The 57,671-nt window shown below is 44.1% G+C and carries 56 protein-coding genes and 1 tRNA gene (1 of these 57 running past the window's edge); 20 read left to right on the top strand and 37 right to left on the bottom strand.

Annotation, left to right across the window (positions count from 1 at the left end; genetic code table 11):
• The 4 genes from purB to CW735_RS10340 form a co-directional block, all read right to left on the bottom strand.
• On the bottom strand, window positions 1-653 hold the 5' end (the start) of the coding sequence (gene purB, locus CW735_RS10355) for an adenylosuccinate lyase (protein ID WP_100971985.1). Its footprint begins 715 nt before the window's first position; only the first 653 of its 1,368 coding nucleotides appear in the window; its start codon is at window positions 651-653; its stop codon lies beyond the left edge, outside the window.
• 43 nt (window positions 654-696) lie between these two features.
• Complete coding sequence (hflD, locus tag CW735_RS10350) at window positions 697-1,323, bottom strand: high frequency lysogenization protein HflD (RefSeq protein ID WP_071979162.1); 627 nt, start codon at window positions 1,321-1,323, stop codon at window positions 697-699.
• Window positions 1,323-2,432, bottom strand: coding sequence for a tRNA 2-thiouridine(34) synthase MnmA (gene mnmA, locus CW735_RS10345; protein ID WP_100973235.1), 1,110 nt, complete (start codon window positions 2,430-2,432; stop codon window positions 1,323-1,325). The genes hflD and mnmA overlap by 1 nt, the downstream gene beginning before the upstream one ends.
• A 276-nt stretch (window positions 2,433-2,708) precedes the next feature.
• Window positions 2,709-3,257: an rRNA large subunit pseudouridine synthase E gene (locus CW735_RS10340; RefSeq protein WP_071979161.1), complete on the bottom strand. Its 549-nt coding sequence runs from the start codon at window positions 3,255-3,257 to the stop codon at window positions 2,709-2,711.
• Window positions 3,258-3,913: 656 nt separating this feature from the next.
• On the opposite strand from CW735_RS10340, the gene CW735_RS10335 reads away from it, so the two are divergent.
• Both CW735_RS10335 and CW735_RS10330 read left to right on the top strand, forming a co-directional pair.
• On the top strand, window positions 3,914-6,133 hold the full coding sequence (locus tag CW735_RS10335; protein ID WP_100971983.1) for an NADP-dependent isocitrate dehydrogenase: 2,220 nt from the start codon (window positions 3,914-3,916) through the stop codon (window positions 6,131-6,133).
• 233 nt (window positions 6,134-6,366) lie between these two features.
• Complete coding sequence (locus CW735_RS10330; RefSeq protein ID WP_100971981.1) at window positions 6,367-7,227, top strand: polyphosphate kinase 2 family protein; 861 nt, start codon at window positions 6,367-6,369, stop codon at window positions 7,225-7,227.
• A 182-nt stretch (window positions 7,228-7,409) separates the two neighbouring features.
• Here CW735_RS10330 and cspD read toward each other — a convergent pair whose 3' ends face one another.
• Complete coding sequence (gene cspD, locus CW735_RS10325) at window positions 7,410-7,628, bottom strand: cold shock domain-containing protein CspD (protein WP_032096523.1); 219 nt, start codon at window positions 7,626-7,628, stop codon at window positions 7,410-7,412.
• A gap of 208 nt (window positions 7,629-7,836) precedes the next feature.
• Between cspD and clpS the strand changes: the two genes are divergently transcribed.
• Both clpS and clpA read left to right on the top strand, forming a co-directional pair.
• Complete coding sequence (gene clpS / locus CW735_RS10320) at window positions 7,837-8,157, top strand: ATP-dependent Clp protease adapter ClpS (RefSeq protein ID WP_100971979.1); 321 nt, start codon at window positions 7,837-7,839, stop codon at window positions 8,155-8,157.
• A gap of 24 nt (window positions 8,158-8,181) precedes the next feature.
• Complete coding sequence (gene clpA, locus CW735_RS10315) at window positions 8,182-10,458, top strand: ATP-dependent Clp protease ATP-binding subunit ClpA (RefSeq protein ID WP_100971977.1); 2,277 nt, start codon at window positions 8,182-8,184, stop codon at window positions 10,456-10,458.
• A 72-nt stretch (window positions 10,459-10,530) separates the two neighbouring features.
• Here the strand turns inward: clpA and infA are convergent, their stop codons facing one another.
• The 4 genes from infA to trxB all read right to left on the bottom strand — a co-directional run bounded on the left by infA (window position 10,531) and on the right by trxB (window position 13,379).
• Window positions 10,531-10,749, bottom strand: coding sequence for a translation initiation factor IF-1 (gene infA / locus CW735_RS10310; protein WP_008844395.1), 219 nt, complete (start codon window positions 10,747-10,749; stop codon window positions 10,531-10,533).
• Between the two features lie 75 nt (window positions 10,750-10,824).
• Window positions 10,825-11,562, bottom strand: a complete 738-nt coding sequence (locus tag CW735_RS10305) for an arginyltransferase (RefSeq protein ID WP_100971975.1) — start codon at window positions 11,560-11,562, stop codon at window positions 10,825-10,827.
• Between the two features lie 65 nt (window positions 11,563-11,627).
• The gene (gene aat, locus CW735_RS10300) at window positions 11,628-12,374 is read right to left on the bottom strand and encodes a leucyl/phenylalanyl-tRNA--protein transferase (protein WP_100971973.1); all 747 of its coding nucleotides are present in this window, start codon (window positions 12,372-12,374) and stop codon (window positions 11,628-11,630) included.
• A gap of 39 nt (window positions 12,375-12,413) precedes the next feature.
• Complete coding sequence (gene trxB, locus CW735_RS10295; RefSeq protein ID WP_071979154.1) at window positions 12,414-13,379, bottom strand: thioredoxin-disulfide reductase; 966 nt, start codon at window positions 13,377-13,379, stop codon at window positions 12,414-12,416.
• A 376-nt stretch (window positions 13,380-13,755) separates the two neighbouring features.
• On the opposite strand from trxB, the gene yfbV reads away from it, so the two are divergent.
• The gene (yfbV, locus tag CW735_RS10290; protein WP_100971971.1) at window positions 13,756-14,205 is read left to right on the top strand and encodes a terminus macrodomain insulation protein YfbV; all 450 of its coding nucleotides are present in this window, start codon (window positions 13,756-13,758) and stop codon (window positions 14,203-14,205) included.
• Between the two features lie 23 nt (window positions 14,206-14,228).
• Here the strand turns inward: yfbV and CW735_RS10285 are convergent, their stop codons facing one another.
• The 4 genes from CW735_RS10285 to CW735_RS10270 all read right to left on the bottom strand — a co-directional run bounded on the left by CW735_RS10285 (window position 14,229) and on the right by CW735_RS10270 (window position 18,083).
• Window positions 14,229-14,684: a SprT family zinc-dependent metalloprotease gene (locus tag CW735_RS10285; RefSeq protein WP_232368428.1), complete on the bottom strand. Its 456-nt coding sequence runs from the start codon at window positions 14,682-14,684 to the stop codon at window positions 14,229-14,231.
• 115 nt (window positions 14,685-14,799) lie between these two features.
• Window positions 14,800-16,665: a signal peptide peptidase SppA gene (sppA, locus tag CW735_RS10280; RefSeq protein WP_100971967.1), complete on the bottom strand. Its 1,866-nt coding sequence runs from the start codon at window positions 16,663-16,665 to the stop codon at window positions 14,800-14,802.
• Window positions 16,666-16,855: 190 nt separating this feature from the next.
• The gene (locus tag CW735_RS10275) at window positions 16,856-17,818 is read right to left on the bottom strand and encodes an MBL fold metallo-hydrolase (protein WP_100971965.1); all 963 of its coding nucleotides are present in this window, start codon (window positions 17,816-17,818) and stop codon (window positions 16,856-16,858) included.
• 82 nt (window positions 17,819-17,900) lie between these two features.
• Window positions 17,901-18,083, bottom strand: coding sequence for a hypothetical protein (locus tag CW735_RS10270; protein ID WP_071981191.1), 183 nt, complete (start codon window positions 18,081-18,083; stop codon window positions 17,901-17,903).
• Window positions 18,084-18,305: 222 nt separating this feature from the next.
• On the opposite strand from CW735_RS10270, the gene CW735_RS10265 reads away from it, so the two are divergent.
• Window positions 18,306-18,860 (top strand): NAD(P)H nitroreductase, encoded by a 555-nt coding sequence (locus tag CW735_RS10265; protein ID WP_071981190.1) that lies wholly within the window; start codon window positions 18,306-18,308, stop codon window positions 18,858-18,860.
• 179 nt (window positions 18,861-19,039) lie between these two features.
• Here CW735_RS10265 and CW735_RS10260 read toward each other — a convergent pair whose 3' ends face one another.
• The 4 genes from CW735_RS10260 to CW735_RS10245 form a co-directional block, all read right to left on the bottom strand.
• Entirely contained in the window at window positions 19,040-19,882 is an 843-nt protein-coding gene (locus tag CW735_RS10260; RefSeq protein ID WP_083595223.1) for a DUF2797 domain-containing protein, read from the bottom strand.
• 11 nt (window positions 19,883-19,893) lie between these two features.
• The gene (gene ansA / locus CW735_RS10255) at window positions 19,894-20,901 is read right to left on the bottom strand and encodes an asparaginase (protein WP_071979147.1); all 1,008 of its coding nucleotides are present in this window, start codon (window positions 20,899-20,901) and stop codon (window positions 19,894-19,896) included.
• A 326-nt stretch (window positions 20,902-21,227) separates the two neighbouring features.
• A complete protein-coding gene (locus CW735_RS10250) occupies window positions 21,228-22,265 on the bottom strand; it encodes an IS110 family transposase (RefSeq protein ID WP_100970721.1) in 1,038 nt (345 codons plus the stop codon).
• 382 nt (window positions 22,266-22,647) lie between these two features.
• Window positions 22,648-22,854: a hypothetical protein gene (locus CW735_RS10245; RefSeq protein ID WP_015068459.1), complete on the bottom strand. Its 207-nt coding sequence runs from the start codon at window positions 22,852-22,854 to the stop codon at window positions 22,648-22,650.
• Here CW735_RS10245 and CW735_RS10240 point away from each other — a divergent pair, their 5' ends adjacent.
• On the top strand, window positions 22,855-23,193 hold the full coding sequence (locus CW735_RS10240; protein WP_157812680.1) for a hypothetical protein: 339 nt from the start codon (window positions 22,855-22,857) through the stop codon (window positions 23,191-23,193).
• Window positions 23,194-23,199: 6 nt separating this feature from the next.
• Here the strand turns inward: CW735_RS10240 and lipA are convergent, their stop codons facing one another.
• The 13 genes from lipA to leuS form a co-directional block, all read right to left on the bottom strand.
• Window positions 23,200-24,162: a lipoyl synthase gene (lipA, locus tag CW735_RS10235; protein WP_071979146.1), complete on the bottom strand. Its 963-nt coding sequence runs from the start codon at window positions 24,160-24,162 to the stop codon at window positions 23,200-23,202.
• Entirely contained in the window at window positions 24,155-24,739 is a 585-nt protein-coding gene (lipB, locus tag CW735_RS10230; protein ID WP_232230634.1) for a lipoyl(octanoyl) transferase LipB, read from the bottom strand. Before lipB ends, lipA begins: the two co-directional genes overlap by 8 nt.
• 84 nt (window positions 24,740-24,823) lie before the next feature.
• The gene (gene ybeD, locus CW735_RS10225) at window positions 24,824-25,087 is read right to left on the bottom strand and encodes a DUF493 family protein YbeD (RefSeq protein ID WP_071979144.1); all 264 of its coding nucleotides are present in this window, start codon (window positions 25,085-25,087) and stop codon (window positions 24,824-24,826) included.
• 89 nt (window positions 25,088-25,176) lie between these two features.
• On the bottom strand, window positions 25,177-26,361 hold the full coding sequence (locus CW735_RS10220) for a serine hydrolase (RefSeq protein WP_071981189.1): 1,185 nt from the start codon (window positions 26,359-26,361) through the stop codon (window positions 25,177-25,179).
• A gap of 232 nt (window positions 26,362-26,593) precedes the next feature.
• Entirely contained in the window at window positions 26,594-27,502 is a 909-nt protein-coding gene (locus CW735_RS10215) for a septal ring lytic transglycosylase RlpA family protein (RefSeq protein WP_232230589.1), read from the bottom strand.
• A gap of 41 nt (window positions 27,503-27,543) precedes the next feature.
• A complete protein-coding gene (rodA, locus tag CW735_RS10210) occupies window positions 27,544-28,659 on the bottom strand; it encodes a rod shape-determining protein RodA (protein ID WP_071979142.1) in 1,116 nt (371 codons plus the stop codon).
• A complete protein-coding gene (gene mrdA / locus CW735_RS10205; RefSeq protein ID WP_100971961.1) occupies window positions 28,659-30,554 on the bottom strand; it encodes a penicillin-binding protein 2 in 1,896 nt (631 codons plus the stop codon). The genes rodA and mrdA overlap by 1 nt, the downstream gene beginning before the upstream one ends.
• 27 nt (window positions 30,555-30,581) lie before the next feature.
• Window positions 30,582-31,052 carry a 23S rRNA (pseudouridine(1915)-N(3))-methyltransferase RlmH gene (rlmH, locus tag CW735_RS10200; RefSeq protein ID WP_071979140.1) on the bottom strand — a complete coding sequence of 157 codons (471 nt, stop codon included), beginning with the start codon at window positions 31,050-31,052 and terminating at the stop codon, window positions 30,582-30,584.
• Window positions 31,053-31,146: 94 nt separating this feature from the next.
• The gene (gene rsfS / locus CW735_RS10195; RefSeq protein WP_071979139.1) at window positions 31,147-31,464 is read right to left on the bottom strand and encodes a ribosome silencing factor; all 318 of its coding nucleotides are present in this window, start codon (window positions 31,462-31,464) and stop codon (window positions 31,147-31,149) included.
• 17 nt (window positions 31,465-31,481) lie between these two features.
• Window positions 31,482-32,141 carry a nicotinate (nicotinamide) nucleotide adenylyltransferase gene (gene nadD / locus CW735_RS10190; RefSeq protein ID WP_232230588.1) on the bottom strand — a complete coding sequence of 220 codons (660 nt, stop codon included), beginning with the start codon at window positions 32,139-32,141 and terminating at the stop codon, window positions 31,482-31,484.
• A gap of 2 nt (window positions 32,142-32,143) precedes the next feature.
• Window positions 32,144-33,172 carry a DNA polymerase III subunit delta gene (gene holA / locus CW735_RS10185; protein WP_071979138.1) on the bottom strand — a complete coding sequence of 343 codons (1,029 nt, stop codon included), beginning with the start codon at window positions 33,170-33,172 and terminating at the stop codon, window positions 32,144-32,146.
• A gap of 16 nt (window positions 33,173-33,188) precedes the next feature.
• Window positions 33,189-33,713 carry an LPS-assembly lipoprotein LptE gene (locus CW735_RS10180; protein ID WP_071979137.1) on the bottom strand — a complete coding sequence of 175 codons (525 nt, stop codon included), beginning with the start codon at window positions 33,711-33,713 and terminating at the stop codon, window positions 33,189-33,191.
• Window positions 33,714-33,727: 14 nt separating this feature from the next.
• Window positions 33,728-36,331 carry a leucine--tRNA ligase gene (gene leuS / locus CW735_RS10175; RefSeq protein WP_071979136.1) on the bottom strand — a complete coding sequence of 868 codons (2,604 nt, stop codon included), beginning with the start codon at window positions 36,329-36,331 and terminating at the stop codon, window positions 33,728-33,730.
• Between the two features lie 484 nt (window positions 36,332-36,815).
• Here leuS and CW735_RS10170 point away from each other — a divergent pair, with 484 nt between their 5' ends.
• Entirely contained in the window at window positions 36,816-39,212 is a 2,397-nt protein-coding gene (locus CW735_RS10170) for a Lon protease family protein (RefSeq protein WP_071979135.1), read from the top strand.
• Window positions 39,213-39,268: 56 nt separating this feature from the next.
• Here CW735_RS10170 and CW735_RS10165 read toward each other — a convergent pair whose 3' ends face one another.
• The gene (locus CW735_RS10165) at window positions 39,269-40,045 is read right to left on the bottom strand and encodes an SDR family NAD(P)-dependent oxidoreductase (protein WP_100971959.1); all 777 of its coding nucleotides are present in this window, start codon (window positions 40,043-40,045) and stop codon (window positions 39,269-39,271) included.
• A gap of 103 nt (window positions 40,046-40,148) precedes the next feature.
• Window positions 40,149-40,442: a ribosome assembly RNA-binding protein YhbY gene (gene yhbY, locus CW735_RS10160; protein WP_071979133.1), complete on the bottom strand. Its 294-nt coding sequence runs from the start codon at window positions 40,440-40,442 to the stop codon at window positions 40,149-40,151.
• Window positions 40,443-40,537: 95 nt separating this feature from the next.
• On the opposite strand from yhbY, the gene rlmE reads away from it, so the two are divergent.
• From rlmE to CW735_RS10110, 10 genes are all read left to right on the top strand, one after another.
• Window positions 40,538-41,167 carry a 23S rRNA (uridine(2552)-2'-O)-methyltransferase RlmE gene (rlmE, locus tag CW735_RS10155; protein WP_071979132.1) on the top strand — a complete coding sequence of 210 codons (630 nt, stop codon included), beginning with the start codon at window positions 40,538-40,540 and terminating at the stop codon, window positions 41,165-41,167.
• Window positions 41,168-41,268: 101 nt separating this feature from the next.
• Complete coding sequence (gene ftsH, locus CW735_RS10150) at window positions 41,269-43,215, top strand: ATP-dependent zinc metalloprotease FtsH (RefSeq protein ID WP_071979131.1); 1,947 nt, start codon at window positions 41,269-41,271, stop codon at window positions 43,213-43,215.
• A gap of 107 nt (window positions 43,216-43,322) precedes the next feature.
• On the top strand, window positions 43,323-44,144 hold the full coding sequence (gene folP, locus CW735_RS10145; protein WP_071979130.1) for a dihydropteroate synthase: 822 nt from the start codon (window positions 43,323-43,325) through the stop codon (window positions 44,142-44,144).
• A gap of 12 nt (window positions 44,145-44,156) precedes the next feature.
• Window positions 44,157-45,500, top strand: coding sequence for a phosphoglucosamine mutase (glmM, locus tag CW735_RS10140; protein ID WP_071979129.1), 1,344 nt, complete (start codon window positions 44,157-44,159; stop codon window positions 45,498-45,500).
• A gap of 140 nt (window positions 45,501-45,640) precedes the next feature.
• Window positions 45,641-46,339, top strand: coding sequence for a triose-phosphate isomerase (gene tpiA, locus CW735_RS10135; protein ID WP_442857509.1), 699 nt, complete (start codon window positions 45,641-45,643; stop codon window positions 46,337-46,339).
• Between the two features lie 10 nt (window positions 46,340-46,349).
• The gene (gene secG, locus CW735_RS10130; protein ID WP_071979127.1) at window positions 46,350-46,811 is read left to right on the top strand and encodes a preprotein translocase subunit SecG; all 462 of its coding nucleotides are present in this window, start codon (window positions 46,350-46,352) and stop codon (window positions 46,809-46,811) included.
• 9 nt (window positions 46,812-46,820) lie between these two features.
• Window positions 46,821-46,906, top strand: a tRNA-Leu gene (locus tag CW735_RS10125).
• 328 nt (window positions 46,907-47,234) lie between these two features.
• Window positions 47,235-47,441, top strand: coding sequence for a hypothetical protein (locus tag CW735_RS10120; RefSeq protein WP_015068459.1), 207 nt, complete (start codon window positions 47,235-47,237; stop codon window positions 47,439-47,441).
• A gap of 616 nt (window positions 47,442-48,057) precedes the next feature.
• A complete protein-coding gene (locus tag CW735_RS10115; protein WP_100971957.1) occupies window positions 48,058-50,433 on the top strand; it encodes a putative bifunctional diguanylate cyclase/phosphodiesterase in 2,376 nt (791 codons plus the stop codon).
• A 185-nt stretch (window positions 50,434-50,618) separates the two neighbouring features.
• The gene (locus tag CW735_RS10110; RefSeq protein WP_032096492.1) at window positions 50,619-50,777 is read left to right on the top strand and encodes a YqaE/Pmp3 family membrane protein; all 159 of its coding nucleotides are present in this window, start codon (window positions 50,619-50,621) and stop codon (window positions 50,775-50,777) included.
• A gap of 81 nt (window positions 50,778-50,858) precedes the next feature.
• Here the strand turns inward: CW735_RS10110 and CW735_RS10105 are convergent, their stop codons facing one another.
• From CW735_RS10105 to CW735_RS10095, 3 genes are all read right to left on the bottom strand, one after another.
• Window positions 50,859-51,302: a hemerythrin domain-containing protein gene (locus CW735_RS10105; protein WP_100971955.1), complete on the bottom strand. Its 444-nt coding sequence runs from the start codon at window positions 51,300-51,302 to the stop codon at window positions 50,859-50,861.
• Between the two features lie 195 nt (window positions 51,303-51,497).
• Entirely contained in the window at window positions 51,498-52,850 is a 1,353-nt protein-coding gene (gdhA, locus tag CW735_RS10100; protein WP_100973234.1) for an NADP-specific glutamate dehydrogenase, read from the bottom strand.
• Window positions 52,851-52,858: 8 nt separating this feature from the next.
• Window positions 52,859-54,487, bottom strand: coding sequence for a diacylglycerol kinase family protein (locus tag CW735_RS10095; RefSeq protein WP_100971953.1), 1,629 nt, complete (start codon window positions 54,485-54,487; stop codon window positions 52,859-52,861).
• A gap of 201 nt (window positions 54,488-54,688) precedes the next feature.
• Here CW735_RS10095 and CW735_RS10090 point away from each other — a divergent pair, with 201 nt between their 5' ends.
• Together CW735_RS10090 and CW735_RS10085 are read left to right on the top strand one after the other, a co-directional pair.
• Window positions 54,689-55,216 (top strand): DUF2878 domain-containing protein, encoded by a 528-nt coding sequence (locus CW735_RS10090; protein WP_100971950.1) that lies wholly within the window; start codon window positions 54,689-54,691, stop codon window positions 55,214-55,216.
• A gap of 52 nt (window positions 55,217-55,268) precedes the next feature.
• Complete coding sequence (locus CW735_RS10085; protein WP_100971948.1) at window positions 55,269-55,973, top strand: SDR family NAD(P)-dependent oxidoreductase; 705 nt, start codon at window positions 55,269-55,271, stop codon at window positions 55,971-55,973.
• Window positions 55,974-56,089: 116 nt separating this feature from the next.
• Here CW735_RS10085 and CW735_RS10080 read toward each other — a convergent pair whose 3' ends face one another.
• Complete coding sequence (locus CW735_RS10080) at window positions 56,090-56,920, bottom strand: HAD family hydrolase (RefSeq protein WP_100971946.1); 831 nt, start codon at window positions 56,918-56,920, stop codon at window positions 56,090-56,092.
• A gap of 119 nt (window positions 56,921-57,039) precedes the next feature.
• Window positions 57,040-57,600 carry a hypothetical protein gene (locus CW735_RS10075; protein WP_100971944.1) on the bottom strand — a complete coding sequence of 187 codons (561 nt, stop codon included), beginning with the start codon at window positions 57,598-57,600 and terminating at the stop codon, window positions 57,040-57,042.
• Window positions 57,601-57,671: the final 71 nt, after the last annotated feature.

The raw sequence follows: 57,671 nt of genomic DNA, 5'->3' as shown, positions 1-57,671 counted from the left end.
AAGTGTGCGTTGTAGTTACCTACGGCACCATTTATTTTACCAAGTAACTCAACATTGGCTATTTGCGTACGCTGGCGTTTAAGTCGAATAGCCACGTTCGCCATTTCTTTACCCATAGTCGTGGGTGAAGCAGGTTGCCCATGTGTTCTTGCCATCATAGGCACCGATTGGTACTTTTTCGCCAGAGAAATTAAGGCGTCAATGAGCTTATCGCAGTACGGAAGAATAACGCTATCGCGAGCTTCCTTTAGCATTAAGCCGTGAGAAAGGTTGTTAATATCTTCTGACGTACAGGCAAAGTGTATGAATTCACTTACCGCATTTAGCTCTTCGTTAGCTGCTACTTTTTCTTTAAGGAAATACTCAACTGCTTTAACATCGTGATTTGTAGTGCGTTCGATGTCTTTTATTTGTGTAGCATCTTCTACACTGAAGTTTGCAACAATGCTGTCTAACAATGCATTGGCAGATTCTGAAAAAGCGGGAACTTCTTCAATATGCGCATTGCTCGCTAGCATTTGCAGCCAGCGAACTTCAACTTCTACGCGGTATTTTAATAATCCATACTCGCTAAAAATACTGCGCAATTCAGCGCTTTTGCCAGCATATCGACCATCGACAGGGGAAATTGCAGTTAACTGACTCAGTTCCACCTTGAGCTCCTCACTAGTTATTAGTTTGAGCGCCTTTACGGCACTAGTTAATTAATCTAAGTGCCTTTACGGCACTGTTTAAGATTTGCTTTCGCTTAAACAAAATATTACGTCGCTTCCCACCCATTTGTCGCCACATCACGGCGGCTCTAACACCGGCAAGTAGTAATGCGCGCACCTTATGCTGTGTGGCAGGTTGACCTAAGTAATCTGGGTTTCCCGCCACTTGAATGCGTGGTGCTAGCGGACTAACAACATCACTATAAATACTGGCCAGAGAAGATACTATTTGAGGGTTTTGAAAATCGACGTGGGCTAATTGCCGTTGAACATGAGAAATGCGTTCGCCAAGCTCTTGCATGGCTTTCGGCTTCTTCGCTAGCTTGCGTTCAAGGCCTAGAATACTGGCAATATATCGCGTTAACTCAGTATCTTTTGTTGCCTGTTTGTCTGATATCTGTGACACCAAAGTGGCATAGCCAACGTGTAAGTTACCTAATTTGCCGAATACATGCTGCGGTGTCTCTGGGTCGGTCACAAGAATACTGGAGAGGCTTGCCTCTACTGCTTCGTTGTCAGCTGTACCTTTTCGAGCAAGTTGCTGCACTAATGCTGCGGCTTGGCAAACACCAGCCAGTGCTAAGTTATTCTCTATATCTGCATCTAACATTATCGAATGTAACTCTCAATAATACCGCCGCCCAGACAAACTTCGTCAAGGTAAAATACGGCTGATTGCCCAGGAGTAACGGCCTTTTGAGGCTCTTTAAATATGACTTCAATGGTGTCGTCATCTTTTGGGGTAATAGTGCAAGGGATATCGGTTTGGCGATATCGGGTTTTCACGACAGCTTCAAACGGCGCCGTGATGGTTTTGCGATCTACCCAGTGAAGCTGTTTGGCGATTAATCCTTTCGAGTAGAGGCGAGGATGATCAGCACCTTGACCCACAATTAACACATTGCGAGCGACGTCTTTGTCAACAACGTACCACGGCTCTTCACCAAACTTTGCAAGTCCGCCTATATGCAGACCCTTGCGCTGACCAAGAGTGTGATACATTAAACCTTCGTGCTTGCCTATTTCTTCGCCCTCTGCAGTTTCAATCATACCGGGCTGCGCAGGCAAATACTGGGCAAGAAAATCTTTAAACTTGCGTTCGCCAATAAAGCAAATGCCGGTTGAATCTTTTTTATCGTGGGTAACTAAACCTTGTTCTTCTGCAATTTTTCTTACCAGCGGCTTTTCGATATCGCCTACAGGAAATAGTGTCTTCGCAACGTGTTCTTCACCCAGTGTGTAAAGGAAATAGCTCTGGTCTTTGTTGTTATCTAAACCACGAAGCATTTCCCATTTACCATTAACTTCACGACGACGCACATAATGACCCGTCGCGATATAGTCGGCACCGAGATCTTCTGCTGCAAACTCTAAAAATGCCTTAAATTTGATTTCCTTATTACACATAATGTCTGGATTTGGCGTTCTTCCAGCTTTATATTCTTCAAGAAAATATTCAAAAACATTGTCCCAATATTCGGCGGCGAAATTAATAGTGTGAAGTTCCATTCCCAGCTTATCGGCTACAGCTTGTGCATCTTTCAGATCTTCTGCCGCTGCGCAATATTCGTCATTATCATCTTCTTCCCAGTTTTTCATGAAAAGACCTTCAACCTGATATCCCTGCTGTTGAAGCAGGTAAGCTGAAACGGATGAATCTACTCCGCCGGACATGCCGACGATAACTTTTTTGCTGGCGTTCGAATTTTTGTCAATCACTACGTCTTGCACACTCTTTTTCAGAAATTTGCATTCGCTGCCCAATATTTGATTACGGGGCGCATAATGGGTTTGTTGCGGTCGTCGCTAAAGGTCGCGGATTTTACCAGAATACTCAGCTTAATTCACACTAATATCTTGTGATATTCGAACTCAAAGTAATTGCTCCTCGTGAAGGTCACTTGCTCAGCATTTTCGGCTTACTGCCTGTGACGTCTAACTTCCCGAGCCGTCTAATTACCTGCGCCACCCTCAAAGGGCGGATGAGCAGTAGCCCTATGCATTTATGCTGACAAACTTACCGTTTGGTATGCCGTCTATTGTCCAATTTCCTACTCGGTAACGAATAAGTCGCAGGGTAGGGAAACCTACGTGTGCGGTCATACGCCTTACCTGTCTATTTCGTCCTTCGCTTATAGTGATTTCAAGCCATGACGTGGGGATTGATTGTCGAAATCGTACAGGAGGATGCCTTTCCCAAACGTTTGGTTCTGACATCAATCGCACTTTTGCAGGTTTAGTCATTCCATCTTTGAGCTCTACACCCCGTTGAAGTGATTGGATTGCTACTTGGTCTGGAACACCCTCAACTTGCACCCAATAGGTTTTACTGGTTTTCGCTTTAGGGTGAGCCAGTTTATGTTGCAACTTGCCATTGTTCGTGAGTACTAAAAGCCCCTCAGAATCTCTATCAAGTCTGCCTGCGGCATAGACGCCTGGAACGTCAATGTAGTCTTTTAATGTCTCGCGACCTTCGGCATCAGTAAACTGAGAAAGTACCTGAAACGGTTTGTTAAAAAGAATGACTTTAGTCTCTGTCTGCATGAAAAACCTGTTTAATAAACGGTAAGTAAAAAAGTCGACAACAAGCGTCAGTTTATAGATTAAAGTGGCATTGCTTATTCTTGAACTAATAATCAGCTATTGATCGTAGCACGGTTTAAACCTTCAGTTCCAAAAATGCTGGCTATCCACATTTTTCAAAGCTTTGCGCCACGCAGGAGGCTGTTTGTATGCTTTTGAACGATTTCGGGTTAGCACGATACCTTCAGAGAATGTTAATACCTAAATGGCACGTTTTTGCTGAAAAACTGCTCAATTAGGTCAACATATAGCCGCTATTTTCAACGATTTATTTATTGATCTTTGTCACTAAGACAATGGTATGACTTGTAACTCAAACTTTCGACCCTATACTAATGTACGCGGTTAGTTGTATAGGCCGTGCATTCGTTTGTTTGTTGCAAAATAATTCCACTCCAATGAATAAGAAGCTGTCGCAATATGCGACGCTCGTCGGTGGATGAATAGAGGGACGTGCGGCAAAAAGCGAAGACGAAAGTTAACTTGCTCACATGTGATGGGCGAGGAGAAACGTATTTACGTATCGCAATGGCCGTGGGCGCTGCATTTTGCAGCGGGTCGTTACGACAAAATGGACTAAAAAAGGCAGTGCTCTGCCGACTAAATAGAGGTATATAATGACCAAGTCTAAGATCATCTATACGAAGACGGACGAAGCGCCAATGTTGGCAACGTATTCGTTACTTCCAATTATCAAGAAGTTTGCCGCAGCTGCAGACATCGATGTCGAACTCAGTGACATCTCATTAGCTGCTCGGGTTCTTGCTAATTTTCCAGATTACCTAGAAGAAGAGCAGAAAGTACCAGATGCATTATCTGAACTTGGTAACCTGACACAAGATCCTAATGTAAACATCATCAAACTTCCTAATATCAGTGCCTCTATCCCTCAGCTTCGAGCTACAATCAAAGAACTTAATGACAAAGGCTTTAATGTTCCTGCATTCCCTGACTCTCCTAAAACTGATGAAGAAAAAGAAATTCGCGAGCGCTATAGTAAAGTGCTTGGAAGCGCGGTAAACCCTGTATTGCGCGAGGGTAACTCTGACCGTCGTGCTCCTACAGCTGTGAAGAATTTTGCACGTAAATACCCTCATTCAATGGGGGAGTGGTCTCAGGCTTCTCGTTCACATGTTGCACACATGCGCGGTGGCGATTTCTACTCTGCTGAAAAGTCGGTAACGGTAGAAAAAGATGGCTACGTGAGTATTGAATTTACAGGTAAAGACGGCAGTAAGAAAACACTTAAGCCACGTGTAGATTTGCTAGCTGGCGAAGTTATCGACGGTATGTTTATGAGCAAGAAGGCGCTTTGCGAATTCTTCGAAGAGCAAATTGAAGATGCGAAGAACACTGGCGTATTGTTCTCATTACACGTTAAAGCAACAATGATGAAAGTGTCGCATCCTATTGTGTTCGGACACTGCGTTAAGGTTTTCTACAAAGACCTATTTAACAAATACGGCGATCTCTTCGAAGAGTTAGGTGTTAATCCTAATAACGGTTTAGGTAGTGTTTATGACAAGATAGCGACCCTACCAGAAAGCCAACGCTCTGAAATTCAGAAAGATATCAATGCGTGTTATGCAGACAGACCGCCCATGGCAATGGTTAACTCTGATAAAGGTATTTCAAACCTTCACGTACCAAGCGACGTTATCGTTGATGCTTCAATGCCTGCAATGATCCGTAACTCTGGTCAAATGTGGGGACCGGATGGAAAGGCACATGATACAAAAGCGGTTATTCCTGAAAGTACTTACGCGACTATTTATCAAGAAGTCATTAACTTCTGTAAAACGCACGGTGCCTTCGACCCAACTACAATGGGTACAGTGCCGAATGTTGGCCTAATGGCACAGAAAGCAGAAGAGTACGGCTCTCATGATAAAACATTCGAGCTGGAAGCTGATGGTACAGTGTCTATCGTAGATCAAGACGGCAACGTGCTTATCTCTCACGACGTAGAGGAAGGCGATATCTGGCGTATGTGTCAGGTGAAAGATGCGCCTATTCAAGATTGGGTTAAGCTAGCTGTTACTCGTTCACGTCAATCAGGTATGCCTGCGGTATTTTGGCTAGACGATGAGCGTGCGCACGATGCTCAGCTTATTGAAAAAGTAAACACCTACTTAAAAGACCACGACACGTCTGGTTTAGACATTCAAATTATGTCTCCAGTACGTGCAATCCGTTACAGCATGGAGCGCGCAATTCGCGGGTTAGATACAATTTCTGTAACTGGCAACGTACTTCGTGACTACCTAACAGATTTGTTCCCAATCCTTGAGCTTGGTACTAGTGCCAAAATGCTATCTATTGTTCCACTGATGTCTGGTGGTGGTCTTTATGAGACTGGTGCAGGTGGTTCAGCGCCGAAGCATGTTCAGCAGTTCGTTGAAGAAGGTCATTTACGTTGGGATTCACTAGGTGAATTCCTAGCATTGGCGGTTTCGCTAGAAGATGTTGCTATTAAGCATAAGAATCCAAAAGCAAAAATCCTTGCGGATGCGTTGGATAAAGCGACAGAAGCGCTGCTTAATAACGGCAAGTCTCCACAGCGTAAAGCAGGTCAGCTTGATAACCGTGGCAGCCATATTTATCTTGGCCTTTACTGGGCGCAAGAAGTTGCAAATCAAACTGAAGACGCAGAGTTGGCTGCACAGTTTAAAGCTGTGTACGATGAGCTGTCGGCAAAAATGGATGACATTATTGCAGAGATTGATGCGACGCAAGGCAAAGCGCAGGAGATTGGTGGTTACTACTACCCGGATGAAGACAAGGTCTTCGCTGCAATGTCACCAAGCGAAACGCTTAAAGCTATTATGGGCGCTTAAACAAGCGGCATAGGCATCGGTTTATAAACGCGTTTGTTTTTATTCTCGATGTATTGAGCCCCTAAAACGGCACAACCATTATTATTTAAAAAGCAAAAAAACCAGAAGCTCGGCTTCTGGTTTTTTTTTGCCTCTTTCATAATGATGGTTAATGACGCCTTAGCCAGGTTTTATAATTTCTCTCGCTTACGCTAGGCTATAGGATAAGTGAAGATAAATAGGGAATGTTGTTTATGATTGACGAGAGCAAAACATTGGCAAACGAAACATCGCAAGGAAGTTCTCGAGTGCAAAATTCGGTGAATTTGCAGCTAAACACCACATTTAAACCCTCCCGTTACACTGATAAAGATACCTATAAAGCAGAAGAAAAAGCATGGCAAGAAAATTTATTCCATGTTCAACAAGCCTACTTTCACCAAAATCGTCGCGCAATAATTATATTTGAAGGCTGGGATGCCTCTGGTAAAGGTGGAGCAATTCGCCGGGTAACGGAAAAGTTAGATCCTCGAGGTATTCATGTTATTCCCATCTCAAAACCTGAAAAAGTAGAGCAGGCCAAACATTTTTTATATCGATTTTGGCGTCATGTGCCTGCTCCTGGTCATATTACATTGTTCGACCGCTCTCACTACGGGCGAGTTTTGGTTGAAAGAGTCGATAGTTTCGCCACTCGGGAAGAATGGCAGCGGGGATATGAAGAAATAAACGAATTTGAGCGCACGCTTCACAACAGTGGCGTTCGCATAATTAAATTATTTATGCATATTTCATCGCAAGAGCAACGGAAACGGTTTGAGGAGCGCCTTCACAACCCTTATAAGCGCTGGAAGCTTACCGCCGAAGACTTGCATAACCGGAATCAACGCCATCATTATATCGACGCTATCAATGATATGTTTGCTAAAACAAATACTGACTATGCACCGTGGAAAATTATTCAGGGTGAACACAAATGGCAGGCAAGGGTAGATGTACTTCGCTGTATTGTTGAAGGCTTAAGCGACGGAGTCGATATTGAGCCTCCAAAACTTGATGAAGACCTCATTAAAATGGCATCAAAGCAATTAGATGTGTCACCGGATATAGAATAACCGGATATAGAATAATCAGTGCAAAGAGTTTTCATACTCATTAATGAGTGAAAGCTGCATTTTGTAAGCCCAAGCAATCGAAAGGTAGAACTAACACAATATGCTTAAAATGCTAGCAAAAGACTGGCTTGAACAGCAAAAAGAGAAGCGCCCGACCTTGATGCCGGGCAGCTTAGAAATTTTTAACGCTCTGGTTCTTCGACGAACCCAATGTTCTCGGCATGCAAACCCTTAGGCCCTTGCTGCACTTCGAACTGCACTTCTTGACCCGCCTTCAATGAGCGATAGCCTTCCATTTGGATAGTTGAGTAGTGTGCAAAAATGTCGTCACCACCTTCCTCTGGAACTATAAACCCAAAACCTTTCGCGTTGTTAAACCATTTAACTTTGCCAACCGCCATACTTCGACTTCCTCTTAATCCTTGAACTCACACGTTTATGCCCCCATTATAGATCCGGAAGCATAGTGAATTGAGTATCGATATAGACAGATACTCAATGTCACAATTAAAATGTAGATTTTTTAACCATATTATGTCAAGAGCAAATGTGAATTAATTTTATCCAAAAGTTTAAAGACATCTGCCGGTAACACACTATTATTAAGTTATGAGTAAAGACAACGCTATTAGTATCGACAAGGAAAAACAAAAAGACGCGCAGCGACAAAAGCTGCAGCCGCCTCCCATGTATAAAGTGTTGTTGAATAATGACGATTATACACCGATGGATTTTGTTATAGAGGTTCTCACGCAGTTCTTCAATATGGATGCTGAGAAAGCCAACCAACTTATGCTTACCGTTCATTATCAGGGGAAAGCGGTTTGTGGTGTTTTTACCGCTGAAATTGCAGAGACCAAAGTCATGCAGGTAAATCAATATGCACGCAAACATCAACATCCATTGATGTGCACCATGGAGCAGGCATAAGGCAATTTGTAGAGGGCGAGCAATATGTTAAATAAAGAATTAGAACAAACGTTGAACAGCGCGTTTGTATTTGCCAGAGAGCACCGCCATGAGTTTATGACGGTGGAGCACTTGCTGTTGGCATTGCTTGACAACACAGCAGCTCGCGATGCTCTAAAGGCGTGTGGTGCTGATATTGAAGCCGTCAAAAGTGAATTGCTCTCTTTTGTTAAAGACACAACGCCACTTATATTAGATGAGCAACTCAACGAAAGAGAAACTCAGCCAACGCTAGGTTTTCAGCGAGTTTTACAACGTGCAGTATTTCACGTTCAATCTTCAGGCAAAGATGAAGTAACTGGTGCCAATGTGCTGGTTGCTATATTTAGCGAGCAAGAATCGCAAGCTGTCTTTATTCTCAAAAAGGCAGACGTAACGCGTCTAGACGTTGTGAATTACATTAGCCACGGCGTTAGCAAAGCGGATGACGATGAATCTATTAATTCCGAAACGCCAGAAGACTCTGAAGGTGGCGAAGAAAATGGTACTGCGCTTAGTAAATACGCAAGCGATTTAAATCGCCAGGCGAAAGACGGCAAGATAGACCCGCTTATCGGGCGCGATGCCGAAGTGGAACGGACCATACAAATACTGTGTCGTAGACGCAAAAATAACCCGTTATTGGTCGGGGAGGCTGGCGTTGGTAAAACAGCGATTGCGGAAGGTTTAGCCTACCGCATTGTGAATGACGATGTGCCAGAGGTTATTGCTGAAAGTACAGTTTACTCTCTCGATCTTGGTGGTTTGTTGGCGGGCACTAAGTATCGCGGCGACTTTGAAAAACGTCTGAAAGCGATATTGAAAGAGCTGAGTAAAGACGAGCACGCAATCTTGTTCATCGATGAGATCCACACCATTATCGGTGCAGGCGCGGCCTCAGGCGGCGTTATGGATGCATCGAATTTACTTAAGCCTAAGCTTTCGAGTGGTGAGCTACGCTGTATAGGTTCGACAACATATCAAGAATACCAAGGTATTTTCGAGAAAGATCGTGCCCTAGCCCGTCGTTTCCAAAAAGTTGATGTGACCGAGCCAAGCGTCAGCGACACCACAAAGATTCTACTAGGACTGAAAAGCCGTTATGAGGATCACCACAACGTACGCTTTACGCAAAAAGCAATTCAGGCTGCGGCTGAATTGTCTGCGAAGTACATCAATGAAAGACATCTTCCAGACAAAGCCATTGATGTGATAGACGAGGCGGGCGCAAGTCAACGACTTCTAGCGCCATCTAAGCGTAAGAAAACTATCAACGTGGGTGATATCGAGCAAATTATTGCCAAAATGGCTCGCATTCCAGAGAAGTCTGTATCCGCTTCTGACAAAGAAGTACTCAAGAACCTTGGCCGCAACCTTAAAATGGTGGTATTTGGACAAGACAAGGCGATTGAGACCCTTAACGACGCCATCCTACTGTCGCGTTCTGGTCTTGGTGCTGAAACCAAACCCATTGGAAGTTTCTTGTTCGCAGGCCCAACGGGCGTAGGTAAAACAGAAGTTACACAGCAGCTTTCTAATATTATGGGCGTAGAGCTAGTGCGTTTCGATATGTCTGAATATATGGAACGTCATGCGGTAAGTCGCTTGATAGGTGCTCCTCCGGGCTATGTTGGCTTCGATCAAGGTGGTTTGTTAACTGATGCGGTTATTAAAAATCCTTATTCGGTAGTATTACTTGACGAAATTGAGAAAGCACACAGCGATATATACAACATTCTGCTGCAAGTGATGGATCACGGTACGCTAACTGACAACAATGGGCGTAAAGTTGATTTCAGAAATGTAGTATTGGTAATGACCACAAATGCTGGCGTACAGGAGACTGTTCGTAAGTCTATTGGTTTTAAACAGCAAGATCATAGCCACGACGCTCTAAGTGAAATCAACAAGGTGTTTACACCAGAATTCAGAAACCGTTTGGACGGTATCATCTGGTTCAATCATTTAGATTCTGAAGTGATTTTACAGGTAGTCGATAAGTTTATTATTGAACTGCAAGCGCAACTAGACGTTAAGGGAGTGTCGTTAGAAGTCACTGCCGAAGCACGTGCTTATATGGCTGAAAAGGGTTACGACAGGTCAATGGGTGCAAGACCTATGTCACGCTTGATCAAAGACGAACTGAAGAAAGAACTCGCCAACGAGTTATTGTTCGGTGAATTGTCTAAAGGCGGCAACGTGAAAGTCGATTATGTAGCCGACAAGCTTACATTCGAATATAGCGGTGTGGACACAAAGTCTGAGCAGGCTGAAACTAGCTAGTGTAATAGCACAAATGAAAAAGCCCGATAAAGTTATCGGGCTTTTTTTATGCGTTACCGCTTCAATGGCTCATTATCTCGCGCGATAAATGATACGACCTTTAGTCAAATCATAAGGAGTCATCTCAACAGTGACCTTATCGCCAGTAAGAATTCGGATGTAGTTCTTGCGCATTTTACCAGAAATATGAGCAGTCACTACGTGACCATTCTCTAGTTCTACGCGGAACATAGTATTAGGTAGTGTGTCTAACACAGTACCTTCCATTTCAATACAATCTTCTTTTGCCATGTAAAGCAGTTACCTCAGTAATTCAAAATTTTTGCCGCGCAGACATTAACCAATCTTGCGCGCAGTGTAAAGCGATTAAGCGGGTTTTTTAGTAAATAGGCACCATTGGTTGTCTATAAACTGTTCAAAGGGATAAAATTTGTGTTTGTAGGACATTTTTTGACACCCTTCAACGTAATACCCCAAATAGACATATTGATGCTCGGCTAACTTAGCTTGCTCAATTTGCATTAGTATCATCCATGTTCCCGAGGACGAAGCGGAGTAGTCTGGATCAAAAAAGGTGTACAGGGCAGATAATGCAGAATGCCGCACAGTACCTAATGTGTCCGGGGACGTATTGTCCTCTAGTACGTCAGTGACTGCAACCGCTACGAGCTTATCTCCGTCATATGCTTCCAAATAAAAGGGAGACATCCACGTACATTTAATAAAGTTGTCAAATTGCACCTGAGAAGGTGGGTACATCGAACCGTCAGAATGCCTTTCTGTTATATATCTTTCATAGAGCGGGTAATATTCTGCGCTAATTGTGTTAGTAAAGCGGACAGAAAGCGAAGAGTTCTGTTTAAGCACGCGTTTTTGACTGCGGGATGGTACGAACACATCTACCGGTATGCGAACAGATTGACACTTGCTGCAGTTCACGCAGTGCGGGCGGTAAATTTGTTCTCCGCTACGTCTAAAACCGGCCTGTATAAGTTGAGAATATCGAGAGCTTAAAAATGGATCCTCCTCGGCATAAACGAGAAGTCTTTCCTGTTCATCTGGAAGATAGCTGCATGAAAATGATTGAGTAATTCCAAACTTCACGGTGTTACCTCTTTCATGACGTCAGTATTCTCATTGGATTCACACTCTTTATCAGTTCTTTACTCTTATAAATTTAGCACTTGGGGCTGCCATTGCGTTACATAATTGGTACAAAGTTCGCCTTCACTATTCAACGTGTGGTTGTTGGCCTGAAGCTTTTCGATAAATTGCTTTCTACTTAATGTAATAGCCCCTAAAGAAGATAAATGGTCAGTAGGTAGTTGGCAATCAATAAAAGCCATATTCTGTTTTTGCATATGCTTTACCAATGCATACATGGCTAACTTTGACGTATTACTTTTGGTGTGGAACATAGACTCTCCACAGTAAACCTTGCCTATGCCAACGCCATACAAGCCGCCTACTAATTCATCTTCCTCCCATACCTCAACAGAATGAGCGAGGCCAAGTCCATGGAGCTGTGAATAAGCGTTCTTCATGTCTTCTGTGATCCAAGTTTCGTTAGAAACATCGTCACCTGAAGGTGTGGCCCTCGGTATGGAAGAGCAGGCATTAATTACTCTCTCGAAAGCATGGTTTAACGTAACTACATACCTTTGCTGCCTTGCGAGTTTTCTCAGGCTTTTAGACGCACAAAAACTGTCTAATTCAATAATGGCCCGGGGGTCTGGTGACCACCACAAGAGTGGTTCATCATCACTAAACCAAGGAAAAATTCCCTGAGAATAAGCAGAAAATAATCTTCGGGGACTGAGGTCTGCGCCAAATGCAAGCAAACCATTTGGTTCGCTTAAGGCTTCATCTACCGGAGGGAAGGGTGCATCGTTCTCGATGTAGTGCAGTGCTAACATGAGACGCGCCCCTTCGAATAAAAGGGGCGATGGACCCACTTAGCCTTGTTCAGAAGCCATTCCATCAAGGAATTTTTCCGCATCAAGAGCAGCCATACATCCGGTTCCAGCTGAGGTAATTGCTTGACGATATACATGGTCACTCACATCACCTGCAGCAAATATGCCTTCCACACTTGTTTGTGTAGCGTTACCGTGTAGTCCGCTATTTACAACAATATAGCCATCTTTCATTTCAAGTTGGCCGCTAAAAATATCGGTATTTGGCTTGTGCCCAATAGCAATGAAAAGGCCCATTACATCCAACTCTTCGGTTCCATCGCCATCGGTATCTTTGATGCGAATTTTGGTCACACCCATTTCGTCGCCGAGTACTTCATCAAGCGTTTTATTGAGGTGCAGCACAACGTTACCGTTTTCGGCTTTATCGCGCAGACGCTGCTCTAGAATTTTTTCGCTCCTAAAGGTGTCTCTTCGGTGGATTACGTGCACTTCAGAAGCGATATTTGATAAGTACAGAGCTTCCTCTACCGCTGTATTACCACCGCCCACTACGGCTACTTTCTGGTTGCGATAGAAGAAACCATCGCAGGTAGCACAGGCCGATACACCTTTACCCATAAACGCTTGCTCTGATTCAAGACCTAAGTACTTTGCAGATGCACCCGTTGATATGATCAATGCGTCACAGGTGTAAGTCCCGCTATCACCATATAACGTGAAAGGACGCTTGGTAAGGTCTGTCTTGTTAATGTGGTCGAAAATGATCTCGGTATCGAATTTTTCTGCGTGCTTTTGCATACGAACCATTAAATCAGGCCCGGTTAAACCTTCAGGATCGCCCGGCCAGTTTTCTACTTCTGTGGTGGTAGTAAGCTGTCCGCCTTGTTGGATCCCTGTAAGTAATACAGGATTTAGGTTTGCGCGTGCTGCGTAAACTGCAGCTGAGTAACCCGCAGGACCCGAACCTAGAATAAGAAGACGGACGTGTCTGCTTTCTGCCATTTTAATCTCCAATAAAACCGTTTGCGGTTTGTGTTATTTAATTCGTCTAATATCGATAAAGTGAGGCCATTTGCGGGTAAATCAACCGCTAGCCTCACTCTCTTTCACTAAATTTGCACCGAACGCTAAATGTTGACACAACGTTTAGCATCCAAACCATAATTTTGCTCGTAAGGATATCAATATTATACAAGTGGCGTTGATAAAATTTGTCGATATCTTGCCATAAAAAATTAAGATTCGGCAATCTGATGGAAAATCATCCATTACGGGTGATAAGACCTCACGCGAGTCTTGTATTAACGTAAAAGAGGATTACAATCTAGAGAGTTGAGGATTTAGTCCGTTGTGCTGTAGGTACTTCGAGAGGTGTAGCATGTCACAAACTGTTTTGACCATGTTAAAAGATGGCCAGCATTACATGAAAACTTGGCCTATGAGAAAAGAGTTGTACAGCTTTTTTCCAGAGTGTCGGGTTGTGGCTGCTACAAAATTCGCAGTCAAGACTATGCCTCCAGCAGCTATGGTAACGTGTCTTTTGCTTATCCAGAATTTAGGAACGGATTACATTCCTCAAACCATCGCAATGGCGTTGTTTTTCCTCAGCCTTCCCATTCAGGGCTTACTGTGGCTCGGTCATCGTTCAGAGCAGTATTTACCGCCTCAGCTAAACAGTTGGTATCAGGATGTACATTCTAAGATGCGCTCTCATGGGTGTCATTTAGCGGCTGTAAAAACGAAGCCTAAATACAAAGAGCTTGCACAGCTTTTGAAAACTGCTTTCAACGACCTCGATAACGCACTTACAAAACACTGGTTTAGCTAATTCGTTCGCAATAGCACATATAGTTAAACAGCCACCAGTTCACCGCTGCATTTACGGCATCGATACTGAGCCTTTCCTGATAATACGTTTTTGTGTCTGCGCAGTGAAATGGCGTGTTCACTGCAGTTACAGCGGTACGCGATGGTATTAACTACGCCTTTCGTGTCAAAGCTGTGTGTTGTGCTTGGTGAACGGTTAAACACTTCTATCATAATAGACTGCCATTCTCTTCCATGGGGCTTAGTGCGGCCGAACAAATTCCATACCAGCAAATGGCTTACTTCATGAGGGATAACGTCGTGAATAAATTCCTCCTGATTTTCTGAAAATAATAATGGATGAATGTTTATCCTATTTTGCTGAAGAAAAGCGGTGCCGGCATTCTTTCCGGAGCGCCGATAAGAAAGGAGAGGGCGCTCGAATACTTTTTTAAAGTAGCGCTCTGCTTTTAAGTAGCAGTTTTCAACTTCAGCTTGTATCTGCTGACGCTGTTGCTCAGTTAAGTCACGTGAAGCGATGTTGCAATTTCCTAAGTTGTATGACGCTCAATAAAAAACGCCGTATAAAACGGCGTTTTTTGCTAGCCCGCGTGTGCTATCTCACGTCACAAGGCAAGCATAAGATGTAAGTGCCTTTTGGATCGTTAAGCTCGTTAATGGCATTGAACTCACCAAGGACACGTTTGAATTCACCTATTAGTGCAGAGTTGCTGTTCGCAAACTGCCATTTGCCTACAAAGGTCATGGCTTGGCCAAAGAACTCTTTCCAAAACAACTCTTGTGCAGAAAGGCTTCGTTCAACATAAACTTTATCGTAACTTTCTAACTCAGCAAATTCAGCCGCCGCAATTACCGCATCGTCAAGTTCACCGAGTTCATCGACAAGGCCCAGTTCAAGGGCATCTTCACCAATCCAAACTCTGCCTTGTGCAATTTTATCGACCGCTTCCACAGACATGTCTCTAGCGTTAGCAACTAACGATAAGAAATTGCCATAGGTGTTTTCAACATTGCGCTGCAGAATTTGACCAAATTCTGGCGCGAGAGGGCGCGCTGGAGACAGGCCTGCAATATCAGTAGAGCCTACACCATCGCTGTGCACACCAATATAGTCGAGTGAGTTTTCATAGGTCATGAACATACCGAACACGCCGATAGAGCCTGTGATTGTACTTGGGCTTGCGATAATTTTATCGGTACTTGCTGCTATCCAGTAACCGCCAGATGCTGCGTAGGTGCTCATAGATGCCACAACCGGTTTGCCTGCTTGGCGCAACTGTAGGATTTCTTGGCGAATAACTTCTGAAGCAAATGCACTACCACCAGGGGAGTCTATTTGCAACACAACCGCTTTGATATTGTCATCTAGTCGAGCCTTGCGTAGTAATCTTGCTGTACTATCACCGCCAATGACACCGGCTTTTTGGTTTCCGTCCAAAATAGTACCTTTCGCGACAACAATGGCTACCTTGTCCATATCATTGTCTATTTTAGGCATCGGTGGATTAATCACTTTCAAATACGTGTTGAATGCAGTGATATTCACGCCCAGCTTATTGTCGTCTTCACCCACCAACTCTATAAGCTCTTGTCTTACCTCCTCGCGAGTTTTTAAGGCGTCAACCCAATTGTTATCTAACGCATACTTAGCAAAGTCGCCGCCTGCCGCTTCAAACTTGGAAAGCAATTCACTAGCAGTCTCGTCGAAATTTGTAACATCTATACCGCGTGCTGCAGCCACGTCTTCTTTGTACTGCTTCCAGTAGCCGTCTAACCACTGTTTTTCCGCTTCCTTAGCTTCGTCAGACATATCGTTACGCATAACGGGCTCTACAGCAGATTTATAGGTGCCTACTCTAAAGATATGAGTAGTTACTTTTAGCTTATCTAACAGGTCTTTGAAATAAATGCCGTACCGGCTATAGCCTTCAAGCAGTAGTCCACCCATTGGGTTTAAGTAAACGTGGTCGGCGTGGGCAGCCAAGTAGTATTGGTCTTGCGAATAGTAATCGCCTATAGCATAAACCGGTTTCTCTGATGCTTTAAACGATTGGATAGCGTTAGCAACAACGCGCAGTTTATCCAGCCCGCCACCGGTCAAACCTTTTAAGTCCAATACAAGTGCTTTAATTCGTCTGTCTTTTGCGGCGTTTTCAAGAACATCCACAACATCGCGCACAAGCACTTCAGGATTTTCTGGCTCGCTGCCTAAAGATTCTTGTAAGAACTGCTCAAAGGGATCGACGCTTTCCTTCTCAATCACCAGCTGCCCATTCAGCGAAAGATACAGCGCACTGTTTGATTTCACTGTCAGCTTATCACCATCCTGGTTGAATATGGCAATTGCCAGGCCAACAAAAATGACAATAAATATTACGTTGAAGAAAAGTTTGCGGGTGAAGTTAAGTACCGTCCACAAGCCAATAAATAAGGATTTAGTCCAATTTCCTTTGGCCGCCATATTTCACTACCTTTTTAGAATTTTAGTTAACGCGAGTAATGGAACGCCCATTAACGCTTTATGTATTATGTTACCTTGTTAGTATAAGATCGCTAACTTAATTGTAATTTTTTGTTACCACTGCTTAATGATGATGCTCGTCTGGGTTTCTTACATTCATAAGGGCTTTGTTGCAACCTACACACTCATTTTATTCAAACGAAGATAACTTCTCTTCGACGCTCTCTCTAAGTTCGCTGTCTATATAGTCATTAAGTCTTTTGTTGCCGACTACCAAAGGGTTTGGTTTGCGACTTGGTTGTTTGCGTAATAAATCCATATTTTTTATCAAGTCCTTTGAAAAAGGATGGTTCGAAAGTGTTACGTCGGCTTGTCTTTCATTAACGACTTTCTGAAAGTAGTTTAGCGAACTTAAGTAACTTTGATTCGCTTTTTTTGTATCAGGCAGGCCAGTACCACCCCATAAAGCCACCGTATGAGGCTCACCATTGTTTGTGACCTCCATAATTAACGACATTCCTCCCGGTGTATGATCCGGTGTAGCGAGTATTGTTAAAGTAGTGTCTCCGAATACCATTGTCTGTCCATCGGAAACGGAAGTGTATGATGTTGGAGAAGGGATTTCTGTCGATAAATTACCGAAGGGGTCTGTCAACACTGGGGCTTCTGGGTCGTGAATGTAGCTCCATTCTTCATCGCGCATCAAAATTTCAGCGCCATACTTGTTTTCAAAGTAATGGGCTCCCCCATAGTGATCGCTATGACCATGAGTAATAATCACGTATTTAATTTCTTCAGGGGTCAGGCCGAGCTTTTTTATACCTGGCACGATTACGTTTTCTGCATCATGGGGAGTCCACATGGTGTCAATGAGAACAATACCCTGTGAGGTGTCTATGACGAAAGTGCCAACGCTGACATATCCGACGAAATATAGATTATTGAATAACTGAGTAGGCTCAATAACCGACGTATTGAATAAGTCGCTATTGATAAGTGATGACGGTAATTTGTTTAAGCGGGCCTTGACGGTTTCTCTACTTAAATTTGCCACAGTCTCATTGGTTGCAGATGAACAACCCACTATAAGACTTACAGACAATGCCAGTACCAACAATGGTAGGGAGCATGACCCTGTCACTATTTTTTTCATGTTTTCATCCTTGCTGTTTTGGATATGTGTGTAGCGTTTTGATTGAATTTTATGATGATATTACAAGCCTAAGCGGTGAGTGTTATTTTCTATCATCACTTTTCAGCCATTTTGAGATAAGCAGCGCTATTCGTTTGTGATCGTTTTCACTAAGTTGCATAAGCAGCTTACCTGATGAAGGCTTGTATCGCGTTTTGGCCTGACCCTTTGCCATCATGCGAGAAAGAGTAGAAGACTGTGGTTTTGTGTTTTTTGGCTTGTTCACCGGCATATCCTCTCTTTTCACACTATTTTATATTTCAACATTCTATTACGATACAGCGAGATTTACAGGTCAATACGCCCTAGGTAAAACGAATAACAATCTGGTCTTTTATAAACGTCATCCGTAGTATGACCATAAGATTTTAAGAAATGAAAATGCCGATGAGCCAATAGGCTACTAAGCTAATTCTCATTAATGGTATTTGAAGAAGGAGGCCCAAAAGTGGATGCATTAACGTTACTACTCAATCGAAGTTCTCAACCGCGCCTAAAGGAGCCTGCACCTAGCGGTGAAGCTCTGGAAAATATCATGCAAGCAGCACTGCGTGCACCAGACCATGCTTGTCTCACTCCATGGCGGTTTGTTGTGTGTCAGGGTAAAGGATTAGATAAGCTTGGTTCGCTTTTTGAACAATCTGCAATAGAAAACGATAAAAGCCAAAAAGAGATAGATAGGGCACCGCAACTTCCACTGCGTGCGCCTATGGTGATTGTTGCTATTGCACAATACAAAGAGCATGAAAAAGTGCCACGGGTTGAGCAAATTGCTTCAGCGAGTTGTGGCGTTATGGCTATGCAAATGGCTGCGGTAGCGCAAGGTTTTAACGGAATGTGGCGCACAGGTAGCTATGCACAATGTCCAATAGTGAAAGACGGGTTAGGCATGGCTGAAGAAGATGAACTGGTTGGTTTTTTATATCTTGGTACGCCTGCTTTTGAACCCGCTTCTAAGCCAGAAAGGGACACGAGTGCGTATTTCGAGCACTGGAACTCATAAGCCGACCGCTACTAAGAACGCGTTTATCTTTGCCTCAAAAAGGTACCGCTAGTGGCAACACGCTTTAGTCCTCAAGCGTTTTTGTGAAGTAGGGTTCAGCAGATTGTAATCTGAAATAGGGCGCACAAGAGTGCGCCTATTGTTTTGAAAATAACTGCTTTCTAAGGCTCAGCTGTAGGTTAAAGCACCTGAAGAGTGACATTGTAGCCAGCAAACTTGCGAATATTAATCACTCGGTCGCCGTCTAACATCCAATACTGCCCTTTAATTCCCTGCAAAACGCCAGAAAAGTCTGGTGTTTTATCAAGGTTAATAGACTTTATTTTGTCAGGGTATGTCTCTACGGGAAAATTGATGTGATGAACTTTTGATTCCACTTCTGATACTGCTTGAAGGCCTTTTTCCTGCTGAATCTCAGCAAGCTCCGCAGATATTTTCTCCATAAGTTCGTGTTTTACATCAATCAGATTAACGTCTTCAGGTTTGCCTTTCAGCATAGTTCGCCAATTCGTTTTGTCACCGATATGCTTCTTGCACAGGGTCTCTACTAATCCGCTGGTAAGCCTGTCTGGCACACGAAGCATGACAGTAGCTTGGGTTGCGCCCTGATCCATCCACCGAGGAGAAATGGTATCGCTAACCTGTCGCGTTATACCTACCTTAACGTTGCCTGTATTGGCCAGATAAACAAAGTGTTCATTAAAGCAGTGAGCTTCTCCCCATTCTGGCTCTCTGCATGTCCCCTCGTGATAATGACATTTTTCAGGCTTGATTATACAACTGTCGCACTGTGCAAGTGAAATAAGGCATGGGTAACAATAACCCTGATTAAAGCTTTTCTTGGTTTTTCGATTGCAGTGAACGCAGTGAATGTCATTACTGAACGACAGAGTAATCTCACGACCAATGAGAGCATTAACGTCCACAGCGCTCTCTCCGATGGGAAGCTCGTAGCAAACTTCATTATTTTCGTTAGCGTGTGTACGCATTTTTCGCAATGCACCTGAATAACTTTGTGTCAAAACTTCAACCCTTATTCGCTGAGTTCACCGCGTAAATTAGCGGTGAGCAATAAATTTATTTGTTCAAATGAAAGATCTTTACTAAGCAGGTAATGCAATTTTGCTAGCGCGGCCTCTGGTGTCATATCGCTGCCCGATAACACGCCGACCTCTTGTAAGCCATGGCCCGTTGCATATCCGCCCATATTTACACGTCCTCGTAAGCACTGAGTACAGTTAACCACGGGGATCTCTCTCGACTTAGCATATTGTAACTGTTCTATAAGCTTTGGATTTTGCGGGGCGTTACCCACGCCATAACTGAGAAGTATTAGCGCGTTGACCGGTTGTTGCAACGTATTTTTGATCACTTCAGACGCAATACCGGGATATAGGCTTACCATACCAATGGGTTGGGCAGTCACGTTAGACACTGTGAGCTTGCCTTCAGAATGTTTGGTTAACTCGCCCGCCTTTAATCTAATATTGATCCCTGCCTCTAGCAAAGGTGGAAAGTTAGGTGAGTCAAACGCGTTAAATCCGTCAGCATCAACTTTGCGGCTGCGATTTCCCCGCAATAGGCGATTGTTGAAAAACAAACCGACTTCTGCAATGGGATAGTTTGCTGCAATGAACAGTGAGTTCAACAAATTTACCTGTCCATCAGAACGCAACTCCGCCAGAGGTATTTGAGACCCAGTTACAATAACTGGTTTTGAAAGGTCCTCCAGCATAAAACTTAGGGCTGAGGCGGTATACGCCATGGTGTCTGTGCCATGAAGGATGATAAAGCCATCGTAATCATCGTAGTTATTAGCGATATCGTCGGCAATCCGCTGCCAATCGGAGGGATCCATATCCGACGAGTCGATTAGATTATCGTACTCATGAATGGTAAAAAGTGGCATTTCGCTGCGATTAAACTCGGGCATTTTAGCCAGCGTTTCGGTTAAAAAACCTGCTGCTGGCACATAGCCTTGATTAGACGGCTTCATACCGATAGTGCCGCCCGTGTAGGCGATATAAATATGTTTACGCATTGCTGACCTTATATCTGATAAGGTTAAGATTTGAGAGGCATTCTAGCAGTCGCATCAATTTTGTCACTGCTTAAACATCGAGTAGGGTGAGGCTTGCGCCTCATCCCTCTTATATGGACTCCCTGAAGTAATCAACATCTTTTGAAAAATTAGTAGTAGATGCGCTCTTATATACGGGCTTTAAATGGAGAGCTACTCCTGCCCTTCGATGTATACGCACCAACAGTTCAATTCTCACACACAGTGTTTAGTCACTTGAGAGGACTGGCTGAATTCTGCTGGTTGGTCTTACCATTTATTTTCGCAATTTGTTGATTTACTAACTCTTAGGCTGCTAACAGTATCGGATTGTAATCGTCATTATTCTTTATTAGAGCAACAGCGGTTCTCACCGTTTTATTTGCTAACGCGATGGCAGCAACCTTCTTTCCCCTTCGGTCAACTAACGCCTTCAGCCACTGCTCTTTCACAGTCTTAGGCTCTCTGGATACTGCTTTATTCACTACCGACATTGCTCCCTGATAGAGCAAACTTCGCAATCTTTTATCTGCACAGTTTTTAGAAATATGTCCCAATCGCTCTTTACCGCCGGTCGAATGCTGCTTCGGTGTCAAACCTATGCATGCTGATGCATCCCGGCCTGTATTGAACTCTGTCGCATTTCCCAATCGAACGGTTAACCCCAAAGCAATCAAAGGGCCTACGCCTTCGAGTTTACTTAATTTCTGGCAAACAGGATTATGCCGCGTGTGTTCTGCTATGAGCCTGTCATAACTTTCTATTTGAGTCGTATAGAGTTGTAACATTTGTGACTGCGCAGCCAAAGCCTGACGATAATTCATCGGCAAGCCGTTTTCTGCATCTTCTAAAATGTCAGGCAGCGCAGTGACTAAATGATTTAACCCCTTTGCTATCACAATCCCGAATTCCGTCAACAGTCCTCGTATCTGGTTTGCCAACGCCGTCCTTTGCTCCAACTGCAGCATTCGCACCCGCTCCAGGGCCTGAAGACCCTGTTCATCTTCCTCCATGATGCCACAAGAGTTTATATGAGGTAATTGAGCCGCAATACCGATAGCGTAGGCGTCATTTTTATCTGTTTTTTGCTTTAATTGCAGCCCTTTTACTGCGCGAGGATGAATGATTTTTACTTGATGACCATGCCGCCTCGCTAAACGCGCCCAGTAATTCGAGCCACCACAGGCTTCCATTGCCACTAACGCTGACACATGGTTTCCCAGAAGTGCTATCAATGCTTTACGACTCATTGCTTTGTTATAATCAATTTTTCCGTCACTGTTGAACTTGCAAACCTGAAAGGAATGCTTTGCAAGGTCAATTGCAATAATTGTATTCTTAATCATGTATGGACCCCTTTGGCTAATTTGACAATTAAGACCGTACCCCTTTCAGGGAAGGGAGTCCATACATCTCACAGAACCGTACGTACGGGCCTCGTATACGGCTCCTGCATACTTCATATCACTTGCTAAGTGACACAATGCTAATTTGCAATCTAGTATCGTGCGCCCTATGGACATCGTTCATTTTCTAACATTGTGGTAACTTTCATTGCAGGGTTTGGCGTTCTAGCACTGAGGCAATCTACCAAATTTGACTACAATTACTTCCCATATACGGCCTGTCTCACCAGACATCACTATTCCTAGCGCACCGATTCGACTTGTCCCGCTGATCTGGCGGCTTGTGTATCAATGATAAAAAAACTCACAACTCATCAGAGTCTTAAAGTCTGCTTCCCCCCTTCGCAATCCATTTAAGCTTTTGGCTAAAATAGATCCTATCAAACACAATGCTGATAGTCGGCTTGGTTTTACCCTCCACACCATTACTGGCTTTCATCGGCCTAGCCTTACTCACTACTACGGGTTCATCTGCCACCTCACACTCGCAACATTCTTGGATCACTCCTTGAACGATACGTCCAACCATTTGATTGGATCCAATGCCAGGCTTCCCCAGTTACTGCACTGGCTCCCTGTTAGAAATTCCACCCTCAAACACAAAACAGGACTGACTGAGTATCGGGCTTCGCGCTATTTTGCACGCTTACCCTCCTGTCTTGCCGAATCAGGTTCACTTGCGTTGTGTACCTCTAACTTCCTATGGCTTCCTTCAGACCCTGCCGTTGGCCAACAACGCCCTTGCCATTCGGATTATCTTCCCCTCAGTCAGGGTGATTCAGGTTTCTTTCAACCTGACGGGTTTGCCAGCTTCGCTGGGCAAACAAAAAAGGCGGCTCGCGTTACGCGGCCGCCTTGTAAAGAATAGCGTGTACTATTTTACTTCTACGCCTGCCGCTTGCTGATCGGCATGATAGCTTGAACGAACCATGGGACCACATGCAGCATGGGTGAAACCAATTTGTTTTGCGTATTCACCTAGGGCATCAAACTCCGTAGGATGAACATAACGCTTAACAGGGAAATGGTGACGACTAGGTTGTAAGTATTGACCCAGTGTAAGCATATCTACGTCATGTGCTCGCAAATCTCTAAGTACGCCTTCAATTTCCTCGTTTTCTTCGCCCATGCCCATCATCAAACCAGACTTGGTTTTTATGTCAGGATGTTGAGCTTTAAACTTTTTAAGTAAATCTAAAGACCACTGATAGTTCGCACCCGGACGGCATTCGCGATAAAGGCGAGGAATGGTTTCAAGGTTGTGATTAAACACGTCAGGAACACCATTTTTAAATATTTCTAGTGCACGGTCCATTCGACCTCGGAAGTCTGGTACTAGCACTTCTATCGTTGTGGTAGGGCTGTGCTCTCGAATAGCATTAATACAGTCTACAAAGTGCTGTGCGCCGCCGTCACGTAAATCGTCGCGGTCAACAGACGTTATCACGACGTAACGAAGATTCATCTCAGCGATAGTTTTCGCTAACTTTTCGGGCTCTTCCGCACTAGGGGGCAATGGCTTTCCGTGAGCAACGTCACAGAATGGACAGCGACGGGTACAGATATCACCCAAAATCATAAAAGTAGCTGTGCCGTGGTTAAAGCACTCTGCTAGGTTAGGGCAGCTCGCTTCTTCACATACCGAGTGCAGGTTGTTTTTTCTCAGCGTTTTCTTTATGTGATCAATCTTATCTGTTGTGCGAGGCAGCTTAATTTTAATCCACTCAGGCTTCCTCAGCATTTCTTCCTTTTCAGTAGGAACAATAGTGACGGGAATATGTTTTACTTTTTCATCATCGCGGAGTTTAACCCCCGCCTTAGGTCGTGCGTTACTCATCAAAACCTTCTTTATATGTTGTTTCCGTAAAGGAAAGCGCATCTAACAATAAGCGTGTTAGCTCATTGCCTGCCAGTTCAAGTGAATCCGGACCGTTAAGTCGCGCGGTATCCGTCATTTCCATGCCCGCGTACCCGCATGGGTTTATGCGCTGAAATGGTGATAAATCCATATTAACATTTAACGCCAGCCCATGAAATGAGCAACCATTACGTATTCTTAAGCCAAGAGAACAAACTTTTTGCTCGTTTACATACACACCCGGTGCATCTGGCTTTGGGTAAGCCACAACATCATATTGGGCTAGTAGGCCAACTACCGCTTCTTCCATAGCGGTTACAAGATGTCTTACCCCTAATTTTCTGCGCTTGATATTAAGCAACAAGTATATCACTTGTTGCCCGGGGCCGTGGTAGGTAACCTGTCCACCTCTGTCAACTTGTACAACAGGGATGTCACCCGGTACGAGTATGTGTTCCGCTTTACCCGCTTGGCCTTGGGTGAAAACTGGGTCGTGCTCAACCAGCCATATTTCATCAATGGTGTCGCTATCGCGATCATCGGTAAAGCGCTGCATTGCCTGCCATATAGGCTGATAGGGCTGACGGCCTAGCTGTCGAATAATGACCTCGCCAGCGGCAGACTTTTCTTGGTTATTCACTTACAGTACAACTCTGACCAACTCAAGCTTTGCAAGCTCAGTGTAAATGGTTTCCATATGCTCTTTGCTGGTGACTCTCACACTTATCGACACCGAGTGATAATTACCCTTACTACTCGGTTTAATAGCGGGAACATAATCACCAGGAGCATGCTCTTGCAAGCATGTAATAACTTGCTGAGGAAGTTCCTCATGAGCGACGCCCATCACCTTGAAGGTTTGGTGAGTTGGAAAATCTAATAGTTCGTCGAAACGGGTATCCATGCGATATTCTCGGTATGTTGAATCTTTAAAAAAAACGGCCAGATTGTAACAAATCTGGCCGCTTCATAACTAGGGATTAACGCAAATATTTATTCGTCGTTAAATCCAATTTGAAGCATTATGTAATCTTTTAGGCGGTTAAACATACTGCCTTCATTCACTTCTTGAAGGGTTACCAACGGGTAGCTTGCCACGTCTTCACCGTCGAGCTGTAAGTACAGCTTGCCAACAACTTGTCCTTTCGCCAGCGGAGCCTCAAGCTTCTTATCCAGCTCAAAGTTGGCTTCAAGGTTTTCAGTTTGCCCTCGTGGGATGGTAATGGGGGTGGATTGATTAATTCCAAGGTCTACGGTTTCTCTGTCACCCATGTAAATTCTGTGAGCAACAAAGCTTTGTCCCGCTTGGTAGGGCGTCACCGTTTCAAAGAAGCGGAAGCCGTACTTAAGTAGCTTTTTATTTTCTACTTTACGCGCGCGTTCGCTGTCTGTACCCATTACTACTGAAATAAGACGCATATCACCTTGTTCAGCTGAGGTAATTAAGCTGTAGCCAGCGTCTGAAGTATGGCCAGTTTTAATACCATCTACGTTTAGGCTCTTGTCCCACAGTAAGCTATTACGGTTGTATTGCTTAATACCGTTAAATGTAAATTCCTTTTCACTATATATCGCATACATTTCAGGAGTTTCTGCAATAAGCGCTCTTGAAAGCACAGCCATGTCGCGAGGTGTTGTGTAATGGTTTGGGTCGTGCAGCCCGTGAGCGTTTACCCAGTTAGAACCAGACATACCTAACGCTTGAGAGTGTGCGTTCATCATGCTGGCGAAGGCAGATTCAGAGCCCGCAACGTGTTCAGCCATTGCAACACAAGCGTCGTTACCCGATTGGACAACAATACCGCGAAGCAGATCGCTTACAGAAACTTGTGTTCCTACTTCAATAAACATCTTCGAAGAGTCGGGGAATTTTTTCGCCCAGGCGTTTTCAGAAATAGTGACTTCATCATCAAGGCTGATATTGCCCGCTTGTAATTCCTTACCAATAACATAGATAGTCATGATTTTGGTTAAGCTTGCCGGTGCAAGCTGCATGTCTGCATTTTTTTCTGCAATAACATGACCTGTTTCAAAGTCTGTGAGTAGAAAACCTTCGGCAGCTACCGTGGGAGCGGGAGGTATGACAACCGCGGCATGCGCAACATGAAAAAATACGCCAAGCAGTAAAAAGGCAAATGAAAGTGGAAGCGCTTTTGCGCGTGTAATTATTTTGAGCATGGTTTTATTTTCTTTTACCAAGTTATATCCGAGTGAGTTTACAGCTACTCTTAGACCGACGTTACCGACGCTAAGACTACCCATTCTATAGCGAATAGTCATTGTACTTTAAGATTACAATAGTGACGAAGTCTATCGTAAGGCTGCATTTAGGACTAGGGTTTACCAAAAAAGTTTCGATTAAAGTAGAACTTACAGGACGAATCACAGGCTCATAAGTGTAAACACTTCATTAATGTGGTTGTTTTACTGCATAAGCATTAGGGTAACCATTTTGCTTAAGCTGCCGAAGCACGTCTTCGAGAGTTTTTTCATCTTCTACAGGGCCTAGCTGCAGTTTATATACATTGTTACTGCTAGGAAGGTGAGCAGGTAATTGATAAAGCGCCGAAAGAACATGGGATATTGATTTTGCTTTTTCAGCATTGGAAAGTGCCGCTACTTGAATAAAAGTGCCGTGATTTCTTTCATTGGTGTTTTGAGAAGTGGTGGTGTTGACAGCAGGCGAGTTGTTCGTAGTTGTGCTAGCTATTGTTTCGTTAAAATCTTCGCTACTGTCCATGTCTTCAATAGCGTTAGATGCTACCGCAATGCCTAAATACTCGTCATAGCTTACCGTAGGGCTACTGCCAACGGTAACGTTATTGTCTTCATCGAAATGAATGACTTCCAACTTCACTTTCGCCGTACCCTTGCTGTGATAGCCCAGTTTTACTGCAGCAGCGTAAGACAAATCTATTATTCTATTATCGTGAAATGGGCCGCGATCGTTTACGCGAACAACCGCCTGTTTGTTATTTTCTAAGTTTGTCACCCTCACAAACGAAGGCAAGGGCAGAGTTTTATGTGCCGCGCTCATGGCGAACATGTTGTAGGTTTCACCATTGGACGTAAGGTGGCCGTGAAACTTTTGCCCATACCAACTGGCATACCCTGTGGCTTCATAGCCTTTTCCTGTGCGCATGGGCGTATAACGCTTGCCTAATACTTCGTATGGTCTGTGATTGAAAGATCTGTATGCCTCATATTTAGGCACAGCATCTAGCGTCTCGGGAACTTTTGCCACATGTTTGGGGGCTGAGTCTTGAGATTGTGAATAGCGACCAGAGGGCGTTTGCTGGCAGCCCGACACTACAAGCATTGCGAGACACATGCAGAAAAAAGTGTTGCCAGAAAAGCCAGTCATCGAGAAATCAACCGTTTTTGAGTTGCAATTGACATTAGAATGCCGAAACCCGCCATCAATGTCACCATAGAAGTCCCCCCATAGCTTACAAGCGGTAGAGGCACTCCTACCACGGGTAACAAGCCTGACACCATTCCCATATTCACAAAAACATAAACAAAGAAGGTTAGGGTAATACTACCGCCAAGCAATTTAGAAAAAGCGTCTTGGGCTCGGCTAGAGATAATTAGACCACGCATAATTATATACAGATAAATCGCTAATAAAACGATGACTCCCGTGAGTCCAAACTCCTCACTGAACACTGAAAATATAAAATCGGTGTGACGTTCGGGTAGAAACTCGAGCTGCGACTGGGTGCCTTGTAGCCAGCCTTTTCCATCAACTCCGCCAGAACCTATCGCTATTTGAGATTGAATAATGTGATAGCCAGAACCAAGGGGATCGCTCTCTGGGTTTAAAAACGTAAGTACGCGCTGTTTTTGATAATCCTTCATTAGGAAGAACCACATAATAGGGGCGAATGCGCCAACGAGCGCACCTACCAGTGAGATAAGTTTCCAACTCATACCGGCAAGAAAAATGGCAAAAACCCCTGAGCTTGCAATTAACAGCGACGTTCCCAAATCGGGCTGTTTCGCAATCAAAACCGTTGGCACAACCACCATAATAAATCCCAAAGCGATGTGGTGTGTACGGGGTGGCAACGTAAATTTGCTGATGTACCAGGCTACCATCATAGGCACAGCCAGCTTCATCAGTTCCGAGGGTTGAAATCGGATGAAACCTAAATCAAGCCAGCGCTGAGCTCCCTTGCCCATATCGCCAAAAAGCAATACTGCAACCAGCATAAGTAGCCCGCCGACAAAAGCGATAGGGGAAAGGCGCCGATAAAACCCGGGAGGCAGCTGTGCAAGTACCGCCATAACAACAAAGCTAACGGCTAAGCGGGTAAATTGGCGCTGCATCTGGCCTATATCTTGTCCAGAGGCCGAGTAAAGGGTTACCAAGCCCACGCCGCTTAGTACCAGTAGACCCAGCAGAAGCCAGCCATCAATATGAACTCGCTGAAGAAAGCTTATTTTATCCGGTGTGATGGCGGTTCTTTTCATTATTCTTCGCTCTCACTGTCTACATTAGCGGTTTCAAAAGTGCGACCCCGAAAATAAAAGTCCATAAGCTTACGAGCAACAGGAGCAGCATTTGAACTACCACCACCTGCGTTTTCCAGTACTACTGTTATTGAAATTTCTGGATTATCAAACGGGGCAAAACCGACATAGAGTGCATTGTCGCGCAGCCTTTCATCAACTTCATCTTCGTCGTATTTTTCGTCTTGAGCTACCGTAAAGAGTTGGGCAGTACCTGTTTTACCCGCAGACTCATAGGGCGTATCGGCAAAAGCAAAGCGAGCTGTTCCTTCTTCGCCGTGCACAACGTCGTGCATGGCATTTAAGACGATGTCGAGATTTTTAGGATCGTTTATTTGAATAGGCCGAGACGTTTTCAGTGGAATAAGATCATCAACTCCGTTGGACTCTTTGTAGCCGCGAATAATTTGAGGAATATAGCGCTCTCCTCTATTCACCAGGGTATTAATTGAGTGCGTTAATTGAATAGGTGTTGCTGTCCAAAAGCTTTGCCCAATACCTACTGGAATGGTATCACCAATGTACCAAGGTTGATTAAATCGAGCCCGTTTCCAGCCTCTACTTGGCATATTCGCGTTTGATTCTTCGTACAAGTCTATACCTGTGTAGTCGCCAAAACCAAACTCCTGCATTGCCTCACTGATTTTGTCGATACCCAAGTTGTAGGCAAGGTCGTAATAGTAAATATCGCAAGACACTTCGATAGCTTTTGCAATATCTACTTCACCGTGTCCCCAACGCTTCCAGTCTCTCCAAACATGGGAAACATTAGGCAAGCGGTAACGCCCATTGTCTTTAATAGAGTAATCTTCTGTTACCACACCGTCTTCAAGACCTAGTAGGGCAAGGTGAGGCTTTACGGTGGATGCGGGAGAGTATTGACCTTGAGTGGCACGGTTTATCAATGGTCGGTCGGGCGAATTTAATAGCGCTGAATAATTTTTACTGCTAATGCCGTGAACAAATAGGTTGGGGTCGTAGCTAGGATTTGAATAAAGGGCTAGCACGCCGCCGGTTTTAACTTCTGTAATAACCACTGCGCCTCGAGTGTCTTCAAGAATGCGCTGGGCCTCCTGCTGTAACGAAAGGTCTATATTAAGAACAATATCTTTTCCAGGTGTGGGAGGGTCTACGTTAAGCACACGAATAATACGGCCCTGATTATTCACTTCTACTTGTTGATAACCCACAGTGCCGTGCAGCGTTTCTTCGTGATATTTCTCAATGCCTAACTTACCGATATCGTATGTGGCGGCGTAATTATCTTCTTGCCCAGCTTCTACCAGTTTCTGTAAGTCCCGCTTATTAATTCGCGCTACGTATCCAAGCACATGAGTTAAGGTTTCTTTATAAGGGTAGTGGCGGGCTAGGCGAGCTTCAATCTGCACCCCTTTGAACTTGTGCTTACTGGCTGAAAAGGTGGCTACTTCTTTTTCAGACAGTTCCGTTCTCAAAACAACGGGTTTAAAGCGCCGGGTTCCCTTCAAATTAGACTCAAAGCGAGTGAGTTCTTCTTCGGTAATCGCCATCAGGGAGGTAAGTCTGGCAAGTGTGTCCTCTATGTCATCGACCTTTTCAGGGATGACTTCTAGGCTGAATACGGGACGATTCTCCGCCAACAACACGCCGTTTCTGTCGTAAATAAGACCGCGGTTCGGTGCAACCGGCAATACTTTAATACGGTTGCCGTTAGAGCGGGTTTGGTAGTCGTCGTGTTGGGTAACCTGAAGAGAATACAAATTGTTTAATACAATGCCTAGCATGGCAGTAACAATAATGAAGGAAATGGTGGCGCGACGAGCAAATAAATTCGCTTCCGCGGTGTGGTCGCGAATAGCCTGGCGCTTGCGGTGCATTGACTTCCTTTGCATTAGATGTGACTTCTACTCTCTGTGATAAGGATGATTTTGCGTAACCGACCACGCTCGATAAACGCTTTCAACCAGTATAATTCGCACTAATGGGTGAGGGAGTGTGAGCGCAGAGAGTGACCATTTTTGTTCAGAGGCTTCAATGCAAGAAGGCGCAAGTCCCTCAGGGCCGCCAATGAGTAAGCTGACGTCTCTGCCATCCATTTTCCAGTTGTCTAATTTTTTGGCTAGCGTGGGGGTATCCCAAGGCTTGCCGGTTACCTCAAGAGTGACAATGCGGTTTCCTTTGGGAATAGCTGCCAACATTTGTTCACCCTCTTTATCTAGAATGCGTTTAATGTCAGCATTTTTCCCGCGCTTTCCCGCAGGTATTTCGGTTATGTTTACCGGCATGTCGCTTGGGAATCGACGAATAAATTCATCGACCCCAGCAGATACCCACGAGGGCATCTTTGTTCCCACAGCAACAATTTGAATTCTCAACGTACTGTCCTTGATTGATGCTGTGCATTACTCAAAAGCATACTCACGGAGTTAACCATTTATAAAGTGGCTCTTCGTTTGGTGAAGTGGTGATTTAAGCCCAAAGCTTTTCAAGTTGGTAAAAGTCGCGAGTTTCATCCTGCATTACATGCAAAATAACATCGCCGAAATCTACCAAAACCCACTCTCCAGAGTCTTTACCATCAACATTGCCTGGCGCATGGCCTGCGTTTTTTGCTTCAACCATCACGTTTTCTGCAATCGAAGAAACGTGTCGCTTTGAATTACCAGAGCAAATGATCATGGTATCTGTAATGGTCGACTTACCTCGAACATCGAGTTCAATGATATCACGGCCTTTCATATCGTCTATTTTGTCTTTAACAAACTGCTTAAGTTGTAGACTCTCCAAGTGTTTTCCTCTTGTGTTTATTCGCTGTATAACTGGTTGTCATTGATGTATTCAATAACGTTACGGGGTACCCAGCTTTCAATAGTATCAGGAGCGGCATGGTCTAGCGTATCTGCATTTTCACTTGCTATTTCATTACGCAATTGCGTGGAAGAAATTGTTTTAAGTGGCGTATTTAACAGTAAAACGTGACCACTTTTACGCTGATGTAACCGTTCGATGTCTTGTATGGCGTTTCGCTTGAGCCACTTGGCTATTGCCGGTGGCGGGGAAAATGTTTCACTGTCTCGCCTCATTACAATAAGGTGGCAATAGGTAAGCAAGCTTTCCCACTCATACCATTTATCGAGATTATACAGTGAATCTGCTCCAATGAGAAAACAGATTGTATCATCGTGCTTTGAATTTAATGCACGCAGCGTTTTCACTGTATAAGAGGGAGAAGGCAGTGAGAGTTCTATGAGTTCGGCACGCAAGCGAGAGTGGGTATCGCAACACCGATGTATCATATTTACCCTGTGGGTTTCAGAAACACTTACCGACTTATGAGGAGCTAGTTTACAGGGCATCAAATCTACATGTTCTACACCCAATAAATCTGCGGCATACAGCGCTGGAGTAATGTGCCCGTAGTGAGGAGGATTAAATGTGCCCCCTAGAATAACTCTCAATGCCACGGCTAACTGTCCAGTAGCGGAATGTTTGTTAAGTTAACGCCCATAAACATCATGCATAAATGACAAAGCTTAACGTAAGGGCGAGATATAACCTGCTGCTTAAAAGCAAGGTCTGCCTGAGATAAAGCGTGTTGAATGTCTTCAAGTTGCTTTAACGAAAGACGCTGCAGTGCGGCTTGATACATACCTTGCCTATTGCGCCAGATGCCAAATTTTTGCCACTGAATTGGCTGGCCCTGCTGTTCTGCGTTCTTTAAATTCCAAAGCTGTTCCCATTCTCGAATGAGTGCCCAAATGATAATGTTAGGCTCTAGGCCTTCGCTTTCTAGACGGTAAAGCATTTTTATACAGCGAGTGCTTTCTCCGTTAAGCATGACATCAACGAGTTGAAACGCATTGTAACGAGACTGATCAACCATTGCCCGCTCTAGCTGCTCGTCGCTAATGGTTTGTTGAGGATGAAGTAACGCCAGCTTATCAATTTCTTGTTTTGCTGCCAAAAGGTTTCCCTCGCAAAAGTCAGCAATGATTTTTGCCCCAGTAGCCGATACCGATAGCTGATGAGAAGAAAGCTGTTGGTTAATCCATGCGTTTAGCTGGCGGCCCTCAAGGGGGTAACACAAGGTTGATGCCCCCAGCTCATCGAGCACTTTAAACCACTTTCCACGCTGAACATCTTTTCCAATTTTGGGACCATGAATTAATAGCAGCATGTCTGGGTTGAGTTTGGCAGCTACCTCTTGAAGCATTTTACTTCCTTCGGTACCGGGCTTACCAGTGGGGAGCTCGAGCTCTATAAATTGCTGGCTAGAAAATAAAGACATACTTTGGGTGGCTTCTAGCAGCTGGTTCCAAGAGAACCCAGTTTCAGCCACTAATGTGGTTCTTTCATCAAATCCCTTCGCTTTTGCGTGACGTCTGATTTGTTCTATGACATCAAACTTTTGCTGAGGTTCGTCGCCAAAAACGAGGTAACAAGGACGCAATCCTTTCTGGATATCTTGGTGAAATTGATTGGGATAAATTTGCATGAAGGTTATGCGACGCCTATTCGCTTTCGTCTAGCGCGGCAACAGCCTGGCTAGATAAACGTCTAATAATAATATCTGCCGCTTCCGCTCGCATCTCATCAAGCATTAGATCGAGTTCTCGTGACTTCGCAAGAACCTGGTCGGGGTCATCTTGATAATCTCGCACCACCTCAAACTGAGCCATCAACGGCTGTTTATTGGGAAACGAGACTCTGTAACGCACCACATAAATTAAGTCGTATTCTGCAACCTGACCTGAAGGGTAGACCGACAACAATTGACGGTCTAGTTTTTCGGGCAGTAAGTAAATATTAATATTTTCGCTTGTTTGTTTAGCATCTTCGCCAGACGCCGATGCCAAGCCATAAATATTCAATCTACTGTCAAGCGCTCGCGCCAAAGGCGCGTGCGCTCTGGCACTTTCTATCACTACAGTATTTACATTTTCAGGTAGGCTTGGTGCCCCTCGCAAATGAAAACCGCAGTTGCTAAGGACGCCTACAAGCGTTGCTATACCAATAACTTTTAAAAGTGCATTCATTATTTCATTGTCGCCTAGTTCGCTACAATATTGACAAGTTTACCTGGCACCACAATGACTTTGCGAATGGTTTTGCCTTCGATAAACTGTTGCACATTCGCTTGCGCCAATGCCTGTGCCTCAACCTCGTCTTTACTCGCATCGGCAGCAACCGTCATTTTAGCGCGTACTTTTCCGTTTACCTGAACAATAATGAGCTTTTCGTCTTCGACTAGCGCATCTTTATCTACTGCAGGCCAAGGCGCCACATCAATATCTTCGCTGTGGCCCAGAACTTTCCACAACTCGTGAGCGATATGCGGCGTAATAGGGTTAAGCAATAGCAATACAGATTCCACGGCTTCGCGCATATTAGCGATGTCTTGCGCACTTTCTTGCGGGGCCTTTTGTAAGTGATTTAGCAGCTCCATAATTGCCGCTACTGCTGTATTGAACGTTTGGCGGCGGCCTAAATCATCGGTAACCTTTTGGATCGTTTTGTGCACTTCACGGCGAAGCGCTTGCTGTTCTTTCGAAAGAGATTTTACATCAAGCTTTACTGCATCGCCTTTTTCTACGTGCTCAGTAACCAGTTTCCAAATTCGACGAAGGAAGCGGTTTGCACCTTCAACACCAGAATCAACCCACTCTAGTGTTTGCTCGGGTGGCGCAGCAAACATAGTAAATAGTCGTACTGTATCGGCGCCATACTGGTCGATAACTTCTTGCGGGTCGATACCGTTGTTTTTCGACTTCGACATTTTCGTCATGCCGCCGTGGGTTACCGGGGTATTGTCGCTAGTAAGCCAAGCGTTAACAATACGGCCTTTTTCATCTTTTTCGGTGGTGACTTCTGTTGGCGAATACCAGGTTTTCTTACCTTTCTCGTCTTCACGATAATAAGAATCTGCCAAAACCATTCCTTGACATAATAAACGCTTGAACGGTTCATCAGAGTCTACCAAACCTTCATCACGTAACAATTTGTGGAAGAAACGAGAGTAAAGTAGGTGCAAGATAGCGTGTTCAATACCACCAATATATTGGTCGACAGGCAGCCAGTAGTTAGCGGCTTTCGGATCTAGCATAGCGTCGGGATTTGTTGCGCTTGTGTATCGAGCGTAGTACCACGACGACTCCATAAAGGTATCGAAGGTGTCTGTTTCTCTTAATGCAGGTTCTCCTTTGTAAGTGGTTTTCGCCCACTCAGGGTCTGCTTTAATCGGAGAAATCACGCCATCCATTTCTACGTCTTCAGGTAACTCAACCGGAAGTTGGTCTGAGGGTACAGGCGCAGATTCACCGTTTTCCAATTTGAGCATAGGAATAGGTGTGCCCCAGTAACGCTGGCGACTAACGCCCCAGTCACGAAGTCGATAGTTGACCTTTCGCTGGCCACAACCTTTAACCTCAAGTGCTTCGGCAATACCATTGAATGCTGCGTCAAAATCAAGGCCGTTAAATTTATCGGAATTAATTAAGCTACCTTTTTCTGTGTATGCAGCTTTTGATAGGTCGCATTTATCTTCGTCACCGGCTTTTGCGGCAATAACTTGTTGAATAGGCAGATTGTATTTTGTAGCAAATTCCCAGTCGCGCTGATCGTGCCCAGGTACCGCCATAACCGCGCCAGAGCCGTATTCCATAAGAACAAAGTTGGCAATCCAAATAGGCAGTTTCTCGCCCGTAAGTGGATGAATAACTTCTAAGCCGGTGGCACAGCCTTTTTTGTCCATGGTGGCCATTTCAGCTTCGGCAACCTTAGTATTTTTGCACTCGTCAATAAACTGAGCGATATCAGGGTTAGATTGCGCAGCAAATTCTGCAAGCGGGTGCTGTGCTGCTACTGCCACGTACGTCACGCCGTAGAAAGTGTCGGGGCGTGTTGTATAAACCGTCAGGTCGGCAATATCGTTTACCGGTGATGCTAAATCAAAGGTAATGTCGACACCTTCAGAACGCCCGATCCAATTAGCTTGCATGGCGCGAACTTGGTCTGGCCACTCTTCCAGTTGTTCAAGGTCGTTAAGCAATTCTTCGGCATAATCGGTAATTTTGATAAACCATTGTGGAATTTCTTTTTGCTCTACCAATGCACCAGAACGCCAGCCTCGACCATCTATCACCTGTTCGTTAGCGAGTACCGTTTGGTCTACTGGATCCCAATTTACCGTTGAGTCTTTCTTATACACTAAGCCTTTTTCATACAAGCGTGTAAAGAACCATTGCTCCCAGCGATAGTAATCGGATTTACAGGTAGTAACTTCACGATCCCAGTCATAACCAAAGCCTAAAGAGCGGAGCTGGGTTTTCATGTAATCGATGTTTTCGTAAGTCCACTTCGCTGGTGCAGTGTTATTGTTTATCGCTGCATTTTCAGCAGGCAGACCAAAGGCGTCCCAACCCATAGGCTGCATAACATTTTTGCCCTGCATGCGCTGATAGCGGCTGATTACATCACCGATAGTGTAGTTACGCACGTGTCCCATGTGGAGTCGACCACTAGGATAAGGAAACATAGACAGGCAATAAAACTTTTCTTTATCTTCGTTATCGCTTGCCTTGAAAGATTGATTGTCTTCCCAGTATTGCTGAACACGTTGTTCTATATCTTTTGGGTTGTACTGATTATCGGCCATGAAACTTAGGCTTCCGCATTTAGAGTTAAAACGTTTATATTTGGGTCATCTGCTCGTGTCGATAGAATCAAAACCATCACGCACGAATAAAAAAATAACCGATTGAACATATATATAGCCTTATAGAATACCCCAGCGTTAAGCCATGCCTCAATAGCTTAACACTTAACTTGGCGATATTTATTGCTGCTTGCACGAAAAGTGAGCATTTATGCATAGGTTAATGCTTTACAAAGAGGGGAGACCTTCCTTGTCGCTTGAATGATTTCACATCACGGCTGAGCGCTTTGTTGGGATGATAGTTATTACGCTATTCGATATGCATGATAAGTGGTGCAATATTAAAAACAAAATATACCGTACCCTTACAAACGTGGTTGTTTGTTGTGCAATTGTTAGTATAAAACCGCTTTATTGAAGATAAGGGTTTGACACTAATGTTAATAAGGGTTTCACTTAGGAAAAGTAACGAATATAGAACAACATGTCTGTAGACAGTAAATCATTTGCGTTAGATGTAGACGCCTTATCACCTACCATAAACCGCCGCGCAATCAACAGTGCCTTAAAAGATGAGGAAGCGCTCAATGCAACTTTTATAGGGCAAGAGCGTGCGCGTGAAGCGCTTACCTTTGGGTTAGGTATAACTACCAAAGGGTACAACCTTTATGTGATGGGCGAGCCTGCTACCGGTCGCTTCTCTTTGGTAAAAGATTATATCGAAAGGCAAGTCGCCCAATCTGTTGCGCCAGACGACTGGTGTTACATCAACAACTTTGATGTGGAACGAGAGCCCGTTGCCCTTAGATTTCCTCCCGGGGGAGGCAAAGCCTTTCAAAAGGATATGGCGAACCTAATCGACGACGTGCTCGACTCATTACCTGTAGCATTTGACAATCCTGGCTATCAGCGCCGTCGCGCCTCTATTCTACGTGACTTCGAGCAGAAGTATGATGCTGCTATTGATGCCGTTGAGCGTTATGCTCTGGCTAATGATGTTGCTCTGTTTGAAGAAGGTGGCTCAATCACGTTTTCACCCATAATCAATGGTAAACCTATTAGTGATAGTGAGTTTTCCACCTTTGATGAAAGTCAGCGAGAACGTTTTTATGTACTTATCGATGAGTTGGAAAACCGTCTTAGTGAGAGTTTACTCGGTCTACCCGCGTGGAAGCGAGAGAACTCGGAGCGTTTACGTGCATTAGATAAAAACACGGCTGAACAGGGCATAAAGCCACTGATTAAAGTGCTCGAGCACAAATATTCATCTCAACTCGGTGTAGTAAAATATTTAAAGCAACTGAGAACCGCACTGGTGGACGCTATTTTAGTGATTCACAGTGAAGAGCAAAAAGAAGAAAAGACAGAGGACTTTGATAAAAAAGTATTCCTCGAAGAACAGTTTTTACCTAACGTGCTTGTTTCCAACAGGCTTGACGATTCTGCTCCCGTAATTTATGAGCCAAATCCTACCTATCAAAATTTGTTCGGTAAAATTGAATATACCAACATTCACGGCAGTGTATTCACTAACTACAGAATGATTCAGCCGGGCGCGCTGCACCGTGCAAACGGTGGGTATTTACTACTAGATGTGGACCAGCTTATAGAACAGCCCTATGTGTGGGATACCTTAAAATTAGCCATCAAGTCTATGCGTTTACGAATGGACCTACCGCAACAAGACGTGGGTATGGTTAACAATATTACGTTAAATCCGCAGCCTATTGATTTAAGCGTAAAGATTGTATTACTGGGCTCGAGAGACCTTTATTACACCCTGCAAGACTACGATGATGAGTTTGATGAATTATTCCGAGTGCTGGTCGATTTTGATTTAGAAATTCCCGTGACTCGTCAGGCGCTGTTCGATTTTGTTGGTAAAGTACGTGCGCACACACGCGGGCTTGGTCTAGAGGATATTACGGCTAACGCCATGTGCCGGCTAGTCGAATATTCGCTTCGCATGGCTGAGCACAAAGAAAAGCTATCAGCGCATTTTGCCGAAGTGATTGAACTGGTTAACGAGGCTTTTTACTTCTGTCAAAAGAGTAATAGCACTAGCCTAGAGCTTAATCATTTAAAAATTGCATTAAGCGCCAAAAAACGAAGAACGGGCAGGGTAAGCCAGGCGCTTCTTAACGATATAAAGGAAGGCCACGTACTTATCGCAACCGAAGGTAAGGCCGTTGGCAAGGTGAATGGCCTTACCGTACTAGATATTGGTGATACAGCGTTTGGCACACCAGCACGCATTACGGCAACAGTATTCGCCGGCGCTAGCGGTGTAATTGATATTGAGCGGGAAGTAGAATTGGGCCAACCCATTCATTCAAAAGGTGTCATGCTGTTAAATGGTTACTTAGGCAACAAGTATGCCCAGCATTTTCCGTTAACGCTGTCTGCCAATATTGCGCTTGAGCAGTCATATGGCCATATTGATGGCGACAGTGCATCGTTAGGCGAATTGGTCGCGCTTATATCTGCACTTACAGAAATTCCATGCGTTCAAACGCTAGCGATTACCGGCTCAATCAACCAATATGGCGAGGTTCAGGCTGTGGGCGGCGTGAATGAAAAAATTGAGGGTTTTTTCGACCTCTGCCAATACCGCGGCTTTACGGGAACTCAAGGTGTCATCATTCCAAAGTCCAATGCTATTAATTTAGTGTTAGATAGCACTGTAATAGAGGCAGTCAAAAAAGGTCTATTTCACATCTATACCGTTGAAACTGTTGATGACGCACTCACTATATTGATGGAACAAGAAGCGGGTAAGATAAGTTCTAAGGGGCGTTACCCTAAAAACTCTATTAACTATCACGCAGTAAATCGATTGTATAACCTTGCGTTAATTGTAAGCGGTGGTGATGGAGAATAAAAAAAGGGAGTCAATGCTCCCTTTTCATTACGGTGTTTAATTTACCTACCAATTTATTACTTTGGCGGCATACGCAGGCCGCCATCTAAGCGGATGGTTTCGCCGTTAAGGTAAGTGTTGTTTGCCATATGAACAACAAGCTTGCCGAATTCCTCAGGTAGGCCTAGGCGTTTAGGAAATTGAACGTTAGCAGACAGAGCTTCTTGTACTTTTTCAGGCATGGCTAGCAGCATAGGCGTTCCCATCACTCCTGGTGCTATCGTATTCACCCGAATTCCAAGTGGGGCTAAGTCACGTGCCATTGGAAGGGTAAGCCCGATAATGCCGCCTTTACTGGCCGCGTAAGCAGTTTGGCCAATTTGACCCTCATAGCCCGCTACCGAAGCGGTATTGATAATAAGGCCGCGTTCGCCCTCATCGTTTATAGGCGATTGTTTTGCCATGGTGGCAGCAACCAATCCGGCTACGTTAAAGCTGCCTACCAGGTTTATGTCAATGGTGGTTTGAAAGTCGCCTAATGGCGCTGGGTTTGCTTCTCTATCAAGCAAACGTTTCGCAGGTGCGATGCCGGCACAGTTAACCACAAGAGAGATAGCGCCGAAAGTATCTGTTGTGGCGTCGATCGCCGCTTGAACTTGTGCTTCATCGCGCACATCCACTTTCGTAAAAAGGGTTTTGTCTTTACCTAGCTCTTCTACGCGCTTGGCACCTTGTTCTTCGTTTAAGTCGAAAAGGCTGACCTTTGCACCTGCTTCGCGAAGCGCAATAGCGGTAGCGTGACCAAGACCCGAGCATCCGCCCGTAACAATTGCAGTAAGGTTAGTTAGCAACATGGAGTTCCCGTTAATCTGGTTATTTTCATAATATTAACGAGATGTTAACGGTATTTGATGGTAAAAACTATGGTGTCAGAGTGGACTGACACCAAAAGCGTCTTTATTTTGGCAACTGAATTTTACAGTCTTCACTAGGACGGTAAATAATAAGTGTATGACCAATTACCTGAAGTTTTTCCGCATTTGTTTCGCGTACAATGGCATCCATAATCAGCGATTTTTCTTCGCGATCTTCAGAAGGAACCTTAACTTTGATCAATTCGTGGTGATTTAGTGCATTGTCAATCTCTGCGACAACGCCCTCGGTGAGACCATTCGCGCCTAGCTGCACTATTGGCTTAAGTGGGTGGGCTAGACCTTTAAGGAATTGTTTCTGTTTATTTGAAAGTTTCATTTAATAAATATTCTTACAATTAATCTGTTAGTTTATGCTTGAAATAACGTATTCTAACGCCATCTACTCTACAATCCTAATAACATTGTAATTGAATGACAAAAAAGAAACACTCCGCCAGCAGTAAACGTTGGCTAAAAGAACATTTCGACGACCATTATGTGCAGAAAGCACAAAAAGATGGTTGGCGCTCTCGTGCCATTTATAAACTCGAAGAGATTCAAAAGAAAGACAAACTGATTAAGCCTGGTATGACCCTTGTTGATCTTGGCGCTGCGCCCGGTGGTTGGTCTCAGCTTTCAGCAAAGCTATTAGGGGATAGCGGTCAGGTTATCGCCTGCGATATTTTGCCCATGGATTCTATCGTGGGCGTAGACTTTCTGCAGGGTGATTTCCGTGAAGAAGAAGTTTTACACGCACTTTTGAACAGAATCGGTGGGAACACCGTAGATATAGTATTGTCGGATATGGCACCTAATCTTGCTGGTAATTCGGCAGTTGACCAGTCTCGTTCCATGTATCTTTGCGAACTTGCGCTGGACATGTGTCATCAAGTGCTGAAACCCGGTGGCTCGTTTGTCATTAAGGTGTTTCAGGGTGAAGGTTTTGTTGAGTTTATGAATGCACTTAAGCAATCTTTTACCACGATAAAAACGCGTAAGCCTGACTCGTCGAGATCACGTTCTCGTGAGGTGTATTTGGTGGCTTGTGGGTATAAAGTGTAGTACGCTTTATTGTAAGCGATTTTAGTTGCGAATTGTGTTGTGTGCAGAACAATCAAGTTGTTCACTTTCACACCGGTTCGGATTTATAGAGGTTAGTAGCATTGAGCGACATGGCAAAAAATTTAATCTTATGGTTGGTTATCGCCGTTGTATTGATGTCGGTTTTCCAGAGCTTTTCACCGAGTGAAACTGCTCGTTCACAAACTGACTACACAACATTCCTAAGAGAAGCGGAGCAGGGCAATATCCGTGAAGTTCGTATCAATAATGATGGCGAAATTCGCGGGACTAAACGCTCTGGCGAATCTTTTCAAACCTTCGTACCTTACTTCGATGACAAACTAGTTTCGGACCTAGTTAAAAACGATGTAAGGGTTTATGGTGAACCGCCTGAGGAGCAATCACTTCTCGCATCGATTTTCATATCGTGGTTCCCAATGTTACTGCTTATTGGGGTGTGGATTTTCTTCATGCGTCAAATGCAAGGCGGCGGCGGTAAAGGCGCCATGTCGTTTGGCAAGAGCAAGGCGCGCTTATTGGGCGAAGACCAAATAAAGACTACGTTTGCTGACGTTGCTGGCTGCGACGAAGCAAAAGAAGACGTGTCTGAATTGGTTGATTTCCTCCGCGACCCATCTAAGTTCCAAAAGCTTGGCGGTAAAATTCCTAAAGGCGTGTTAATGGTAGGTCCACCGGGAACGGGTAAAACGCTGTTAGCAAAAGCCATCGCTGGTGAAGCAAAAGTGCCATTCTTCAGTATCTCGGGCTCTGATTTCGTGGAAATGTTTGTGGGTGTAGGTGCGTCTCGAGTTCGAGATATGTTCGAGCAAGCAAAGAAAACCGCACCGTGCATCATCTTCATTGACGAGATTGACGCGGTTGGCCGCAAGCGTGGCGCAGGCCTAGGCGGTGGTCATGATGAGCGTGAGCAAACTCTTAACCAGATGCTAGTTGAAATGGATGGCTTTGAAGGTCATGAAGGGATCATCGTTATTGCGGCAACTAACCGCCCAGACGTACTTGACCCTGCATTACTTCGCCCAGGTCGTTTTGACCGTCAGGTTATCGTTGGTCTTCCAGACATCCGTGGTAGAGAGCAAATTCTTAAAGTGCATATGCGCAAGGTACCAATTGCAGACAACGTTGAAGCATCACTAATTGCTCGAGGCACTCCTGGTTTCTCAGGTGCCGACCTAGCAAACTTAGTTAACGAAGCGGCACTATTTGCAGCTCGTGGTAACAAGCGTCTTGTTGCAATGGAAGAGTTTGAGAAAGCGAAAGACAAAATCATGATGGGCTCTGAGCGCAAGTCAATGGTGATGTCTGAGTCTGAAAAAGAAATGACGGCATATCATGAAGCAGGTCACGCTATCGTTGGTCGCCTGGTGCCAGAACACGATCCGGTATATAAGGTATCTATCATACCTCGTGGACGTGCCCTCGGTGTGACCATGTATTTGCCTGAAAAGGATAGAGTGAGTCACTCTAAACAGCACCTAGAAAGTATGATTTCGAGCCTGTTTGGTGGTCGAATTGCAGAGCAGATAATTTATGGCGATGACAAAGTGACTACTGGTGCATCAAACGATATTGAGCGTGCTACTGATATTGCTCGTAAAATGGTAACGCAATGGGGACTATCTACGAAGATGGGACCAATGTTGTACGCAGAAGAAGAAGGCGAAGTATTCCTTGGTAATTCAATGTCGAGAGCGTCAAGTATGTCTGATGATACGGCTCGTGCTATCGATGCAGAAATCAAGTCACTTATCGACCGCAATTACGAAAGAGCGCAGCAAATTCTAGAAGACAACAAAGATATTCTTCACACGATGAAAGACGCGCTGATGAAGTATGAAACTATCGATGCTAAGCAGATTGATGATTTGATGAACCGTACGGAAGTGCGTCCTCCCGCAGACTGGGACGACAGCAAGCCATCGGGTGGTGATAAGCCAAGTGGCGGTTCGCCTGTGAAGGAAGGCGAAATTAAAAACGATGGCGTTGACAAGCCATCGGTTGGAAAACCCGGTGACATTCCAAGTTAAGGCTTGAGGCTAAATTAATTCCTCCTTTAATTTAGCCGCAATGTTAGGATTAAAAAACGCCAGTTAATCTGGCGTTTTTTATTTACATAATAAAAAAGAGTTGATGTATGCAGTTTGCCAATCATTTTATTGATCTTAATCAGCCTCGCGTTATGGGGATCTTAAATGTTACCCCTGATTCCTTTTCCGATGGCGGTCGACACGCATCTACCCAGCAGGCAGTAGAACACGCACTTTGTATGGTAGAGCAGGGCGCTACTTTTATCGACATTGGTGGCGAATCGACCCGTCCCGGTGCTAAAGATGTTGCGCTTCAAGAAGAGCTTGATAGAACTATTCCAGTAATTGAGGCGCTGTCGGCAAGAAGCGATTGTGTTATATCAATTGATACCAGCAAGCCACAGGTAATGACTGAGGCAGTGAACGCAGGTGCTAAGCTAATTAATGATGTTCGCGCGTTGAGAGAACCTGGCGCGCTGAAAGCCGCTGCTGAAGCCAAGGTACCGGTTTGCCTTATGCATATGAAGGGCGAGCCAAGAACAATGCAAGCGAACCCGCAATATGATGATCTTATCAGTGATGTAAAGGGTTTCTTAGTTGAGCGGACAGCAGCATGTGAACAAGCTGGTATCGATAAGTCATCCATTTTACTGGACCCAGGCTACGGCTTTGGAAAGTCTCTCGAGCATAACTATGCGTTAGTTAAATATTTACCTGATATTATGGCATTAGGGTTGCCCGTGCTTGTTGGTATGTCGAGAAAGTCAATGATAGGTAAGCTTTTAAACAGAAATGTTGAAGAACGCTTGGCTGGAAGTATTGCGCTCGCTACAATTACGGCCCAAATGGGAGCACATATAATACGTGTTCACGATGTACAAGAAACCGCTGATGCGGTTAACATCGTTAAAATGCTGAAAAAAGTGTAATAAGGAATAATAATGAGTCAGCGTAAATATTTTGGTACCGACGGTATTCGGGGTAAAGTGGGCGAAAGTCATATTAACCCTGAGTTTTGTATTAAGTTAGGGTGGGCAGCAGGAAAAGTCCTCGCAGGTAGAGGAACAAATAAAGTACTTATTGGAAAAGACACGCGTATCTCGGGTTACATGCTCGAGTCTTCTCTTGAAGCGGGTCTTTCTGCCGCAGGTATAAATATAGGCTTGTTAGGACCTATGCCTACCCCAGCAATAGCCTACCTCACCAAAACATTTCGTTCTGAAGCCGGTATTGTTATTAGCGCTTCTCACAACCCTTATTACGATAACGGAATAAAGTTTTTTTCTTCTCAGGGATTTAAGTTAGACGATGACATTGAACTAGCCATTGAAGAAATGCTTGAGCGCCCTATGACTTGCGTAGCCTCAGACAAGCTTGGTAAAGCAACGCGTATAGATGACGCTGCCGGTCGTTACATTGAATTCTGTAAAGGTACTTTCCCCTCTGAGCTATCCCTCACAGGCTTAACCATTGTTGTAGATTGTGCTCATGGTGCCACGTATCACATTGCTCCTAACGTATTACGAGAGCTTGGCGCGAACGTTATAGAATTAGGCACTGCACCAAACGGACTTAACATCAACGATAAGGTTGGTGCGACGTCTATGGATGCAGTTGTTGAGAAAGTAAAAGAAACAGGCGCCGATCTAGGTTTTGCCCTAGATGGTGATGGCGACAGACTGATGATGGTAGACCATCTAGGCAATGTGCTCGATGGTGACCAAATTGTCTATATCATTGCGCGCGATGCACTGAAGAACGGACAAATGCAGGGCGGCGTAGTGGGTACTTTGATGAGCAACCTTGGGTTGGAAAATGCGCTTAGTAAACTAGGGGTACCCTTTGCGAGAAGTAAAGTAGGCGATCGTTACGTGATGGAGTTACTACAGCAGAAAGGCTGGTCTATTGGTGGTGAGAATTCTGGTCATGTTTTAAATCTGTCTATGTGTTCAACGGGTGACGGAATTGTGGCGGGCCTTCAGGTGTTGGCTGCCATGTTGCGTTCTCAACTAGACTTACACGATTTATCTAGTGGTTTTGAGATGTATCCTCAAACGCTGGTGAACGTGCGCTATACAGCGCAGAATGTTGATTACCTATCGCATAAAGATGTTCAACGTGCAAAGCAAGAAGCCGAAGCAGCACTCGGTAAAACAGGACGTGTTTTACTGCGTAAAAGTGGAACTGAACCACTGATACGGGTTATGGTGGAATCGAATGAAGAACAGAAGTCGATGAAATGGGCAGAGCATATTGCTGAAACTGTTCGTAATCTCGCCAATTAGTTGGCGTAGCAGGAAATTTCGCTTTTTATACTTGTATCTTACGTTGTAAATAGTTAATATCACGCCCGCTAAAAGACAGGGCTAAGGTCGAGCTAGTGAGTAACAAAATACGCCAGCCATTAGTTGCTGGAAATTGGAAAATGAATGGTAATTCGGCATTAGTTGCTGAATTTAATGAGAAGCTAGAAGCATTAAATTGCGACTCCGAAACGGTTGTTTGTCCGCCGGCTACGCTGATGCACCTTTTCAGAGCGAATTCATTTTCCCTAGGTGCTCAAAATGTGAGTCACCTCAACAACGGTGCTCATACAGGTGAGTTATCTGTTGAAATGCTTAAAGACGCAGGATGTACCTACTCAATAGTAGGTCACTCTGAGAGAAGAGAAGATCAGCAAGAGTCTAGTGATCTTGTCGCTTTAAAAGCAAAGCAATGTATTGAAGCCGGCTTAACACCCATTATTTGTGTTGGTGAGTCTTTAACAGTAAGAGAAGCGGGTAACGTTGAGAAATTTGTTGGCGAGCAGTTAGACGCATTAACAGCGACGTTGTCGGTTGACGATTTATCAAAAACAGTTATTGCATATGAGCCAATATGGGCCATAGGTACAGGGAAGACGGCAACGCCTGAGCAAGCTCAGGAAGTGCACGAATTCATTCGCGGTTACTTTACTAAAGTAGACGCAGACTTAGCTGGTAAGCTTCGCATTTTATACGGCGGCAGCGTTAAACCAGATAATGCTAAAACGTTATTTTCACAAAAAGACGTTGATGGCGGCTTAATTGGCGGCGCCAGTTTAAAAGCTGAAGATTTTATTTCAATTTGCCAAGCGGCAAACTGACGAGGTAATTATGATATACGAAGTGCTTTTAATAGCATATCTAGTTGTAGCACTCTTATTAATTGGGTTTGTTTTGATCCAGCAAGGTAAAGGGGCTGATATGGGCGCTTCTTTTGGCTCAGGTGGTTCAAATACCGTGTTTGGTTCGTCAGGTTCTGGTAACTTTATGACTCGCACAACGTCAATTTTAGCGGGTTTGTTCTTCTTCATTAGCTTGTCGCTAGGCGCGATGACAGCGAATAGAGAAAGTGCCGAAGACGAGTGGAATAACTTGGAAGTACCTGCTGCGGTTGAGACACCAGCAGAAGTGCCTGCAGATGCAGACGTGCCAGTTATTGAAGATGCACCTGCACAGAGCGATGTTCCCGTTAGTGGTTCAGACGTTCCGGCAATGCAGGACGTTCAGGACACTCAGGGTAACGTGCCAGCTGGCGATGATGTTCCAGCTGATGACGGCAATACCCCAGATTAAGCTTTATTTGCGGAAGTGGTGGAATTGGTAGACACGCCATCTTGAGGGGGTGGTGAGCATAGCTCGTGCGGGTTCAAGTCCCGCTTTCCGCACCATATTGAAAGGCCAGCAGTCGCTGGCCTTTTTTGTTTGCCCAGCGAAGCTGGCAAACCCGTCAGGTTGAAAGAAACCTGAATCACCCTGACTGAGGGGAAGATAATCCGAATGGCAAGGGCGTTGTTGGCCAACGGCAGGGTCTGAAGGAAGCCATAGGAAGTTAGAGGTACACAACGCAAGTGAACCTGATTCGGCAAGACAGGAGGGTAAGCGTGCAAAATAGCGCGAAGCCCGATACTCAGTCAGTCCTGTTTTGTGTTTGAGGGTGGAATTTCTAACAGGGAGCCAGTGCAGTAACTGGGGAAGCCTGGCATTAGATCCAATCAAATGGTTGGACGTATCGTTCAAGGAGTGATCCAAGAATGTTGCGAGTGTGAGGTGGCAGATGAACCCGTAGTAGTGAGTAAGGCTAGGCCGATGAAAGCCAGTAATGGTGTGGAGGGTAAAACCAAGCCGACTATCAGCATTGTGTTTGATAGGATCTATTTTAGCCAAAAGCTTAAATGGATTGCGAAGGGGGGAAGCAGACTTTAAGACTCTGATGAGTTGTGAGTTTTTTTATCATTGATACACAAGCCGCCAGATCAGCGGGACAAGTCGAATCGGTGCGCTAGGAATAGTGATGTCTGGTGAGACAGGCCGTATATGGGAAGTAATTGTAGTCAAATTTGGTAGATTGCCTCAGTGCTAGAACGCCAAACCCTGCAATGAAAGTTACCACAATGTTAGAAAATGAACGATGTCCATAGGGCGCACGATACTAGATTGCAAATTAGCATTGTGTCACTTAGCAAGTGATATGAAGTATGCAGGAGCCGTATACGAGGCCCGTACGTACGGTTCTGTGAGAGGGATGAGGCGCAAGCCTCACCCTACTCGATATTGTTTTGATTTTCATGCCAAGCCTTTATATTCAAATTTTGTTACAACTATGTTTTCGTGGCAGCAAAAACGTTCAAGCTTTGCTGTAACCCTTCAAATCCCTGATCATAAAACGATGACCTGAGGATTGTTAAAACCTAAAAAATACGATAAATCTCATTTAAATGAGATTACTCGGTCTTTCCCCTGTTTTGCTTGGCATAAGTCAGCTATTATTTTGCCATAACTTATTAAATTTCATGCAGTAGCATTCATCAGAGGCGTTCTCGTGCAAACAAGTCTTCGCCAATCATTGATTTTACTTAGTTTTCTAGGTGTGACAGTTGCGACCATAATTGTTGTGGTATCGCTGTGGTTGTCGTTTAGTTCAATGATAAAAAGCCATGTAGACAAAGAGGTAGTTCTTGTTGAAAAGCTGCTTAATAATGTGCTGGCTGAGAAAGAGTCGCGCACCGAGCGCAACATTGCATCTTCGCTTAACGCCATTAATTCAGATGCTGTGCTCGATAATAAAGATATCGAGAAGCTCTCTCATGCTTTTTTAGGCTCTTTAAGCCAGTCTATTGAGGGTTCGGCGAATGCTAGCGAATCTTATGTTTCAAGTTCTTATGTTTCAAGTTCTTATGTTTCAAGTTCTGATGCGCGCTCTCTGGATCTAGCGCTTATTAATTTAGATCATACTGTTATTTCGTCAACCTCAAACTCTTACGAAAAAGGTGCTCAGTCTTTGCGAAGTGTTGCTATGGCGGCAATGGGGTTAAACCACGTCCTGTCTGTAGAAAATGGCGTATTGACACACCTTAGCCTTAAGTCAGTGGTGCTGAATAACGAGCGTTATTACGTGTTAATGGCAAGGGATATACAAAGAGAAGTACTTGAAACTGTTAGTGCGCTGTCAGAAGCCGACATAAGTATTATCGACAGAACAACACAAGTGTTACTCGCTTCGACGCTATCAACCCGTTTAGCTGAGGAGTATCACCCGAGCATAGCAGGTTTCAATTGGCAAGACGTCACGTTTTCAGAAGCCGTCAGTTACATTGAATATAATATTCCTGTTTCTACATTAAACACCAGTCCGGCAAAAATAACTGTTCTCATTGATGTAGCAAATTATGTGCAAAGTTTTAGAGAAATGCAGAATATGCTTTTCTCGCTTTATCTTTTGGCGTTATTGATCATCTCACTTTTTTTCATGGTGTGGACCAAGAGAATTACATCACCGCTAAATTCCGTCATTACCGTTATTGATAGCGTTTCTTCTGGACGCTATAAAAATAAGCTCAACAGTACTTCGCGCTTTAGAGAAATTAACGAACTAGAGTCTGCTATAGGCCAAATGCAAAGCAAAATCTTTCGTCGCGAAGAGAGAATTAAGTATCAGGCACAGCATGATGATCTAACAGGGCTATACAACAGAAACTTTTTAGAAGAGTTTTTTGTAACGCAAATGCGTGACGGTAAATCTATTCAGGTTATTGCGATAACGGTTATTGGATTTCGAACCATTAATGATTTGTACGGATACTCAAATGGTGACAATACATTGAAATCATTGGCTTGGCGACTGTTACAATGGCCTGGAACTTCAGCAAGGTTAGCGGGCGGTGAAGTAATTTACATCACTGACGAGCCACTGAATGAGCTGCAGTTAGAGACCCTGAAGTACATTCTTGAGCAACCCGTTGAGAGCAACCTTATAACAATACCTGTAAAAGTGGCTATGGCTGTATTGGAATGCCCTGAAGACGCGTCTGACACAGAAGAGTTGTTTAGAAAACTCAATATTGTTTCTGATAACGCAATTCGCTCAGGCGCTGCCTTAACCTATTACAGTGAGGCGTTAGAGCAGGGCTACAATAGACGTCTTCTAATCACTACCGAACTAAAGCGTGTACTTGCCACACAGCAACACGAACTTTCTGTCGTGTATCAACCCAAAATAGACCTGAAAACGATGAAAGTGTGTAGCATGGAGGTGCTGCTTAGGTGGAATAACAGTCGTTTAGGACAAGTATCGCCGGATGAGTTTATTTCTGTGGCGGAACAAGCTGGGTTGATAGAACAAGTGACTAAGTGGGTAATGAAAACCACTATTACCGATCTTGCTTATTTTAGAAGCAAGCGTTACGACTTTTCTGTTGCTATGAACTTGTCCTCACATGATATCCAAAATAAAACGCTATTAAATGAACTGGTGGCATTACTTACAGAAAAAGGCCTGTCACCTGCCTCACTGCAGTTAGAAATTACAGAAAGTGATTTGGTTGCTGATGCGTCTCTGGCAGTAGAAAACCTTTCATCACTTAAGTCGTTAGGGTTTCGTTTTGCCATCGATGACTTTGGTACCGGCTATTCTTCCTTAGCGTATTTGAAAAACTTACCCGTAGAGACAATCAAAATAGATAAAAGCTTTATATTAAATTTGTCTACCGATGAAAATGACCAACAGATTGTCCATACAATACTCAGTCTGGCCGGTATTTTTGAACTTAATGTAGTTGCCGAAGGGGTAGAGGATGCAGAGTCTCTTAACATTTTAAAAGAGTGGGGCTGTGATGTTGCACAAGGCTATTACATTAGCAGGCCGTTAAAAAGAGAAGACCTAGAAGACTGGCTACTTACTACACCTTATCACGAGTAAAAATACCCAAACTGCTAGCCAGAAGCATGAAATCTGATGTTTGTAATTTTTGGAATACATTATGCTTGGTTAAACAGTGTGGTTTTGAAAAAGCCTATTTTTGATTGTTAGTAAAGTCAAAACACCCACAATTTAACACATGCTCTCAATGTTGAGTGATATTGAATAAAAACAAGGATTTTATTATGGATATTATACGCGTACTTCTGTCAATTTTACTTCCACCACTAGGCGTATTTCTGCAAGTTGGAATTGGTGCTCACTTTTGGATAAACATTCTGCTGACTATTCTCGGATACTTTCCAGGAGTGATCCATGCAGTCTATATTATTGCGAAGAAGTAACGTTTTCTTATGATTGGCTAAAAGAAAGCCAGTAACAGATTATGCTGTTACTGGCTTTTTTCGTTATCGAGGTTGTTTAATTTATGCAGACTTTAGTTCTTGCTGCATTTCTTTTTTGTAACCCGACGCCAATTCTGTTTTTTGATGTTCGTTAAGTACCCTTCCAGCAACGTTGAAAAATTCTTGCTCCTCATCTGCTAGGTGATGCTCTACCTTCTCTTTAAGTACTTTAAGGTGATGTAGCCATGCCGGCGAACTCATGTCGGTATTGTCTAATTTTTCTATCAACTCATCAATTTCATGATGTTCCGCAATACCATGGCGGGTTAAATCCACTGTTGCGTCTTTTTCTAAGAGGTGAGTGTAAAAGTGGCGTTCCTCTGCTATGGCGTGACTTTCAAGCTGTTGCTTCAATTCTTCAAAGTACTCTTGACGAGCAGCAGTGTTCCCACTGGTTTCAGCTAATATTTTCAATAGAAGACGTTGTTTTTCGTGGTCTTGGCGTAATGCTTCAAAGATTTTCACTATAGTTCCCTCAGTAGATTAAAGATGACACAGTCATTAATGCGATAAACGTTCCATAATGATGGATGGTTAAGTTTCTGAAATTTAATCGCTTTTTTTGAGGGGGTTGTTTGGAATAAGAGAAAGGCGTACAAGGTAAGCAGTTTTTACACTTTGTACGCCTAATCTTTCATAGCAAAGTTAGTTGGAAAAAGGTTAAACGCCCTGTGCTACCATCGCATCTGCTATTCGTCTAAACGCAGCAATGTTAGCGCCCTTCATGTAGTTAATATAATTATCTTTGCCTGCCGAGCGCTTAGCCTCTTCAAGGCAGCGCGCATGTATGCTCTTCATAATAGATTGAAGTTCATTGTCGAGTACGTCTGCTTCGTGTTGACTAAACTGTGCATTCTGAGACATTTCTAGTCCTGACAGGGCAACGCCTCCGGCATTCGATGCTTTACCTGGTACATAAGTAATCCCTGAGTCGATAAAGACTTCCTGTGCGTTATTGCTGCAAGGCATGTTTGCACCTTCAAGTACCATGCTACATCCGTTTTCAAGTAATGCCTTTGCATCTTTTTCATGCAGTTCATTTTGTGTGGCGCAGGGCAGGGCAATATCGCACTTAACATGCCAAGGCGTTTTGTCACTAAACCAAGCGCCAGACCCTTTGCTTTCTAAATCTGTAAGCACGTTAGATGAAGTGGTATGGGCATCTATAGCCCAAGCTATATCAGACTGACTAAATCCTTTATCACAAAACAAGAATCCGCGACTGTTTGATAAGGTGACTACCGTAGCCCCTTTTTGAATCGCTTTTTTGGCAGCGTGCAACGCTACGTTTCCTGCTCCTGATACAACAACTCGCTTTCCTTCTAAGGTTGTATCATTTGCATCGCAGACAGCTTCGGTAAAGTAAATCAGTCCAAAGCCCGTAGCCTCGGTTCTTATATAACTACCTCCAAATTCAAGACCCTTACCCGTTAGTACACCTTCGAATTTATTGTTGAGCCTGCGGTATTCACCATAGAGATACCCAATTTCCCTAGCGCCAACATTAATATCACCGGCCGGAATATCTGTATTCGCGCCGATATGACGCTGAAGTTCTCGCATGAAGGCTTGGCAAAATAGCATGATGTCTCTATCACTTCGACCTTTAGGGTTAAAGTCTGAGCCACCTTTACCGCCACCCATTGGCAAGCCTGTTAGGGCATTTTTGAAACACTGCTCAAATGCCAAAAATTTGAGAACCGATAGGTTAACCGTTGGGTGGAACCGCAATCCACCTTTATACGGACCCATTACACCATTGTGCTGAACACGCCATGCTTGGTTAACTTCTACTGTACCCTCTGAGTTTACCCAAGATACTGTAAAGTAAATAACTCGCTCTGGGAGGCAAAGCCTGCGAACGATGTCTGCCTGTTTATAGGCCTCGTTAGCATTGTAAATAGGAACGATATCTTCGAGCACTTCCCGTACAGCTTGTAGATATTCTTTTTCACTTTCAAATTTAGTGTTTAAAAAGTCGTAAATTTCATCAAAATTACTTTCGTTTGGCATGGGGGACTTCATTCCTCGTTTTCTTTATTTGTTAGCACGGTGAGACTGCGTGGACACGTATTAATGGTCACAGTGTCTGCATGAAAAATTTCACCGTCTACCGCATAGGCAATTTCATCATCGAACGTAAGCGTAATTGTGCTTGCTTGCGCGTGACGTATGTTGTCAGAATGGCGCTTATGCTCGCTGGGGCTGAAAATTAATTCTGCTAGCGAGAGTAATTGTTTGTCGGGAGACGTCTGGGGAACTAGCCACGTTAGGTCTAGTTTGCCATCAGTGACATCGGGCGGTTCGTCGCCTTGCGCTAACGCTGTGGTCATAGGGGCAGCATTAGCAACAACAAAACTAGGCGTGGTGAGTGTTTCTTCATCGCTATCGTCTGTGCGAATTTTAAAGCTAATATTCTCGTTGTTAGAAATTGCACTCCACAAGCCTTTTAAATAAGCAAATTGGCCGCCTTCATTCTTTTCATCTCTATCGGCAGACGAAATCATTTGCTCTTCAAACCCAACGGCAGTTACCAGCAACATGATGTTGTCGTTACATGTGGCTGTATCGATAGCCAGCGTGTTCCCCTCAATAATGATGTCGCACGCAATATCAATGGGCATCACTTTACTTAAATAACCATGAAGTACCTGGCTCAGCGCATTTGCTGTGCCCAACGGAATAAAGCCCATGGTTGCTTGAGTATCTATTAGAGCAGATGCCACTTCAGTAAGCGTACCATCTCCCCCACAGGCAACGATGATGTCTGCGTTATTATCTAGCGCCTCTTCGGCTATGGCCTTGCCATTTTTTTCGGGTGTTGTTTCAAAGACAGAAACAGAGAACTTTTCGTTAAGTCTTGCCAAAATCTGGCTTTTGTTAAGTTCCCACTTGCCACCGCCCGCCACGGGGTTTGCAATAAGCACCAAGTTTTTTTGTAGTGAAAGCAGTCCCCCATCTTTTACCTTTTCAAGCGCAGATAGCTGCTTTTTATTTAAGCGAGCGGTTTGTCTTACGCTATTTATCCGTCGCATTGCTTCTTCTACAGTTAGTGAATCATCTTTGGCAAGCAAATATGCTGCTACTACCAAAACTGAGCGTCCCCTGCCCAACGCGCAGTGCACAACAACATTTCTTTTCGCTTTGATTTGTTGATCAAGCCAATTGATCGCATGTAACAGTTGTTCTGAAGTAGGGCTAGTATGGTCAAGCACTGGAATATTTAAGTAGCGATAGTCTTCTCTCAGTGCAGTGTAATCTAACCCATCAAATTCAGCGGTAACATCAAGAATAGCAGTAATGTTGTTTTCGTTAAGAAGGTCTACATGCTTACCTGACATTCGGCAGGCTAGAAATAAGTTTTCTTGAATTTTTTGTAAGGGCGGTACTTTGTCGGTACGTCGAGCATATTCATTGTATGCCCACGAGCCGAAAAGAAAGGGGACAAATATCCATCGAATATAGAAGGGAATAGATCCATCTTCTCTTTTTCTGAATAATGACGGGTAGTTAAAAATGTACGCACTACTTACCGCAGCAAGCGAAAATGTCACCCAACCAAATAATATTTGCAAAATGAGTGACGGAGAAACCATAGCTAGTACAAGTGCAACAAGCGCTCCAGCAATATAATATTTAACCATTTTCACGGCGAAACATATCCTTTGTTAATGCAGTTAGTAATCTATACGGCTTAAGATTAATTTTCGTTTACTTTGCTCTACGCTCGGTGACGTAAAATGTTTGAGGTCATCCAATTTAGTGCAATTAAAAGGCTGAAATTAACAGATTTATGAACTTTGTAAGTTATCGTGCCGTATGCCTCGATATACGAACAACGAGCACAAACAATGAAAAAAGAAGTTGTAATAAAGGTTGCTAATTTTATTTGGTTCCAAGCCATATGGTGGCTTGTGATCTTGTTTCAAAGTGATGCCGAGCTGCTTGTGCTTGGCTTGCTTGCATTATGGGTGTTATTTTCTTCAGAGCGAACAAACGACATAAAGCTTATGATGTCGATGTTTGTTATTGGTACACTCATCGATACTATCCTCACCATTTCTGGAGTATTTAACTTCAATAACTCGCAAACGTTACTTAGTTGGTGGCCAATTCCTTTGTGGCTTAGTTTTTTATGGGCAGGCTTTGCCGGTACGGTTTATCACAGCCTCACCGTGTTTGAGGGGAGACCGTGGCTGGCGGCTGCTGGCGGCGCAATTTTTGCACCATTAAGTTATATTGCCGGCGCAAATTTTGGCGCCGTCGAGCTGGGTTACTCACTGCCTGTAACGTTTGCCGTAATTGGGGCCGTATGGAGTATTACCTTTCCAGCGTGTTTCTATCTGTCTACTTTGTTTACTAGTGAAAATGCAGAGTAGAATTCAAGAGCGTTAAAATTCAAGTAAGCTAAATTCAAGGAGTGTATTAAGTATGACTAAGAGTGTTTTAGTTACTGGCGGCAACCGAGGCGTTGGCCTTGAGATCGTAAAGGGCATGCTGAGTGAAGGCTATAAGGTTTTAATGGCATGTCGCGACGAAGACGCCGGTGAAGAGGCAAAAAAGGATATTGTGGGCGGAGATTTGCACGTTATCGAAATGCCACTTGATAATGAGTCTGCCATTGTCGATGCGTTTACGCGGGCTGAAGCGGTTTTTGGGCCTATCGACATACTTATCAACAATGCAGGTGTTCTTGATGATACTAGCTGGGACGAAGTAACTTCAGAATCATTTAATGCCTCAATGCAGGTAAACGTATATGCGCCTCTTACCCTAATTCAGCAAACATTGCCTAAAATGATAGAGAGAGGGTTTGGGCGAATAATAAACGTGAGCTCCAGTTATGGTAGCTTTAACGAATCTCTTGCAGGCCCTTTCTCTTACGCTATATCAAAAGCCGCTGTGAACGCATTAACCGTGAAAATGGCGTCGGTTGTAGAAAAAGCGAAAGAAGAAAAAGAATTAGATGTTTCTGTAAACAGCATGACGCCGGGCTGGGTTCATACGCGAATGGGTGGGAAAAATGCGCCTAAAACTCCCGAAGAGGGAGCTGATACCGCTATATGGCTGGCCACAATGGAAAGCGATGTGCCTAACGGAAAGTTTTTCAAAGAACGCAAAGAAATAGCTTGGTAGCAAAGCGTTAAATATTTTCTAGGCCGAGAGAAGAGGGTAATGGCCAATATAGAGCTTGGCACTTACCCTCAAGCTAGTCGTTAGCCACGCCATGTCCACACTATGCCCACGCTATGTTACAGGGAGAAGCGTTCTCTTAAGAAGCGCGCTACACCATCTTCATTGTGATGGCCTATTATAGATGTCGCTAACTCTTTGATAGGCTGTTTAGCATTGCTAGGCGCGTAAGCCTCATTAGCAATATTAAACATGCTCACATCGTTATCACTGTCTCCGAAACAAATAATATTTTTTGCGCCTAATTGTTCCTTGAGTATTTCAACCGCGCTTCCTTTACTTGCTAACTTGTGGTGAACATCCATCCAGCGATATTCATCGCCTTCAATAGCTGGGCCCGAATAGGCGATGAGGCCTTCATTTTCGTTGAGTTCATTCCACATATCGCGAATTACAAGAGCATCACCAATCATGCTAATGTTGGTAATATGAGCGTTGGAAGGCATTAATTCGATAGGCAGCAGAGTTGCTTTCGTTCGGGAAAAATACTTATCAATAAGGTTTTTTTCAATATCGTGCTGGGGTGCATGATGAAAAATAATATGGTCGTGATGCTGACTGTTCATATCAACGGTGTTGATGAAAGGCGTTATGCCATTGCGGGTAGCGCATTCGATAATAGCAGTCGCTTCACTGTCGTTGAGCAAGTTTTCTAAGGTTAGAGCATTACCTGCTGGGTCCCAGATGGCTACGCCGTTATTATAGATATGGGGGAGTACAAAGGGTTGTTCACCTATAACGTGCTGAGCAGAGTGCATGGTTCTGCCGGTGGCAACTGTGTATGCAATGTCCTTCTCGCCGAGTAACTTAAGTGTTTCACGCGTGAAGTCAGTAATCTCCGATGATTTATTCAGTAAGGTGCCGTCTAAATCGAAAAAAATAAGGTCCATGAATAGTATCCGGTAGATGTTTAAACGCAAAAGAGCAAGACACCATGATACGGCATCTATGCTCAATAGTTTAATAGAACGGACAAAATATTTAAGTTAATTAACGAAATTAACATCGTTCACTTAATAGATTCGACTACCGAATGACTTTTTGCTTGAAGTATTTGCGACACGGCTTTTGCATTCTGCGAGCCTCGCAAATTGACTATTAGAGCGGATTTTCCTGACCTTACTGCATCGCTCACTTTACGGATGATTTCGCTTCTATCTGGGCGTAAACCTATTAATCCAGCAATGAATAGCCCAATAAAGGTTCCTGGGCTGATAAGCGCGATATAAGTGAATATCGGGTTTTGTTGCGTAAGTGCCGGACCATATTGAGTTAACAGAAACGCCGTGATCATCCCAGCAGTAAACCCTATGGCCGCTAATGCAAGATGTGATGTCCAAAGCGACGACGCAATCTGAGACGATTTTTCTTCTAGCTTCGCGCTAAGGCGAGGGTCGGAAGGGGTAATTACCTCGCTCTGATGAGAATCAATTGATGCTTCTGACTCTAATTGCTGTAACGCTTGCTTTGCTTGCTCTGTAGAATCAAAAACCGCGGCTACCTGCAGCTTATCACTTGATAAAATCGTTGCTCTTACATTAACTTTACTATTCTCTTCAACACTATTCATTAAACACTCCTATCGATGCTGCTACTTGTTTGTTGTTCTAAATCAGCATTTGGCCTAAATACGTTCTCTAC

Origin of the sequence: Alteromonas sp. MB-3u-76 (assembly GCF_002831605.1) — a bacterium.
Taxonomy (GTDB): domain Bacteria; phylum Pseudomonadota; class Gammaproteobacteria; order Enterobacterales; family Alteromonadaceae; genus Alteromonas; species Alteromonas hispanica.
The sequence above is the reverse complement of the archived record's forward strand: the minus strand, read 5'-3'. Positions and strand labels throughout refer to the sequence as shown.

Bases quoted from the DNA above. Each gene is read 5' to 3' on its own strand.
- hflD (WP_071979162.1), bottom strand. From the start codon at position 1,323: ATGTTAGATGCAGATATAGAGAATAACTTAGCACTGGCTGGTGTTTGC.
- CW735_RS10340 (WP_071979161.1), bottom strand. From the start codon at position 3,257: ATGCAGACAGAGACTAAAGTCATTCTTTTTAACAAACCGTTTCAGGTA.
- CW735_RS10335 (WP_100971983.1), top strand. From the start codon at position 3,914: ATGACCAAGTCTAAGATCATCTATACGAAGACGGACGAAGCGCCAATG.
- CW735_RS10330 (WP_100971981.1), top strand. From the start codon at position 6,367: ATGATTGACGAGAGCAAAACATTGGCAAACGAAACATCGCAAGGAAGT.
- cspD (WP_032096523.1), bottom strand. From the start codon at position 7,628: ATGGCGGTTGGCAAAGTTAAATGGTTTAACAACGCGAAAGGTTTTGGG.
- clpS (WP_100971979.1), top strand. From the start codon at position 7,837: ATGAGTAAAGACAACGCTATTAGTATCGACAAGGAAAAACAAAAAGAC.
- clpA (WP_100971977.1), top strand. From the start codon at position 8,182: ATGTTAAATAAAGAATTAGAACAAACGTTGAACAGCGCGTTTGTATTT.
- infA (WP_008844395.1), bottom strand. From the start codon at position 10,749: ATGGCAAAAGAAGATTGTATTGAAATGGAAGGTACTGTGTTAGACACA.
- aat (WP_100971973.1), bottom strand. From the start codon at position 12,374: ATGTTAGCACTGCACTACATCGAGAACGATGCACCCTTCCCTCCGGTA.
- trxB (WP_071979154.1), bottom strand. From the start codon at position 13,379: ATGGCAGAAAGCAGACACGTCCGTCTTCTTATTCTAGGTTCGGGTCCT.
- yfbV (WP_100971971.1), top strand. From the start codon at position 13,756: ATGTCACAAACTGTTTTGACCATGTTAAAAGATGGCCAGCATTACATG.
- sppA (WP_100971967.1), bottom strand. From the start codon at position 16,665: ATGGCGGCCAAAGGAAATTGGACTAAATCCTTATTTATTGGCTTGTGG.
- CW735_RS10275 (WP_100971965.1), bottom strand. From the start codon at position 17,818: ATGAAAAAAATAGTGACAGGGTCATGCTCCCTACCATTGTTGGTACTG.
- ansA (WP_071979147.1), bottom strand. From the start codon at position 20,901: ATGCGTAAACATATTTATATCGCCTACACGGGCGGCACTATCGGTATG.
- CW735_RS10250 (WP_100970721.1), bottom strand. From the start codon at position 22,265: ATGATTAAGAATACAATTATTGCAATTGACCTTGCAAAGCATTCCTTT.
- CW735_RS10245 (WP_015068459.1), bottom strand. From the start codon at position 22,854: ATGGTTGGACGTATCGTTCAAGGAGTGATCCAAGAATGTTGCGAGTGT.
- lipA (WP_071979146.1), bottom strand. From the start codon at position 24,162: ATGAGTAACGCACGACCTAAGGCGGGGGTTAAACTCCGCGATGATGAA.
- lipB (WP_232230634.1), bottom strand. From the start codon at position 24,739: ATGCAGCGCTTTACCGATGATCGCGATAGCGACACCATTGATGAAATA.
- ybeD (WP_071979144.1), bottom strand. From the start codon at position 25,087: ATGGATACCCGTTTCGACGAACTATTAGATTTTCCAACTCACCAAACC.
- CW735_RS10220 (WP_071981189.1), bottom strand. From the start codon at position 26,361: ATGCTCAAAATAATTACACGCGCAAAAGCGCTTCCACTTTCATTTGCC.
- CW735_RS10215 (WP_232230589.1), bottom strand. From the start codon at position 27,502: ATGCTTGTAGTGTCGGGCTGCCAGCAAACGCCCTCTGGTCGCTATTCA.
- rodA (WP_071979142.1), bottom strand. From the start codon at position 28,659: ATGAAAAGAACCGCCATCACACCGGATAAAATAAGCTTTCTTCAGCGA.
- mrdA (WP_100971961.1), bottom strand. From the start codon at position 30,554: ATGCACCGCAAGCGCCAGGCTATTCGCGACCACACCGCGGAAGCGAAT.
- holA (WP_071979138.1), bottom strand. From the start codon at position 33,172: ATGCAAATTTATCCCAATCAATTTCACCAAGATATCCAGAAAGGATTG.
- CW735_RS10180 (WP_071979137.1), bottom strand. From the start codon at position 33,713: ATGAATGCACTTTTAAAAGTTATTGGTATAGCAACGCTTGTAGGCGTC.
- leuS (WP_071979136.1), bottom strand. From the start codon at position 36,331: ATGGCCGATAATCAGTACAACCCAAAAGATATAGAACAACGTGTTCAG.
- CW735_RS10170 (WP_071979135.1), top strand. From the start codon at position 36,816: ATGTCTGTAGACAGTAAATCATTTGCGTTAGATGTAGACGCCTTATCA.
- CW735_RS10165 (WP_100971959.1), bottom strand. From the start codon at position 40,045: ATGTTGCTAACTAACCTTACTGCAATTGTTACGGGCGGATGCTCGGGT.
- yhbY (WP_071979133.1), bottom strand. From the start codon at position 40,442: ATGAAACTTTCAAATAAACAGAAACAATTCCTTAAAGGTCTAGCCCAC.
- rlmE (WP_071979132.1), top strand. From the start codon at position 40,538: ATGACAAAAAAGAAACACTCCGCCAGCAGTAAACGTTGGCTAAAAGAA.
- folP (WP_071979130.1), top strand. From the start codon at position 43,323: ATGCAGTTTGCCAATCATTTTATTGATCTTAATCAGCCTCGCGTTATG.
- glmM (WP_071979129.1), top strand. From the start codon at position 44,157: ATGAGTCAGCGTAAATATTTTGGTACCGACGGTATTCGGGGTAAAGTG.
- tpiA (WP_442857509.1), top strand. From the start codon at position 45,641: ATGAATGGTAATTCGGCATTAGTTGCTGAATTTAATGAGAAGCTAGAA.
- secG (WP_071979127.1), top strand. From the start codon at position 46,350: ATGATATACGAAGTGCTTTTAATAGCATATCTAGTTGTAGCACTCTTA.
- CW735_RS10120 (WP_015068459.1), top strand. From the start codon at position 47,235: ATGGTTGGACGTATCGTTCAAGGAGTGATCCAAGAATGTTGCGAGTGT.
- CW735_RS10110 (WP_032096492.1), top strand. From the start codon at position 50,619: ATGGATATTATACGCGTACTTCTGTCAATTTTACTTCCACCACTAGGC.
- gdhA (WP_100973234.1), bottom strand. From the start codon at position 52,850: ATGCCAAACGAAAGTAATTTTGATGAAATTTACGACTTTTTAAACACT.
- CW735_RS10090 (WP_100971950.1), top strand. From the start codon at position 54,689: ATGAAAAAAGAAGTTGTAATAAAGGTTGCTAATTTTATTTGGTTCCAA.
- CW735_RS10085 (WP_100971948.1), top strand. From the start codon at position 55,269: ATGACTAAGAGTGTTTTAGTTACTGGCGGCAACCGAGGCGTTGGCCTT.
- CW735_RS10080 (WP_100971946.1), bottom strand. From the start codon at position 56,920: ATGGACCTTATTTTTTTCGATTTAGACGGCACCTTACTGAATAAATCA.
- CW735_RS10075 (WP_100971944.1), bottom strand. From the start codon at position 57,600: ATGAATAGTGTTGAAGAGAATAGTAAAGTTAATGTAAGAGCAACGATT.